The following is a 55,836-nucleotide window of genomic DNA, read 5'->3' on the forward strand; positions in this document are numbered from 1 at the left end:
TGCGGGCACCGGGCGATCGCCATCGAGTGGTGCCAGCGGTTGACCCGCATGAACCACATCATCTCGCCCATGCGCGGGTGCATCAGGGTGTCGGACAGGGCGAAGGAGAGGTGCCTCTCGTAGAACGCACGGGTGCCCTCGGGGTCGGCGGAGTTGATGACGACGTGCGACAGGCGAACGGGGATCGACTCGCCCTCCTCGATCGCCCGGTGCTGCCGGACCGCGACGTCGGAGCTGATCTCCACGGTGCGGCCCTCGTTGTCGAAGAACCGGAAGCCGTAGCCGCCGCCGGGGGTCTGCAGGTCGCCCGGCTCGCTGACCAGCTGCACGCCGTCGGCCGCCAGCTGCCCGGCCAGGGTGTCGACGTCGGCGGCGTCCTCCGCGCCGAAGGAGATCAGGTCGATCCGCTTGTCGGCGGACTCGCGCAGCCGGACGACGTACTGCTCCGGGCTGCCCTCGGCGGCGAGGAAGGTGATGCCGGTGTCGCTGTGCTCGGCCTTCAGGCCCCAGGTGTTGGTGTAGAAGTCGAGCTGCTTGCCGTAGTCGGGCACGGCCAGGTCGACGTGCCGCAGGTGGGTGATCAGTCGCTGGGTCACGGGATCTCCTCGATGTGTGCTTCGGGCGGCCTCGTCCCGGGGCCCCGCCGCGAGCGTGCGAGCGGTGGGGAGGACGAGGTCCTCTTTCAGGCGGGCTGGGCGACGAGGACGGCGACGCTGCGCATGAGGCCCGGCACGTCGCCCTGCTCGTGGTCGAGCAGCCACTGGCCGAGCTGGTTGGAGGCGTCGACCACGGTCGTGGCGCGCTCCAGCCGGCGGGCGTGGAAGGCGTCCCACACGTCCTGGTCGAGCGCGTCGCGGGTGAGCAGCAGGTCGGTCAGGACGGCGGCGTCCTCCAGGGCCTGCGCGCCGCCCTGGGCGATGGTGGGCGGGCAGGTGTGGGAGGCGTCGCCGATGAGCACGACCCGGCCGCGGTTCCACGGTGCGGGCAGCAGGTGGGTCTCGAACCACGTGTAGTTGACCCGGGCCGGATCGGTGAGGCTCTCCCGGATCTCGTCCCACGGCCCGTGGTAGGCCTGCGAGAGCTGCCGCATGGTCGCCAACCGCTCCTCGGGCGTCATCGCCGAGCGGTCCTGCGCCTCCTCCACGATGTAGGCGTAGAGGGAGTCCTCCCCGGTGGGGCAGTAGCCGGCGATGTAGCACGGACCGCCGTAGTACAGGTCGGTGCGGGTCACGCTCTCCGGACGCGGGCCGAACGCACGCCAGATGCCCATCCCGGTCGGCCGGGTCTCCAGCTCGATCCCGACGGCCCGCCGGACGGCGGACCGGACGCCGTCGGCGCCCACCACCAGGTCGTAGCGGCCGGTCGAGCCGTCGGTGAACGGGACGTCGACGCCCGCGCCGTCCTGGTGCAGGTCGGTGAACGTCACGCCGTACCGCAGCCGGACGCCCACCTCGGCGGCGCGGTCGTGCAGGATCCGGGCGAGCTCCGGCCGGGACATGCCCATGACCGCGGGATACCCCGGGCCACCTGACCTGGCGTCGGGGACCTCGAACAGCACCGTGCCGTCGGCGTCGGGCGCCCGGATGCCGGTGACGTCGAAGGGGTAGCCGCGCTCGCGCACCCGGTCCCACACCCCGAGCCGGTCGAGCTCGCGCAGCGCGTTGCCCTGCAGGGTGATGCCGGAGCCGAGGGCGGTGACCTCCGGCTTGACCTCGACGAGGTCGACGGCGACGCCGGCCTCGGCCAGGCGGATGGCGGTGGCGGTCCCGGCCAGGCCGCTGCCGACCACCAGGACCTCGTCCACTGCGGACATCTGGAGCTCCTTCACTTGACGGCGATCGGGTTGACCGGGGCGCCGACGGCGCCGGTCACGGGCAGGGGGGCGGCGGTGAGGAGGAAGTGCCACACGCCGTCGGCGGCGCAGTCGGCCGCGAGCGCGTCGAGGTCCCACATCTCGCCGATGAACAGGCCGATGTGCGGGATGGCGACCTGGTGCAGCGGCTGGAAGGCGACGTCGAACTCGTTGGGGCGGACCTCGAAGCCCCACGTGTCGGTGGCGACGCCGGCGATCTCGGCGCCGTGCAGCCAGTCGGCGGTGGTGAACGACAGGCCGGGGGAGTCGCCGCCGGCGTAGTCGCCCCAGCCCTCCCGCCGCGCCCGGGCGAGCCGGCCGGTGCGGACGAGCAGCAGGTCGCCGCGGCCGACCCGGGCGCTCTCGCCCTGGGCGGCGATGGTCGCCTCGAGGTGGTCGGCGGTGATGGCGAAGCCGTCGGGCAGCTCGCCGTCGGTGCCGAGCGCCCGGCCGACGTCGAGCAGCACGCCGCGGCCGGTGATCAGGGAGGCGACCGTCTCGATGCCGGTCACGCGGTCGCCCTCGCTGGTGACGACGTCCCCTGCGCGGCGGCCGTTGTACGCCGTGCCGTGGTCGAAGATGTGGCCGAGGCCGTCCCACTGGGTGGAGGCCTGCAGCGGCATGAAGACGACGTCGTCGGCGCCGCCGAGGCCGTGCGGGAAGCCCTGGCCGCGCTCGGCGTCCAGGCCGGTGTCGAGCATGGTGTGCACCGGGTTGGTGCGCCGCCGCCAGCCCCTCTGCGGCCCGTCGGCGTCGAAGGACTGGGCCAGCGAGAAGCTGGCGCCCCGGCGCACCAGCCGCGCGCCCTCGACCCGCTTGGCCTCGTCGAGGAAGTTCAGCGTGCCGAGCACGTCCTCGTCGCCCCACCGGCCCCGGTTGGAGCAGCGCGCGGCCGCGGCCGCGATGGCGCCGTCGGGGTCGGTGCGGTCCAGCTGTGGCGTGTCGGTCACGTGCCCAACGGTCTACGGACGCGTGTCACCCGGGAAGACGAGATGTGTGATGCGGGTCATCAGCGAGACGGATACTCACGTGGTGAACCTGGCGAGCCTGGACCTCAACCTGCTGGTCTCCCTGGATGCGCTGCTCGAGCAGCGCAGCGTCACGCGGGCCGCGCAGCAGATGGGGCTCTCCCAGCCGGCGCTGTCGGCGTCGCTGGCCCGGCTGCGCCGGCACTTCGGGGACGAGCTGCTGACCCGGGTCGGCAACGAGTACCGGCTCACCCCGCTGGCCGCGCAGCTCAAGGACCTGGTCCGCCTCGCGTTGTCCGGCGTCGAGCGGGTGTTCACCGCCCAGACCGAGTTCGACCCCGCGTCGTCGACCCGCGAGTTCTCCATCCTGGTCAGCGACTACGTCGTCGTCGTCCTCGGTGACACGATCGCCGCCCTGCTGGCGGAGGAGGCGCCACACACCCGGCTGCGCCTCACGCCACACACGCCGGCCATGGTCGAGCGCGCCGATCAGGTACTCCTCGGAACCGACCTCCTGCTGCTGCCGCACGGGTTCGTCAGCGACCTCTCGCACCGCGACCTCTACCGCGACGAGTGGGTCTGCGTCGTCTCGGCCGACAACCCGGTGGTCGACGAGGGGCTGACCGTCCAGCACCTCGAGACGCTGCCGTGGGTGGCCACCTACCACGGTCAGACGGCGTCGACGCCGGCCGCGCGCCAGATGCGCATGCTGGGCATCGAGCCCCGGGTCCAGGTCGTCAACGAGGACTTCCTGACCGTGCCGGCCCTCGTCGCCGGCAGCGACCGGATCGCCCTGCTGCAGCGCAGGCTGGTCAGCCTGCTGCCCCTCGACATGGCATCCGCGCGTTGCCGTGTCCCTTCGAGGCGGGGCCGCTGGTGGAGGCGATGTGGTGGCACCCCGCCTACGACGACGACCCCGAGCACCGGTACCTGCGAGACGTCGTGTCGCGGGCTGCCGAGCAGGCGATCGGACCCGGCGCCCGGTCCGGTATCGACCTGACTGATACCCCACCCCGGGAGAAGTGATTTCCGCTCGCTCCGCGCCGTCCTGACACTTCTCCGCCAGTGATGCCGATCACCGCGGTCGGCACCCCGAGAACCGGAGAGCCCCGTGTCGCAACCGCTCGCGAGCTCCACCCCCGCCGTCGAGGAGCCCCTCGCCGGCGGGGTGGCCGTCGACCCGTCCACCGGCCGCCCCGCCGGTCGGATGCAGGCGTTCGTCCTGCTGGTGTCCAGTTGTCTGTCGGTGTTGGGTGCCGTCCTGCTCGCGCCGGTGCTGCCCCGCATCCAGGACGCCTTCGCCGGCACGCCCGGGGTCGAGGCGCTCACCCCGGTCGTGCTCACCGCGCCGGCGCTGGTGATCGGGCTGACGGCGATGGTCGCCGGCCGGATCGTGGACGAGGTCGGCCGCAAGCGGCTGCTGGTCGGCGCGCTGGTCGTGTACGCCGTCGTCGGGACGGCGCCGCTGTGGTTGCCGTCCCTGCAGCTCGTCGTCGCCAGCCGCGTGCTCCTCGGGCTCACCGAGGCGGCCATCATGACCTGCTGCACCACCCTGCTGGCCGACTACTTCCACGGCTCCCAGCGGGAGCGCTACTTCGGCCTGCAGGTCGTGTGCACCACCGTCTCGGCCACCGTCTTCTTCGCCGTCGGTGGCGCGCTGGGCGCGCAGGACTGGCGGACGCCGTTCTGGCTCTACGTCGTCAGCCTGCCGCTGGCCCTCCTCGCCGCGAAGCACATCTGGCAGCCCGCCCCTCGGGCCCGGGCGCACCCGCGCGCCACGAAGCTGCCCCCGCTGCCGTGGCGTCGGCTGGCCGCACCCGTCGGTGTCACCCTCCTCGGAGGGCTGGTCTTCTACGTCCTCATCGTCGAGCTGTCCTTCAAGCTCGACGCGATCGGCGTGACCGGCACGGGCACCATCGGTGCGGTCAGCGCGATCGGTTCCCTCGGCACGGCCGTCGGCGCGTTCCTCTTCGGCCGGCTGGCCCGGCTCGGCCCGGCGGTCACGGTGCCGCTGGCGTTCGGGCTCTCCGGCGTCGGCCTCCTCGGGCTGGCTCTCGCCCCGGCGGTGCCGGTGGTCGTCGTCTTCGCCGTCGTCACCGGGCTCGGGAACGGGCTGCTGCTCCCGGCGATGCTGACCTGGGCGCTGGGCTCGCTGACGTTCGAGCAGCGCGGCCGTGGCACCGGGGTCTGGACCTCGGCGCTGTTCATCGGCCAGTTCGTCTGCCCGCTCGTCGTGCTCGCGATCAGCGGCGCGCTCAGCGGTCTGACCTCGGCCCTGCTCGTGATCGGCGCGGTCAGCGTGGCCGCGGCAGTGGCGGTGCGGTCCCTGCGGCCGGCGCAGGCCGGCGATCCGGTCCTCGCGGCGCACTGATCCGCCGGCGGACGGCCTCGTCGCGGTCGCGGCGGGGCCGTCCGCGGACGGGTGAGCTGCGCGGGTGGTCCCGGTGCCCGGTCGTGGGCCGTCCCGGAAGTCGGCGCACCTGCGGCGGCGCCACCCTCAGCGCCGTCCGCCGCCCTGCGCCGCGGCGTCCCGGCGGACCATGCTGGACTCGCGGACCACCAGCTCCGGTGCGAAGACCGGCTGCTCGTGGCGGTGGCCCTCCCGTCCCTCGTCCAGCAGCAGCTCTGCCGCCCGCCGGCCGAGTTCCTGGCGCGGCTTGCGCACCGAGCTCAGCGGGACGGCGGCCGCGGCGGCGAACTCGATGTCGTCGTAGCCGACGATCGCGAACTCGTCCGGCACCCGCACGCCGTGCCGCACCATCCCCTGCAGCAGGCCCAGGGCGAGCAGGTCGTTGGCGCAGATGGCCGCCGTCGGCCGCCGGGCCGCCGGGATGCCGACCACTCGCCCGGCGGCCTCGCGCCCGCCCGCGACGGTGAGCTCGGCCGGGGAGAGGACGGTGAGCTCGGCGCCCGGCGTCTCCTGCAGCGCCCGCTCCACGCCGGCGTGGCGCTCCTGCACCTGGGGCAGGTCGGAGTGCCCACCGACGAACGCGATCCGGCGGTGGCCCCGCTCGAGCAGGTGCTCGGCGGCCAGCCGTCCACCCAGGACGTCGTCGACGGCGACGGCGCACTGGTCCGGTCCGGGCGCGCGCCGGTCGAGCAGCACCACCGGGACGCCGCGGGCACGCAGCGTCTCCAGGTCAGGGGTCAGCTCCGCGGTCGGCGTGATGAGCACGCCCTGGACCTGCTGCTCGGCCAGCACGGCGAGGTGGGCGGACTCCTTCTCCGGACGGTCGTCGGAGTTGCACAGGATGACCGCCAGACCGGCCGCGTTGACGACGTCCTCCACCCCGCGGGCGACGTCGGTGAAGAACGGGTTGGCGATGTCGAGGACGACGAGGCCGACGGTGCGGCTGGAGCCGGCCCGCAGCTGCCGTGCCGACTCGTTGCGCACGAACCCGAGCTCGGAGATCGCCTGCTGCACCTTCCGGCGGGTGGCGTCGCTGACCAGGTCGGGCCGGTTGAGCACGTTGCTCACCGTGCCGACCGAGACCCCCGCCCGTCCGGCGACGTCGCGGATGCTGGCGCGCAGGGCTCCTCCTCGGCGGTCGCGGTCACGGGTGGGAACGGCTTCGCATCGTCTCAGTCACCACGTCCGGCCGGCCCCGCGACACCGGCGGCCGGTGCCCGCTCGGCGGCCGCCCGGAGCCCGGCCTTGGTGAAGGCGAGCGCGTCGCGGGCGAGGGTGGCGTTGTCGGTCCACAGGTTGCGCCAGATGGCGAGGTCGTTCGACAGGGTCCGGTGCACGACCTCCGAGGAGAACGACTCGAACGTCACGATGCCGTCGTAGCCGACCTCGGTGAGCGCGCCGAAGAACTCGCCCCAGGGGATCGATCCGGTGCCCAGGGCGCCGCGGTGGGACTCACCCACGTGCACGTAACCGAGCCGCCCGGCCGCCGCGGCCGCACGCACCGCCTCGGCGAAGGAGTGTTCCTCGATGTTCATGTGGTACGTGTCCAGGTGCGCCATCACGTTCGGCCGGTCCACCGCGGCGATGAAGTCCAGGGTCTCCTGGGTCGTGTTGACGATGTTGGTCTCGTACCGGTTGCAGAACTCGAGGGCGAGGGTGATCCCCGAGGCCGCCGCCTCGTCGGCCAGCCAGGCGATCGTCTCCTGCGAGTTGGCCCGGCCGCGTTCGGTGGCCGGGCCGGCGTACTTGCCGAGTTTCGAGTACAGGACGCCGCACAGCACGTCGCCGCCGCTGTCGCGCAGCACGTTCAGCGCCTGGGCAAGCCGCGCCCGGCCGCGGGCGACCACCTCGGGGTCCTCACTGGACACGTCGGTGTCCTCGCTGAGCCCCAGCGAAGCGCTCACCCGCATGCCGTGCTCCTCCAGCAGGCGCGCGGTCATGGCCGGGTCGAACGCCGTCGGGTCGATCGGGGCGATCTCGATCAGGTCGTAGCCGGCCTCGCGAGAGGAGGCGATGGCGTGACGCGCCTCCTCGGCGGTCCAGCCTCCCGTCCACACCAGCGCGTGGATTCCGTGGGTGATGGCCATGGGGATCTCCTAGCGGGCTCCGTAGCGCCGGGTGGTCAGTCCGTTGAGCAGGGCGGCGAAGACCAGGACGGCGCCGAGTGCGAAGAGCTGGAACTGCGTGCCGGCGTTGCCGGGGACGGCGAGGAGGATGCCGGCGTTGAGCCACACCACGAGGAGCGTGGCGAGCACGACCCCTGCCACCCGGCCGATGCCGCCGGTGATCGCCACCCCGCCGAGCACGGCGATGGTGATCGCGGGCAGCGCCATGCCGTTGCCGGCGGTACCGGCGTCCGGGCGGGCGGAGGCGAACTGGGCGACGGTCACCACGGCGACGAGGCCGGAGATGACCCCGGCGAGCAGGTAGGCGGTGAACCGGGAGCGCCGGACGTCGATGCCCGTCCACTGGGCTGCGACGTCGTTGGTGCCGATCGCGTAGAGCCGGCGCCCGTAGGTGGTGCGGTTGAGGAGCAGCCAGACGACCACGGCCGTCGGGAGGAGGAACGTGAGCGTGCCCAGGGGCACCGGGAGTCCGAGGACCGACACCGACTGCGCGGTGGAGTACAGCTGCTGGATCGGCGGTGTGCTGATCGGCTGCTGGGCGTTGACGACGATGGCCAGCGAGGAGAAGGCGTAGTAGGTGGCCAGCGTGGTGATCAGGGCGGGGTAGCCGATGTAGGCGATCAGGACCCCGTTCACGGCCCCGAGCAGCCCGCCGAAGGCCGCGGCCAGGAGGATGGCCAGCCACAGCGGCCAGCCCCACTGTCCGTAGGCGAACCCGAAGACCATGCTGGTCAGGGAGACGATCGCCCCGACGGACAGGTCGATGCCGCCCCGGCCGGAGGTGATGACCAGCAGCTCCGCGAGGCCGAGCATCACCAGCGGGACGGCGCTGATGAGGGCTGCGGACATGTAGGACGCGTCGTAGGGCGCGGTGAGGTAGTTCCGCTGGCTCAGGACCACGAAGGTGACGACGACCGCGAGGAGCAGGACCAGGAGCAGCACGATCCGCTGGGTCAGCAGCGCCCGCAGGAGCGTGGCCGGCAGCTGCCGGAGCCGGGAGGGCCGCTCGGGGGCGGTCGTGTTCGGCCCCGGCTCGCGGGCGGGGGCCGACGAGGTGACGGCGGTGCTCACGGGGTCCTCCTCGCCCGCTGGCGGAGCAGGTCGGCTCCCACGGCGATCAGGATGAAGATGCCGATGAACAGGCTGGCCAGCTGCGACGGCCAGTTGAGCTGGGTCACCCCGGAGGTGACGGTCTGCACGAGGAGCGCACCCAGCACCGTCCCGAGGACGGAGCCGCGGCCGCCCATGATCGACGTGCCGCCGATGACGACCGCCGCGATCGCGGCCAGCTCCATGCCGTCACCCACGTTCGGCGCGAGGGTGGCGGTGCCCTGGGCGATCACGAAGCAGGCCGCCAGGCCCGTGAGCAGGCCGGTCGCGACGTAGGCCAGGAGGATGCGTCGCTGCACCTTGACGCCGGCCAGGCGGGCGGCGTTGGCGTCGCCGCCGATGGCGTAGAGGTGCCGACCACCGGCGGTGTGCCGCAGGTAGTACCAGGCCAGCCCGGCGATCACGACCATGAGCAGGAAGCTGTGCGGGACGCCCAGGGTGCGCCCGGCGTCGCCGCGGCCGAAGACGGCCAGCGTGTCCGGGATGCCGTTGACCGTGGTGCCCCCGAACAGCTGCAGGCCGAGGAACCGGAACAGGTTCAAGGTGCCGAACGTGATGATGATCGCGTGCACGCGGCCGTAGGCGATGAGCACGCCGTTGACGAGCCCGAGCACACCGCCGACGACCACCGAGAGCAGCACCGCCGCGGGCAGGGAGAGGTCGCTCGAGACCAGTTGCTGGGCGACCACCACGGAGCAGACCATCACCATGCTGCCGACGGAGACGTCGATGCCGCCGGTGATGATGATGACGGTCATCCCGATGCCGATGAGGGCCACCGGGGCCGTCGCGACGAACAGCGGCACGATCGACCCGCTGGTGAGGAATGCCGGGGTGGCCAGCCACAGGCCGATCCACAGCACCGCGATCACCGCGATGAGGACGATCTCCTGACCGGTGATCGGGAAGGGCAGCACGCGCCCCCGCGCCGCCGCCTCGTGGGTCCGCGGGGCGGGCGGCGGCCGGTCGCCCGCAGTCGTGGCCGGGGTGCTCACGCTGCCTCCTGTTCCAGGGCGCCGGCGGCGGCGGCGAGGACGTCGGACTGGGTGGCCCCGCGGCCGAACTCCACGGTGGTGGTGCCGCCGCGAACCACCTGCAGCCGGTCGGAGACCCGGATCGCCTCGGCGAGGTCGGAGGTGACGATGAGCACGGCCGTGCCCTCGTCGGCCAGGCTGCGGATGATCTTGTGGATCTCCTCCTTGGCGCCGACGTCCACGCCCTGGGTCGGCTCGGCCAGCACGAGGACCTGGGGCCGCTCCACCAGCTGACGGGCGAGGACCACCTTCTGGGCGTTCCCGCCGGACATCGCGGAGACCGGCTGGCGTTCGTGCGGGGTCTTCACGGAGAGCCGCTCGATGAACTCCCGGGCGACGTCGCGTTCGCGGCGGCGGTCCATCCACACGCCGAGGCGGGAGAGGAGGGGCAGGTGCCCGGCCGAGATGTTGAACGCGATGGACTGGAAGGAGAACATCCCCTGCCCCTTGCGGTCGGCCGGCAGCAGGGCGATGCCGAGCTTCTTGGCCTCGCGCGGGGAGCGCGGCGCGATCGGCCGGCCGTCGAGCAGGATCCGCCCCGCGGTGGCCCGGCGCATGCCGTAGACCGTCTCGGCGATCTCGGCCGCACCGGAGCCGACGAGTCCGTAGAGGCTGACGATCTCGCCGGGGCGGACGGCGACGTCCACGTCGGCGAACTCGCCCTCCGCGCCCAGGCCCTCGAGGACCAGCCGCGGCTCGGCCTCGGCCACGGCGTGCTCGGCGGGGGTGTCCTCCAGGATCCCGCCGACCATGAGCTCGACGATGCGCCGGACGGTCAGCTCCCCGATCGGCCAGGTGCCGACCGTCTCGCCGTCCCGCATGACCGTGACCCGGTCGGCGATCTCGAACAGCTCGTCGAGCCGGTGCGAGATGTAGATGATCGAGACGCCGGAGGCGGCCAGCCGGCGGACGACACCGAAGAGCACCTCGATCTCGCTGCCGGTGAGGATCGCCGACGGCTCGTCCAGGATGAGGACCCGGGCGTCTCCGCCCAGGGCCTTGGCGATCGAGACCTGTTGCTGCTCGGCGATGGACAGCTCGCTGACCGGGACGGTCGCGTACCGGGCCGGCAGCCCGATCAGCTCGAGCAGCTCGACGACCTTGGCGTTCTGGGCGGCCCAGTCGACCTTGCCCCGCCGGGTGATCTCCCGGCCGGTGAAGACGTTCTCGGCCACGGTCAGGTCGGGGAAGAGCTGCGGTTCCTGGTAGACGGTCGCGATGCCCAGCCGGATGGCGTCGGCCGTGTCGTCGATCGTCACCGGTCGTCCGTCGAAGGTGATCTCCCCGGTGTCGCCGGATTCCGCTCCGGAGAGGATCTTGATCAGGGTGGACTTGCCGGCGCCGTTCTCGCCCACGAGGGCGTGCACCTCGCCGACGTGGACGGTCATGTCCGCGTTGCGGATGGCCCGCACGGCACCGAACCGCTTGGAGACGCCCCGGACGGACAGCCGCTCCTGAGCGGCTCCCGGACCGGAGGGGGAGGAGGGCGCCGCGTCGGTCGCCCCGGTGGCTGGCGAATCGGTCATCGTGTCCTCGTTCGACCGTGAGGCCCGGGGAGGGCCGGGGTGGCCCGGCCCTCCCGGGGCATCAGTAGTCGTAGTCGCCCGCGTTGTCCTTGGTGATCCGCAGCGGCGGGCCGAGCAGGAGCACCTTGGTCTGGTCGTCGTAGGTCACGCCGGTGATGTCGTCGCTGACGTCGTTCGTGGCCTGGAACTGGTTGCCCTGCGCGAGCTGCACGCCCGCCCACGCGGTCAGGTACCCGAGGTGCTCGACGTCCCAGAGGATGCTCGCGCTGGAGGAACCGTCCTCCAGGTAGGGGAGCATCGACTGCGGCGTCCCCAGCCCGACGGTGAAGACCTGGCCGATCTTCCCGGCGTCCCGAACGGCCTGGGCCACACCGGGTGCGGACGAGGTGCATTCGCCCACCAGGCCGGTCAGGTCGGGGTGGGCGTTCATGAGGTCGGTCGCCATCTGGGTCGCCTTCGCCTGGTCCTCACCGGCGTAGACGATGTCGACGATCTCGGCGTCCGGGTACTTCTCGGCGGTGTAGGCCTGCTGGACCTCGATCCAGCTGTTGAGGTTCTCGGCGGTCTGCCCGCAGGAGACGATCGCGTACTTGCCCCGGCCGCCCATCGCCTCCAGGAGCGCGTCGGTCAGGGCCTGGCCGATGCCCTCCGTCGAGGCCTGCTCGACGAAGACCTGACGCACCGAGTTCGGTGCGTCCGTGTCGGAGGTCGCCACCGCGATGCCGGCGTCCTGCGCCTGCTGCAGGAGCGGGGCCATCGAGTCGGGGTCGTTGGGGGCGACGATGAGGGCGTCCACGCCCTGCTGGATGTAGGACCGCACGATGTCGGCCTGCGCAGCCGGGTCCGCGGTGACCGGCCCCTGGTAGAGCCACTGGCAGCCGAGTTCCTCGCAGCCGGCCTGGCCACCGGTGTTCATGGCCTCGAAGTAGGGGATCCCCTGCAGCTTGGGCACGAACGCGACGGTGACCTGGTCCTCGCCGCCACCTCCACCTCCGCCTGCCCCGCCGGAGGCCGAGCCCCCACTGCCCTGGCCGCAGCCGGAGGCCACCAGAGCGAGCGCCAGACCGGCAACGGCGGCCAGCTTCCTCCTACGGAACATCCTCACCCTCATCTCGTCGCAGCTCGGGATCGCTCCCGTGGGAGGTCCCGGCCCTGTGCCGGGGCCTGGGCGGCCCGTGGATGCTGAACAGAGCCCACGGGTTGCCGTGAAACGATTCATGTGGCGCGGGCCACAGTAGGGCGGGGGTCGGGTCGCGTCAAGGGGTGTGCTCGCCGAGGCCCGACCGGGATCCCCTCCGGGGCCTGGCGACGCTCCCGCGGCACGGGCCGGTCACCCGCGTCCTGGCCGGCGCCGGGGGATGGCAGGCCCGCCGAGCCGCAGCTTCCCGGGGTGCGCGCGTTCCGGCGGCCGGGCGCCGCGGGGCCGGGGTGGCGGCCCGATCGACGGGTGCGGCGCCCCTGACGTGGTGGAGCCGGGTCGCAGCGGTGCCGCTCCCTTGACGTCGCGAGGGTGCAGTACTACCTTGTGCCGTGCGTCACGTATGAATCGTTTCACCACATGCGTGGCCGCCGCAGTTCGGCCTGCTCGACGCGGAGGGACCGGTGCCCCGAGTCTGCTTCACCCTCCAGGTCCGGCCCGAGCGGCTGGCCGAGTACCGCGAACGCCACGCCGCCGTCTGGCCGGAGATGCTCCGCGCGCTGCGCGACGCCGGCTGGCGGAACTACCAGCTCTACCTCCGGGACGACGGCCTGCTCGTCGGCGTCGTGGACACCGACGACCTCGCCGCCGCGCAGGCCGCCGTCGACGCCACCGAGGTCAGCGCCCGCTGGGAGGCGGAGATGGCCCCCTTCTTCGCGACCGGCGACGGCCGCGGCAAGTCCACGCTCGACCTCGTCTTCGACCTCGACGCCCAGCTCGGGGCGGCAGGAGAAGCGACCGCACCCACAGGAGCCCGACCGTGACCGACCCCCGCACCCGCGCCCTGGCCGCGCTGGCCGAGCAGACCATCGAGCTGCCCTCCTGGGCGTTCGGCAACTCCGGCACCCGGTTCAAGGTGTTCGGCCAGCCCGGTGTGGCACGTGACCCGTTCGAGAAGCTCGAGGACGCCGCCCAGGTGCACCGCTACACCGGCGTCGCACCGCGGGTGTCGCTGCACATCCCGTGGGACCTCGTCGACGACCACGGCAAGCTCGCCGCGCACGCCGCCGACCTCGGCGTCCGGATCGGTGCGATCAACTCCAACCTGTTCCAGGACGACGACTACAAGCTCGGGTCGCTGACGCACGCGGACCCCGCCGTCCGGCGCAGGGCGGTCGAGCACCACGCGCAGTGCATCGAGGTCATGCGGCAGACCGGTTCGACCGACCTGAAGATCTGGCTGCCCGACGGCACCAACTACCCGGGTCAGGACGACCTGCGCGCCCGCCAGGACCGGCTCGCCGACTCGCTGCAGCAGGTCTACGCGATGCTCGACCCCGGACACCGCATCCTGCTCGAGTACAAGTTCTTCGAGCCGTACTTCTACGCGATGGACATCCCCGACTGGGGCACCTCGCTCGTGCACTGCCTGGCGCTCGGCGAGCAGGCGACCGTCGTCCTCGACACCGGCCACCACGCCCCGGGCACCAACATCGAGTTCATCGTCGTGCAGCTGCTCCGCCTGGGCCGGCTCGGTGCGTTCGACTTCAACTCGCGCAACTACGCCGACGACGACCTCATCGTCGGCTCGGCCGACCCGTTCCAGCTGTTCCGGATCATGAACGAGATCGTCGCCCAGGACGCCCACCGCCCCGAGTCGAACGTCAACTTCATGCTCGACCAGTGCCACAACATCGAGCCGAAGATCCCCGGCCAGATCCGCTCGGTGATGAACGTCCAGGAGGCCACGGCCAAGGCGCTGCTGGTCGACCGTGACGCGCTGCGGGAGGCCCAGCTCGCCGGTGACGTCCTCGGCGCCCACGGTGTGCTGATGGACGCCTACTCCACCGACGTGCGCCCCCTGCTGGCCGAGCTGCGCGAGTCGAAGGGCCTCGACCCCGACCCGTACGCCGCCTACGCCCGCTCCGGTCACCAGGAGCGCATCGCCCGCGAGCGCGTCGGCGGCCAGCAGGCCGGCTGGGGCGCCTGAAGGAGGACCCCGTCCCCCCACCCCGCGCAGGCCCGGGGCGGTGCCCTGGACGGGGCCGACAACCGGGACCTCCCCTGCGGGAGGTCCCTTCCCGGAAGCACCGGAAGGACACCCTCTCGTGACGAACCCCGTGGTCCGCGAGCTGATCCAGCGCAGCAACCGGCTGGGCGCCGATCCGCGCAACACCAACTACGCCGGCGGGAACACCTCCGCCAAGGGCACCGAGACCGACCCGGTGACCGGGCAGCCGGTCGAGCTCCTCTGGGTCAAGGGCTCCGGTGGCGACCTGGGCACCCTGACCGAGCCCGGCCTCGCCGTCCTGCGGCTGGACCGGCTGCGCTCGCTGGTCGACGTCTACCCGGGGGTCGACCGCGAGGACGAGATGGTCGCCGCCTTCGACTTCTGCCTGTTCGGCAGGGGCGGGGCGGCGCCGTCCATCGACACCGCCATGCACGGGCTGGTCGAGGCCGCGCACGTCGACCACCTGCACCCCGACTCGGGCATCGCACTGGCCACCGCCGCCGACGGCGAGGCGCTGACCCGCGAGTGCTTCGGCGACCGCGTCGTCTGGGTGCCGTGGCGCCGTCCCGGCTTCCAGCTGGGCCTCGACATCGCCGAGATCAGGGCGAAGAACCCGCAGGCCATCGGCTGCATCCTCGGCGGGCACGGCATCACCGCCTGGGGCGCCACCAGCGACGAGGCCGAGGCCAACTCGCTGGACATCATCCGCACCGCCGAGCAGTTCCTCGCCGAGCGCGGCACGGCCGAGCCCTTCGGCGCCGTCGTCCCCGGTCTCGAGCCCCTGCCGCCGGCCCAGCGGCGGCACCGGGCCGCCGCCCTCGCCCCGGTGATCCGTGGACTGGCCTCGACCGACAAGCCGCAGGTCGGGCACTTCACCGACTCCGACGTCGTCCTGGAGTTCCTGTCCCGGGCCGAGCACCCCCGGCTGGCGGCGCTGGGCACCTCCTGCCCCGACCACTTCCTGCGGACCAAGGTCCGCCCCCTGGTCGTCGACCTGCCGGCGACCGCGCCGGTGGAGGAGGTCGTCGAGCGGCTGAGGACCCTGCACGAGGAGTACCGGGCGGAGTACGCCGCCTACTACTCCCGGCACGCCACCCCTGACAGCCCCCCGATGCGCGGCGCCGACCCGGCGATCGTGCTCGTGCCCGGCGTCGGCATGTTCAGCTTCGGGGCGAACAAGCAGACGGCACGGGTGGCCGGCGAGTTCTACGTCAACGCCATCAACGTGATGCGCGGGGCCGAGGCTGTGTCGACCTACGCGCCCATCGACGAGGTCGAAAAGTTCCGCATCGAGTACTGGGCGCTGGAGGAGGCCAAGCTCCAGCGGATGCCCAGGCCCAGGCCGCTGGCCACGCGCGTCGCGCTGGTCACCGGCGCGGCGTCGGGCATCGGGAAGGCGATCGCGCACCGGCTGGCGGCCGAGGGGGCCTGCGTGGTCGTCGCCGACCTGGACCTGCAGAAGGCGACCGACGCCGCGGCCGAGATCGGCAACGCCGACGTCGCGGTGGGCGTGGCGGCAGACGTGAGCGACGCCGAGGCCGTGGCCGAGGCGTTCCGGTCGGCGGTGCTGGCTTTCGGCGGGGTGGACCTGGTGGTCAACAACGCCGGCCTGTCGATCTCCAAGCCGCTGCTGGAGACCACCGAGGACGACTGGGACCTGCAGCACGACGTGATGGCCAAGGGCAGCTTCCTGGTGTCGCGCGAGGCCGCCCGCATCATGATCGAGCAGGGGATGGGCGGCGACATCGTGTACATCTCCAGCAAGAACTCGGTGTTCGCCGGCCCGAGCAACATCGCGTACTCCGCGACCAAGGCAGACCAGGCGCACCAGGTGCGCCTGCTGGCCGCCGAGCTCGGCCCGCACCAGATCCGGGTCAACGGCATCAACCCCGACGGCGTCGTCCGCGGGTCGGGCATCTTCGCCGGCGGCTGGGGTGCGAAGCGCGCCGCGGTCTACGGGGTCCCGGAGGAGGAGCTGGGCCAGTTCTACGCCCAGCGCACCCTGCTCAAGCGCGAGGTGCTGCCCGAGCACGTCGCCGACGCCGTCTTCGCGCTGACCGGTGGCGAGCTCACCCGGACGACGGGGCTGCACGTCCCCGTCGACTCCGGCGTGGCGGCGGCGTTCCTGCGATGACCGCGAGGACGACGGCCCAGCGGGCATGGCGGCGAGCGCCGGCGAGCGAGGAGCGGAACGGGGTCGGAGCCCGGTCGTGGGCACGGAGCTGACCCTGGCGGCCGTCGACCTGGGCGCCTCGAGCGGCCGGGTGATGGCCGCGCGGATCGGCCCGGACCGGCTCCACCTCACCGAGGTGCACCGGTTCCCCAACCGGCCGGTGCGGGTCGGCGGCACGCTGCACTGGGACGTCCTGGGCCTGTACGCCGGCGTCCTCGACGGGCTGCGCGCCGCCGGCCGGGAGGCCGGACCGGTCCAGGGGATCGGGATCGACAGCTGGGCGGTCGACGTCGGCCTGCTCGACGCCGACGGCGCGCTGCTGGGCAACCCGGTGCACTACCGGGACTCCCGGCACGCGACCGCGGTGCCGGCGGTCCACGCCGTCGTCCCGCCCGAGGAGCTCTACCGCGTCAGCGGCCTGCAGCACCTGCCGTTCAACACGGTGTTCCAGCTGGTCGCGGCGCGGGGGACGGCGCAGTTCGCCGCGGCCCGGACGGCGCTGCTGGTCCCCGACCTGCTGGCGTACTGGCTCGCCGGAGCGGTCGGGGCCGAGGTCACCAACGCCTCCACCACCGGGCTGCTCGACGCGACCACCCGGGAGTGGTCGTGGGAACTGGCCGACCGGCTCGGGCTCGACCGCGACCTGTTCCCCTCGCTGCGGCAGCCGGGGGAGCGGCTGGGGGAGCTGACCGGCGCCGTCCTGGCCGAGACGGGCCTGGCCGGACCGGTGCCGGTGGTCGCGGTCGGCTCGCACGACACGGCGTCGGCGGTGGTCGGCGTCCCGGCGGCGACCGAGCGGTTCGCCTACGTCTCCTGCGGCACCTGGTCGCTGGTCGGCGTCGAGCTGGAGAAGCCGGTGCTCACCGAGGCCAGCCGGGTCGCCGGGTTCACCAACGAGCTCGGCGTCGACGGCACGGTGCGCTACCTGCGCAACGTCATGGGCCTGTGGCTGCTGCAGGAGTCGCAGCGCACCTGGGCGGCGCACGGGCTGCCGGCCGACCTGCCCGATCTGCTGGCCGCGGCCGCGCAGGTGCCTTCCTTCACCGCGCTCGTCGACCCCGACGACCCGCGCTTCCTGCCGCCCGGCGACATGCCGGCGCGGATCGCCGCGGCCTGCGTCGAGGGCGGGCAGACCCCGCCGCAGAGCCAGGCGGAGACGGTGCGCTGCATCCTCGACAGCCTGGCCCTGGCCTACCGGCGCACGGTGCGGCGGGCGGTGGAGCTCTCCGGCCGGGACGTCGAGGTCGTGCACCTCGTCGGCGGGGGAGCGCGCAACACCCTGCTGTGCCAGCTCACCGCCGACGCCTGCGGGCTGCCGGTCCTGGCCGGCCCGGTCGAGGCCGCCGCCCTGGGCAACGTCCTGGTGCAGGCCCGCGGGCTGGGAGTGCTGTCGGGCGGGTTGCCCGAGCTGCGGGCGCTGCTGCGGAACACCCAGGACGCCCGGCTGTACCTGCCGACGCCCGGCTCGGGCGCCACGTGGGACGTCGCGGAGGAGCGTGTCGGTCCCGGGAGGTGACCCGCCGGGGCGGGAGGCGAGCGGCCGGCGTCCCGGGAGGAGCAGCGGTGGCGCGGCCATCGCCGGTTTCTCCGCGTTCCGTTTGCTGTGACGCACATCACAACCTACGGTCGGGTCGCTCGCATTCGCGGGACGGTCTGGCAGCACGCCGAATCCTGCCGCTGGCCCGACCGACCTCGACACACCCGAGGCAGGAACGGGAGATCGCAGACCTCCGGGCCGCGTCAGCGGCCCTCGGGGTGAAGCCGTGACCGCCACGGCCGGGCAGTCCTCCCGCCCGAACCCGACAGCTCATCCCGCAGGCGCGCCCGGAGGATCTCATGAACGAGCACGTCCTCGGCATGCGCCGGCTCGTCCGACCGGTGCGACCCGTCCGTCTGAGCATCGTGGGGGTCCTGGCGCTCATCGCCCTCGCGATACCGGCTCCGGCGATGGCGGCCCCCGACGCCTCGGCCGGCGCAGCACCTGCAGATCTGTGCGCGACGGTCGCCTCGCGGGCCGGCTTCAGCGGTGACCGGCTCGTCACCGCGATCGCGGTGGGCATGGGGGAGTCGTCCTGTCGTCCGGACGCGCAGAACGCCAACGGCCCGACGAAGGGCTGTCCGAGCGGCTCGGTGGACCGTGGTCTCTGGCAGATCAACAGCTGCTGGCACCCCTCGGTCTCCCGGTCCTGTGCCTACGACGCCCAGTGCAACGCCAACGCCGCCTATCGGATCTCCGCCAAGGGCACCAACTTCAAGCCGTGGGTGGCCTACACCAACGGCTCGTACCGGAACCACCTCGCCGCGGCCCGGGCCGCGGTCGGCCGGCTCAGTTGACCCAGGTCACCGGAGGGGGCACGTCACCGTGCCCCTGATCCGGAACCCGTGGTGGGGGTACGCCGGCCGGATCGGCGTGCTCCCACCACGGCGGACCCATCTGGCCCACCCTGCCGGCGCGGTGGGCCGAGCCCGACTCCCGGAGGGTCTCCCCAGCCCCGGTCGCAGGCCTCTCCCTGCCGGAGTCGGCGCAGGTGCACCGGGACGCGGCCGAGGGCGAGCGGCGGTCGCAGGATGAGCGGGGATCGCGCACCGGCGCGCCCGGACCTGAGACCGGGTCCGCAGCGCCGGATCATGCCCGTCATCGCGGCGTTGCTGCTGGTGGTGCTCGCTCCGCCGGCTCAGGCGGCGTCGGCACCGCAGCAGTGTGCAGCCGGCCACGTCCGGCTCACCTTCGACGACGGGCCCCACGGAACCGCCACACCCGACATCCTGGACACGCTGGCGGACCGGGGAGCGGAGGCGACGTTCTTCGTCACCGGGGAGATGACCGCGGCCCGACCCGACATCGTGCGTCGTGCAAGCACGGAGGGACACCGGATCGGGAACCACTCGTGGAGCCACCCGGAGCTCACCACGCTGGACCGGGCGCAGGTGGCGTCCCAGCTCCGGCGCACCAACGAGGTCATCGAGCAGGCCACGGGTCGGCTCCCCAGCGAGTGGCGCCCGCCGTACGGGGCCACGAACCCCGTCGTGGAGGCAGCGGCCCGGGACGTCGGGCTGGACTCGGTGGTGCTGTGGACCGTAGACCCCCGCGACTGGGCGGATCCACCGGCGACGACGATCCGGGACCGGGTGCTGCAGGGCGTGCGGCCGGGGGGCATCGTGCTCCTGCACGACGGCACCGGGCACAACACCCCCGCAGCCCTCCCCATGATCCTGGACGGGCTGGCCGCGAGGGGCTACTGCACGCAGTGACGTCCGGGCGAACCGGGTCCCGGAGTCGGCCTCCTGCGGGAGGCGCGGTGCGGGGTCGCCGGAGCAACGGTCCTCGCGGTGGGCGCCTCGGCCCTGGCCACGGGCGCCGCAGACCGCTCGAGGGCGTCGACGGGCCGCGGCGTCGCCAGCAGCGCGGCACCGCGCTCCCCGGCGGCACCGGTCACGGTGCCGATCGGTGGACCTCCGCGTACGACAGGTCGTGAGGGACGCGCTTACCGTGGCGGCGCCGGAGTCGGCGCCGGTGACGTCGACCAGCCGGTCGTCGACGTGCCCGCCGTCCACGATCGCGTGGCCGTCACGCCCGGTGCGGGTCCGCCCCGTCTCGGGCGTCGTTCCAGCACACCGGCCGGCTCCCGCAGCGGCGCGGGATGGACGCCCGTCGGAAGATCACTCGTTCGGGTGTGAAAACCGGGGTCTCGCCGGGCATGACGTCGTCGTCGTCCGCTCGTGCCGGGCGACTGGCTCGGGCACCGCCACGACGTCGGCGTCCGACCGTCGGATCCAGCGCGGCCCCACCGGGCCGCACCCACTGCCTCCGGGCCGCGACCGCGGACCCGGGGACCGACCGTGTCACCCGAGGAGAGATCGTGATCTGGAACATCATCGTCCTGCTGGTCATCGGGCTCGTGGCCGGGCTGATCGCCCGTGCCGTCATCCCCGGCAAGCAGAACCTGAGCATCCTCGCCACCATCGTGCTGGGCGTCATCGGCTCGTTCGTCGGCAACCTCCTCGGCGGACTGATCAGTGGCCGGGGCTTCGAGCTGGGGACGGCCGGATGGATCGGCTCCATCATCGGGGCCGTCATCGTGCTCGGCGTCTACGTCGCCGTCACCGGTCGCCGCGGCGCCCGATCCCTCTGACGCGCTGACGCACTCGCTCGCCGAGCGAGCGCTCCCGCCTGGGTCCGGTGGTGCCCGGGACCGACCGAGCGGAGGACGCTCGGTCGGTCCCGGGCACCAGCGCGCCGGGACGACGGTCCCCAGGACCGGCCGGTGGCCGGTCGGGCCGACCACCGGCGGGAGCGCGCCGCTCGACGGGCGGGCCGACCTGCCGCCCACCGCGACGAGTTGCCCGTCGGTGTCGCGGTGCCGTCCTCGCCCCAGGCCGCGGCGCTGACACCGAGCGCGCCGGCGACCGGCCTGGCGGAGGTGCGACGTCCGGCGGGCGGTGTCGTGCCCGTACCGGCCCGACTCGTCCCCGCGTTCCCCGTCCTCGACGGGGCGCGGACCGTGGCGACGGTCGTGTCACCCGTGGTCGTGCGGGGCGCCAGCGTCCGCCGTCCGCGCGCGGTGGCCCGGCTCCCGCTGCCTGAGGGGCTGCAGGTCCAGGCCCGCCAGGGTCTGCGGGTCGGCGAGCAGGTCGATCGCGGTCACGACGCCGTCCTCGACGGTGAAGGCGAAGACCACCTGCGGCGTCCCCCTCAGCGACCACACCGCGCCCGGTACGCCGTCGACGAGCACGAGCCGCGCGGCCCGCGCCCGGCCGGAGAGGAACCGGGCGACCGCCGTCGCCCCCGACACCTGCGCGTCGGCGCCCATCCGGGCGGCGACGTCGTCGGACCGCAGCACCGCCTCGGGGTGGAGGAGCTGGAGCAGGGCGGAGAAGTCGCCGTTGCGCGACGCGTCGAGGAAGGCCGCGACCACCTCCCGGCGCCGCTCGGTGGCGTCGGGCAGCTCGGCCGCGCGCACGCGGCGCCGGGCCCGGCTGGCCAGCTGCCGGGCGGCGGCGGGGGAGCGGTCGACGATCGGCGCGATCTCGTCGAAGGGCACGTCGAACAGGTCGTGCAGCACGAAGGCCAGCCGCTCGGCGGGCGCGAGCCGGTCGAGGACGACGAGCAGGGCCAGCCCGACGGAGTCGGCGAGCACCGCCTCCTCGGCGGGATCGGCGACGGCGTGCAGGCGGGCCGGCGGCGCGTCGTCGAGGGGGTCCTCGCGCCGGCTGGCCCGGGCGCGCAGCTGGTTGAGCGCCACCCGGGCCACGACGGTCGTCAGCCAGCCGCCGAGGTTGTCCACGTCGGCGGTCCCGGTCCGGCTGACCCGCAGCCAGGCCTCCTGGACGGCGTCCTCGGCCTCCGCGCGCGAGCCGAGCAGGCGGTGGGCCACGGCGGTCAGCCGGTCGCGGTGCCCCTCGAACTGCGCGGCGAGGACGTCGTTCCCGCTCACGTCGTCACATCCCCCGGTCGGCGGGTGTCACAGAGATGGCAGACCCGAACCCGAGCCCCCGAGGAGCAGATCATGACGACCGGCATCCGCACCGTCATCTACCCCGTGACCGACATGACCCGCGCCAAGGCGCTGTTCACGGCCCTGCTCGGTGCCGAGCCGGTGGTGGACGCGCCGTACTACGCCCAGTTCGACGCCGACGGCCAGGCGATCGGCCTGGACCCGCACGGCCACCGGCACGGGCAGTCCGGCCCGGTCGCCTACTGGCACGTGGACGACGTCGCCGGGAGCCTCGCCGCCCTGGTGGGCGCCGGCGCCGAGACGGTGCAGGACCCCACCGACGTCGGCGGCGGCCTGCTCGTGGCCCTGGCCAGGGACGGCGACGGCAACCTGATCGGCCTGCGCCAGGCCGGCTGATCGGCTCACCACGCGGACGAGGACGCCACCGGCCCGGCCCGGTGACGTCCTCGTCGCCGTTCGCGTCCGGAGTCGCCGTGACGAGTCCGTCCGGGGATGCGGCCGGATCCGTCTTCCGCCAGGTGGAAGCGCGGTACCCCTGGGCGGTGACCTCCGTCACGCTTCCCTGCGTCCGTCGCCGATCGTCGGCGAGGCCCCACCTACCAGGGAGCGACCCATGGCAGCAGGGAGTTCCGACAGCGAGACCGCCCGAGAGGAGCAGCTGCTCGACGCCGGGCGTGACGACCACCCGGTCGTGCCCTACCGGGCGCTGTGGGCGGTGCTGTTGCTGGGCTGGGTGGTCAGCTACGCGGACCGGACGGTCACCGGCCCGGTCATCGCGTGGATGATCCAGAACGAGTCGGGGTTCATCGGGGACGCGGCCAACCCGGCGACGGTGGGTGGCCTGGTCGGCTCGATGTTCTTCCTGGGCTACATGCTCACCCAGTACCCGGGCGGGCGGCTCGGCGACCGGTTCGGTCACCGCGAGATGATCATCGTCTCGCTGCTGGCAGCCGGCGTCCTGACCGTCGTCTCCGGTCTGGTGGCCGGGCTCGTGGCGTTCGTCGCGGCCCGCGTGCTGACCGGCCTGGGCGAGGGCGTGTTCTACTCCAACGACCGCACCCTGATCATCGCCCACACCCCGGCGGCGCAGCGGACGCTCGGTCTGGGCATCGTGATCACCGGCCTGTCCATCGGCCTGACCGTCGGGATCATCGCCACGCCGCTGCTGATCGCCTGGGGCGAGTCGCTCGGGATGGGCGACGGTGCCTGGCGACTGCCGTTCTTCGTGTTCGCCGCGTTCACGTTCGTGGTCGCGGCGGTGGCGTTCGTCTTCTTCCGGTCGAAGCTCGGTGGGGCGCTGCGGCTGGGGCCGCCGTTCCTGCGGCTGCTGCTGTTCTCCACGCCGACCTTCCTGGTCATCGTCGGCCTCTTCCTGATGGCCGAGACGTTCCAGTGGCCGGAGTGGCTGACCGCGACCATCGCGTCGGTCATCGCGCTCGTGTACATCGCGATCATCGTGCGCAGCGTCAAGCAGTCCGGTCGCGGTGCGGCCCTGCTCAACCGGAACATGTGGCTGATCTACATCGCCTACATCGCGATCCTGTGGAACCTGTGGTTCTTCAGCTTCTGGTCGGTGCAGATCGTCCGGGAGGCAGCGGAGAGCAGTCTGCTGGCCGCCGCGCTGACCGCCGCCTTCAACGCCGGTGCCGGGATCCTCGGCTTCCCCGTCGGCGGCTGGCTCGCCGACCGCGCCGTCCGCAGCGGCCGTGGCCGCAAGCCACTCGCCCTGGTCTGCACCGCCGTCTACTCGGTGCTCGTGCTCGCCTTCGGCTGGAGCATCTCCGGCGGGGAGGGTGACCAGCTGCCCTCGCTGGCCCTCCTCGGGCTGCTGCTGTTCAGCTCCGGGGTGTTCTTCAACGCGCTGCAGCCGATCGTGCAGGGCATGACCGGCGACCTGGTGCCTGCCAGCGAGCGCGGCTCGGCCTTCGGCATGCTCAACCTCGTCTCGGAGATCGGCGCCGTGCTCAGCCCGGTGGTCAGCGGCATCCTCCGCGACGCGACCGGCAGCTGGGCTCCGGGGGTCTACCTCGCCGCCGGGATCATGATCGTCTCCTTCTTCCTCTACGCGATGGTCCGAGAGGCACCGGCCCACCACGAGGACCCCATCCCCGCCTGAACGTCTCCCCGACCCGTCCGAGACCTCCGAAGGGACCCCGACATGACCGGTTCGACCTCGCCCGCCTCCATCGGCCGCCCGACCGGGCACGCCGCGTTCCGCTCGTTCCCGCTCAACGCCTGGTACGCGGCGGCGTGGGACCACGAGGTGGGGCGCAACCTGCTGCCCAAGACGATCGCCAACCGGCCGGTCGTCCTCTACCGGACCACCGGCGGTCGTCCGGTCGCGCTGGCCGACGCCTGCTGGCACCGGCTGGCGCCCCTGTCGATGGGCAAGCTGCGCGGCGACGACGAGATCATGTGCGGCTACCACGGCATCTGCTACGACCCCGACGGCCGGGCCACGTTCATGCCGGCGCAGGAGACGATCAACCCCAGCGCCACGGTGCACTCCTTCCCGGTGGTGGAGCGGCACCGCTACGTGTGGATCTGGCCGGGCGACCCGGCGCTGGCCGACCCGGCGCTGGTGCCGGACCTGTACTGGAACGAGCACCCCGACTGGGCCGGCGACGGCAAGACCATCCGCGTCAACTGCAGCTACCAGCTGATCGTCGACAACCTCATGGACCTCACCCACGAGCAGTTCGTGCACGGGTCGAGCATCGGCCACGACGCACTGTCGGAGTCGGAGTTCACCGTGACCCACACCGACCGGACGGTGACGGTGACCAAGTGGATGCTCGGCATCGACCCGCCGCCGTTCTGGAAGCGCAACCTCCAGGACCGCTTCCCCGACTACGAGGGGCCGGTCGACCGCTGGCAGATCATCAACTACACCGCGCCGTCGACCATCGCGATCGACGTCGGCGTGGCCAAGGCCGGTACCGGTGCACCCGAGGGCGACCGCAGCCAGGGGGTCACCGGCACGGTGATCAACACGATGACGCCGGAGACCGACAACACCTGCCACTACCTGTGGGCCTTCGCCCGCGACTGGTGTCTGGACAAGCAGGTGATCACCACCCGGCTGCGCGAGGGCGTGTCCAACGTCTTCTTCGAGGACGAGCAGATGCTCGAGGCCCAGCAGCGGGGGATCGAGGCCAACCTCGACTACGACTTCTACAACCTCAACATCGACGCGGGCAGCATGTGGACCCGCCGCATCGTGCAACGCATGATCGACGCCGAGCTCGGCTCGGACGTCGGTGCGGTGAGCGACGAGGCCGGGCACGCCGCCGCCGCGATGGCCGAGGTCACCGGCGCGGCCAACGCCGAGCCGCCGGGCGACGGCGGAACCGGTCAGGCAGCGGAGGTGGCCGGCGGGGTGGCCCGGCACCGGGAGCAGCCGACGGCCGGCCTGATGGGCCGCGGGCTGTAGCGGGAGCGGTCGACATGGCAGCCACGAGCGCCAAGCGGTGGCGGAGGGCGCGGGTGATCGACGTCTGCGACGTCGCCCAGCACGTCCGGAGGATCGTCCTCGAGCCCGAGCGGCTCGAGGCGCCCGCGCCCCCCGGCAGCCACATCGACATCGGGGTCTACGTCAACGGTCGCGCCGACGTCCGGTCGTACTCCGTCGTGGGCATGAGCGGCTACGGCACCGAGCTGGTCCTCGGTGTGCAGCTGGCCCGGCAGAGCCGGGGTGGCTCGGCCTACATGCACAACCTGCGGCGGGGACAGGAGGTGTCGATCACCCAGCCGCTGCAGAACTTCCCGCTCAACTACGGCAGGCCCGGATACGTCCTGGCGGCCGGGGGCATCGGCATCACCGCCCTGGTGGGCATGGGCAAGGCGCTCAAGGCGCGCGGCGCGGACTACCGCTTCGTCTACGGCGCCCGGTCGCGGGACCTCATGGCGTTCCTCGACGAGCTGGTCCCCGAGCACGGCGACCGCCTCGACCTGCGGATCGACGACGAGGGGAGCTCCCTCGACGTCGCCGACCTCGTCGCCGGCGTCCCGGACGGCGGGGAGCTGTACGTCTGCGGTCCCACGCCCATGCTCGACGCGATCAAGACCGCCTGGGCCCAGGCCGGACGGCGCCCGGCGGACCTGCGCTTCGAGACGTTCGGCAGCAGCGGCCGGTTCGCTCCCGAGGCGTTCACCGTGCGGATCCCGCGGCTGGGCCTGGAGACCCTGGTGCCGCACGACGTGTCGATGCTCGAGGCACTGGAGGCGTGCGGTGCGGACATGATGTTCGACTGCCGCCGCGGCGAGTGCGGCCTGTGCGAGGTCAAGGTGCTCGACGTCGAGGGCGTCATCGACCACCGGGACGTCTTCCTCAGCGACGAGCAGCACCGGGCGGGGGACCGGTTGCAGTGCTGCGTCTCCCGCATCGTCAGTGCCCGGACCGGCGGGCTCGCCGGCGCCGACGGGCAGCCGGGGGTCGTCACCATCGACGTCCCGTGACCAGTGACCTCCGTGCCGGACCGCTGAGGGCGCGCAGGACGGCGGGCGGCAAGCTGCTCGCCGTCCTCGCGGCCTTCAGCAGGGAACGGCCGACGCTGACCCTGTCCGAGATCGCCCGTGCCGTCGGCGTCCCGCTGTCCACCGCGCACCGGCTGGTCGGGGAGCTGACCCGGTGGGGAGCGCTCGAGCGGGACGCGGACGGCCGGTTCCGCATCGGGCTGCGGATCTGGGAACTGGGCTCTCTCGCGCCGCGGGCGCTCGGGCTGCGGGAGGCCGCGCTGCCGTTCATGGGTGACCTCTACGAGGTCACCCACCAGAACGTGCAGCTGGCCGTCCGGGACGGCGACGAGGTCGTCTTCGTCGAGCGGATCGCCGGCCGCGACGCCGTCAGCGTCCTCACCCAGGTCGGTGGCCGCTTCGCGCCGCCGCCCACCGGCGTCGGTCTGGTCCTGCTCGCGCACGCCCCGGCCGAGGTGCAGGAGCGCGTCCTGGCCGGTCCGCTGACGGCCTACACGCGGCACACCATCACCGATCCGCGGCAGCTGCGCCGGGTCCTCGCCGAGGTGCGCCGCAGCGGGATGGCCGTCAGCGACCGGCAGGTGACCGAGGACGCCGTCTCCGTCGCCGCGCCGATCGAGGTCCGCGGCACCGTCGTCGCCGCGCTGTCCATCGTGGTCCGCGGGACCTCCACGGCCGCCGTCCGCGGTTACGCGCCCGGTGTCCGCGCCGCCGCGCTCGGCATCGGCCGCACCATCGCGTCGACCAGCTCGTGGGGCTGACCAGGGGACGTGTTCCCGCCGCCGGGCACGGCGCCCCGGTGCGGCTCCCCGTCCCGCCGGTCAGGATGGCACCGTGACGAGCGGCACCGGTTCGCTGGACGTGATCCCCGTCGACGAGTGCTACGACCTGCTGGCCGGCCACGAGGTCGGCCGGATCGGCGTGATCGCCGAGCACCACCCCCTGATCATCCCGGTCAACTACGGGATGGACGGGCGGACCGTCGTCATCCGGACCCACCCGGGCACCACCCTGGCGGCGGCCCGGCACGCCAACGTGACCTTCGAGGTCGACGACATCGACCGGACGACCCGCAGCGGCTGGAGCGTGCTCGTCCGCGGCCTGGCCTAGGAGGTCGGCGCCGAGCACCGGGCCGAGCTGGTCGAGCGGACCCACGCCGCCGGCGTGCACCCGTGGGCACCCGGTGAGCACGGCAACTGGCTCCGGATCATCCCGCACGCGATCAGCGGACGGCGGATCGTCCCCGGGCAGCTGCCGTGGGGGGTCGACGACCGCGCCTACCTCTAGCCCGTCCACCCCGCGGGATCCGGTGCGCGGACGGGCCGGTGGGGACGCTCATCCGAACCTGGCGTCGGTGATCTCCGCGCGGAAGAACTCGCCCTCGGGCTGCCGCTCGGTTCCCCACCACCAGCCGGCGCGGAGGACCGAGCCGATGGTCACACCGGCGAAGGTCCTCTCCTCCTCGATGGCGACGCCGAAGGGATACCGCCCGAACGGGCCGCCACCGGGGTTGCCCCAGCGCTGCATCACGACGCCGAGCAGCCGCCCGCCGTCCCCGACGTGGAACTCGGCGCTCTCCTCCTGCTGGTCGACCCGCCAGGTGGCCACGGTCCGGTGTGCATCGGTCCCGGGGGCCCACGTCGCCGCGCGGAAGGTCGTCGGCACCAGCGCCGTCTCACCGGCCAGGCGACCGGCCGCGCTGCGCGTGACGTCGGGTCCGGTGGCGGTCATGACCGGGATGAGGCCGCCCAGGCGCCAGTCCATCTGGCCGGATCCGGAGCTGTACCGGTCGAACCCCACCACCGGTAGGCCGAGGAAGCGGGCGGTCGCGGCCCAGACGAACCCCCGGGGCGGGGCCAGCACCTGGGTCGCCGTGAAGGGGCGCCAGGTGCCGAGCCGGATCTCCCCGCGCATGGCGAGGACGACCGAGGGCCACAGCGGTGTCCCCGGTGCGATCGCATGGGCGAGCCACCGGCGCGCGGGTTCGGGCAGGCCGCCCACCATCGACACGTCGAAGGCCTCCGGCCGGCCGCTGGTGGAGGTCAGCAGGTCCCACTCCTGCCGGACGCGGCGAGCGGCCCGGGGGACCGGGGACGTGGTCACGTGAGGTGGACCAGCGCATCGCCCGTCAGCCCCACCGGGGCCACCGCCGGCGGGCTCCCGTGCCCGGGGTGATCCTGCGTCCTCGGACCGGCGCCCACCACGCACCGGACGCTACCGGCCGACGTCCGTCGTCCCCCGTCGACGCGGGGGGTCGATCGTGCCGATCCGGCGGGGCCGTGCCCGGACCGCCGCAGTCGCTCCTCACCTGTTCGACAGCCTGGGCCGGCTCCCGCCGCGATCCCGGTCGGAGGGGCTTCCCGACATCCGCGAGCGGAGGGTGGGACACCGCGGCGGGGAGTCGGCACCGGGAACTCCCGCCGTAGTCTCCGGCCCATGACTGAGGAGATCGACGTGCACGTGGAGGACGAGGGCGTCGCCCGGACGGCGGACGTCCCGGGTGGTGTGCTGGTCGGGCACGACGGCTCGGGGTGCGCACAGGAGGCGCTGCAGTGGGCGGCGGGCCTGGCGGCCCGGGCCGGTTACCCGCTGCACGTGCTGCGCGCTTGGAAGATCACCACCGCGCCTCAGCCGGCCACCCTGGAGCCGGGCTACATCCCGCCGCTGGAGGACTTCGAGAAGGCGGTGCGGGATGAGCTCGAGGCCCACGTGGCCAAGGCGGGGCTGGACCCGGCGCTGTCGGTCACCTGCCACGTGGCCCACGCCAACCCGGCCCGTGCGCTGATCGAGTCGGCGGTCCGCGCCGACCTGCTGGTGGTCGGCGCCCGCGGCCGCGGCGGGTTCGCCGGCCTGGTGCTCGGCTCGATCAGCGACCAGTGCGTGCGGCACGCGCCCTGCCCCGTGACGGTCGTCCGGACCGGGACGGCGACGCACGAGGCCGCGGGGGCCGGCGGGGCCTGAGCAGGCGCCGCACCGGGCCCGCGGTGGACGTGCGTCGTCCGCCGTGGGCCCGTCGCTCCTCTGCGACGATGCGGCCATGGACCTCGAGGAGACCCTCCTGCCGGGCGTCGGCGTCCGGTACCGGCTGCGGACTCACGCCGGCGAGGTGCTCGGCATCGTCGTCCGCAGGGAGGGCTCGGCCGAGGTCGCCCTGTACGACCGGCGCGACCCCGACCGGGCGCGCAGCGTGCTGCGGCTCGAGCCGGACGAGGTGGACGCCGTCGCTGAGGTGCTCGGGGCTCCCCGGCTCACGCAGCGCTTCGCCGACCTCTCCCGGGAGGTGCCGGGCCTGGAGTCGGGCCGGTTCCCGATCCGCGAGGGCTCCCGCTTCGCCGGCCGTCCCCTGGGCGACACGCGGGCACGTACCCGGACCGGCTGCTCGATCGTCGCGATCGTGCGGGACACCGACGTCGTGCCGTCCCCGGGGCCGGACGCCGTGCTTCACCCGGGGGACGTCCTCGTCGCCATCGGCTCCCAAGCGGGTCTGGAGCAGCTGGAAGGGCTCCTGGCCGGCGTCGACCGGGGCTGAGAGGTGGACCACGTCGCCCAGCTCCTGGTCGAGCTCGGGCTGCTGTTCTCGGGCCTGTCCCTCCTCGGGCTGCTGGCCCGCCGTCTCGGGCTGTCCTCGGTGCCGTTCGTGCTGGTCGCCGCGCTGGCCCTGGGGGAGGGCGGGGTGGTGCCGCTGGCGACCTCCGAGCCGTTCATCGAGGCCGCCGCGGAGATCGGCGTGGTCCTCCTGCTGCTGGCACTGGGGCTGGAGTTCTCCGCCGACGAGCTGTTCGCCTCGCTGCGCCACCACGGCCCCTCGGGGCTGGTGGACCTGCTGCTCAACGCCCCACCGGGCTTCGCGGCGGGGCTGCTGCTGGGACTGCCCTGGCAGGGGGCGCTCGCGCTGGCCGGGGTCACCTGGATCTCGTCGTCGGGCATCGTCGCCCGGTTGCTCGGGGACCTGGGCCGGCTGGCCAACCGGGAGACCCCGGCGGTGCTGTCGGTGCTGGTGCTGGAGGACCTCGCGATGGCGTTGTTCCTGCCGCTGCTCGTCGTCGCGCTGGCCGGCGGGGGACCGGTGACGGCGGTCGCCGGCGTCGGCCTCGCGGTGGGCGCGGTGGCGCTGGCGCTGCTGGCCGCCCAGCGGCAGGGCCACCGGCTGGGCCGGGTGCTGGCCTCGGCCGACGACGAGCAGCTGCTGCTGCGCCTGGTGGGTCTCACCCTGCTGGTCGCGGGGCTCGCCCAGTCGCTGGGGGCCTCCGCGGCCGTGGGCGCGTTCCTGGTGGGACTGGCTCTGCCCGCGTCGTTCGCGGAGCGGGCGCGGTCGGTCCTGGGCCCGCTGCGCGACCTGTTCGCGGCCACGTTCTTCGTGGCCTTCGGGCTGTCCACCGACCCCGCCGCGCTGCTGCCCGTGCTCCCCGCCGTCCTGCTGCTCGCCCTGGTCACCACCGGCACCAAGATCGCCACCGGGTGGTTCGCCGCGCGCCGGGACGGGGTCGCCCGTCCCGGCCGGCTGCGCGCAGGGACGGCGCTGGTGGCCCGCGGCGAGTTCTCGATCGTCATCGCCGGCCTGGCCGTGGCGGCGGGCGTGACGGAGCTCGGGCCCCTGGCCACCGGCTACGTGCTCGTCCTCGCCGTGGCCGGCCCGGTGCTGACGCGCCTGGTCGAGCCGCGCGGCATGCCGGCGACGCCGATGAACGCCTGACCCCCGCTCGGGACGGTGCCCGGTGCGCCGGCACCTCGCCGTGGACCGCACGCGGCGGTCCTCCCCGGCCCTCGCCCGGACGTGTTCCGGTGGGTAGGGCTCCGGGCGGGACCGGGGTCCGGTCCCTGGACGAACGTGGGAGGAGCACGGTGGACGACGCAGCGACGACGCACGAGGTCGTGGTGGGAGTCGACGGTTCGGACGGTGCGCGCACCGCCCTGGCCTGGGCGCTCCGGGAGGCGCGGTTGCGCGGGGGAGCCGTCCGGCCGGTCACCGTCTGGCCGGACGACCGGCCCCCGCACGTCCACGACCGGGGGATCGGTCCGGCGAGCGTCGCCGACTTCGAACAGGACGTGCGGTCCCGGATGCGTGGGGAGGCCGCCGAGGTCGCCGCCTCCGCGGGGTGCGACACCGTGCCGGTCCACCCGGAGGTGCGGTACGGACAGCCGGCCCAGCAGCTGATCGACGCCGCCGGGGACGACGGCCTGCTGGTGGTCGGCTCCCGTGGCCGGGGGAGCGTGCGCGGTGCGCTGCTGGGCTCGGTCAGCCAGCAGTGCGCGCAGTACGCCCGGGGGCCGGTCGTCGTCGTCCGCGACGAGGAGCCGAACGGCGGTGGTGCGCCGCGGCTGCAGGGGGCCGGCGGCCGGGTCGTGGTCGGGGTCGACGGCTCGGCCGGCTCCGTGGCCGCGCTGCGGTTCGCCGAGGCGGAGGTCCGGCTGCGCGGCGGGGAGCTGCACGTCGTCCACGCCTGGGTCGACACCGTGTCCGGCTACGGCGGCCCGCCGTGGGCGGTCCCGGTCACCACGCTGCAGGAGCAGGCCGACAGCACGCTGCAGGAGAGCCTGCGCGACGCCTGGCCGGACGGGTCCCCCGGCGTCCGGGTCCGGGCGGAGGCCGTCGAGGGGGTCGACTGGGACGTCCTGACCCGGGTCGCGGAGGGGGCCGAGCTGCTGGTGGTCGGGTCGCGTGGCCGGGCCGGCTGGTCGAGCCTGCTGCTCGGGTCGGTGGGGGTGCACGTCATCACCCACGCGCCGTGCCCGGTGGCGGTGGTCCGGCCGGAGCCCGGCGCCGCCTGACTTCCGTCGGGGTGGGGGGACCCACCGCGAGGCGGGTGGCGAGGGTCCGCGCGGCATCGGTGACGCACCGGCGGAAGAGGTCGTCGTCCCCGGTGCACAACCAGTTCACCGACGCCCCGAACAGCAGGCCCAGCACCGACTCCGCCAGCACCTCGACCTCGCCGGACCAGGTGCCGCCGGACGCCTCGGCGACCCGGCGCAGCAGGTCGAGGACGTCGCGGCGGTACTGCTCGGTGGACTCCCGCGCCGCGGCCCGCAGGTCGTCGTCCCGGCCGCCCATCATGGTCAGCTCCTGGAGCACGATCTCGGCCCCGGGGTCGGCGATCACGCTGTCGACGTAGCCGACGAGGGCGCGGGTCAGGATCTCCGCGGGGGTGCCCCCGGCCTCCACCGCCCGGAAGAGCAGGGCGGTCGAGCGGTCGCGGTCGGCCTGGAAGACCGCGCGCACCAGCTCGGTCTTGGAGCCGAACGCGTAGTGCACGGCCCCCAGCGGCACGCCGGCCTCCCGCGCGACCGCCCGCGTGGTGAGCGACCAGGCGCCCTCGCGCTGCATCACCTGCATGGCGGCGGCCACCAACTGGGCCCGGCGCTGCTCGACGGGCAGGTGCGCGCGCTTCCCGCCGGTCACCGGGCCGCCGTCGCCGGCGCCCGGTGGTCGGCCGGCGCGGCACCCGCACCCTCCACCCGGCTCCCGCGCAGCAGGACGACGGCCTGCACCGCCACGTACGCCGCCAGCAGGGCGGCGATCAGCAGGACGACGTGCATGCCGGTCACGAACGCCTGCCCGGCCTCGGCCAGGAAGGACACGGCGGTGTCCGGCGGCAGCTCGGCTGCGACCTCCGCGGCGCCGCCCAGGGTCTCGCGGGCGGCCTCGGTGGCCTGCGCCGGCACGCCGTCGACGGCGCCGAGGTGCGCCGCGTAGACCGAGAGGCCCACGGTGCCGAGCACCGCGGTGCCCATCGCGCTCCCGAACTCGTAGGCGGTCTCCGAGACCGAGGCGGCGGCACCGGCCCGCTCGGGCGGCGCCGTCGCGAGGATGACGTCGTTGGTCAGTGCCTCGGCCGCGCCGACGCCTCCGCCGATGAGCAGGCTGGCCACGACCAGAGCGACCCGGTCGCCTCCCACCCCGAGCAGCGTGCCGACCGCCAGCCCGGTCGCGGCCAGCGCCATCCCGCCGCCGATCACCCACCGCAGGTGCAGGTGGCGGGCCAGCCAGGGGGCGGCCAGCGACCCGGCCACGGTCGCTCCGGCGAGCGGCAGCATCCACAGGCCCGCGACCAGCGGGCTCATGCCGAGCACGAGCATCAGGTACTGCGGCAGGAAGAACATCAGCCCGAGCAGGGCGAAGACCGTCAGCAGGTTCGTCGTCACCGCGACCGTGAAGGCCCGGTACCGGAACAGCCCCAGGTCCAACAGCGGCTCGGCCAGCCGGCGCTGCCGGCGCACGAAGGTCCACAGCAGACCCAGGCCGGTCGCGGCGCTCAGGAGCACCTGCACGCCGACGCCGTCGTGGGCGGCGGCCTTGAGGGCGTAGACCAGCGGCAGCACACCGGCGATCGACAGGACGGCGGACAGCGCGTCGAAGGGGCCGGGCCGCGGGTTGCGGGACTCGGGCAGCAGCAGCGGGGCGCCGACGAGCAGCAGGACCATGACCGGGGCGTTGACCAGGAAGACCGAGCCCCACCAGGCGTGCTCGAGCAGGAACCCGCCGACGATCGGGCCGAGGGCGGTGCCGCCGGAGAACGCGGCGGCCCAGACGGCGATGGCCAGACGTCGCTCGCGGGCGTCGGGGAACACCGAACGCAGCAGCGCCAGGGTCGAGGGCATCAGCGTGGCCCCGCCGAGGCCGAGCAGGGCCCGGGCCGCGATCAGCATCCCGGCCGTCGTCGAGAACGCCGCGACCAGCGAGGCGCACCCGAAGGCGGCGGCGCCGACCATGAGCAGCCGACGGCGGCCGATGCGGTCGCCGAGGTTGCCCATGAGCACGAGCAGGCCGGCGAGCAGGAAGGAGTAGATGTCGACGATCCACAGCAGCTCGGTCGACGTCGGGCCCAGGTCGGCGGTCAGGGCGGGCACGGCGAAGCCGAGCACGGTCATGTCGATGCTGATGAGCAGGACCGGCAGCGCCAGCACCGCGAGGGCGGACCAGCGACGGAGCGGACTCACAGGTGTTCCTCGGGACGGAGGGGAGGGCAGGACGGCCGGCCGGCCGGCACGTCCATCCTGTCACAGTCTTGGTCAAGTGACCAAGACTGTGGCCGGCAGACGGCCGAGGAGCTCGTCCGCACGGTCGACCGGCGGTCGGTGCCCCGGTGCTCGGCCGGCTCGGCTCCTACGCTGAGGGGGTGACGACCAGTCAGACGCCCCAGGCGCCGCTCGAGTCCGGGGACGTGCTCGCCCTGGAGCGGCAGGTCTGCTTCGCGCTGTCGGTGGCCGCCCGCAACGTGGTCGCCGTCTACCGGCCGGTCCTCGAGCCGCTGGGGCTCACCCACCCGCAGTACCTGGTGATGCTGGCGCTGTGGCAGCACGGAACGCTGTCGGTCAAGGAGCTCTCCGGCCTGCTGCAACTGGACCCGGGCACGCTCTCGCCGCTGCTCAAGCGGCTGGAGGGGGCTGGGCTGCTGCGCCGCGAGCGGGACCCGAGGGACCAGCGCAACCTCGCCCTGGCGCTGACCGACAAGGGCACGGCGCTGCGCGAGCAGGCCGAGAGGATCCCCGCCGGCATCGTCGAGCGGCTGGGCATGCCGGTCGAGCAGCTGATGAGCCTGCACGAGGCGCTCACCCAGGTGATCGTCGCCTCCCAGCAGGCCCTCGCGCACCCCGTCGCGGGCGAGGAGGCCGGGTCGGAGGCCACGGTCGCCTGACGTCGCCCGCGGCCGCCGGCCAGTGTGGGACCGCTAGCACTTGGTGGGCCAACCATTGGGGCACCTGGTGTTGTGGCACCATGGGGGAGTGACCGTCGTCGAGCAGGAGCACCCAGGCGCCATGGCAGAGCCGGCAGAGCGCGACACCACCGACCCGATCGTCCGGCCCGCCCCGCACCGCTGGCTGTGGTACGCCCTCGGCGGCGGGTTGCCCGCGCGCCACCGCGGCTGGGTGCTGTTCGACACCACGACCGGGACGTGGTGGGCACGGCACGTCGCCCGCATGCTCGTCCAGATGGCGATCCCGATCAGCCTGATCATGGTCTTCCTGCCGGCTCCGCTGGGGCTGCGCGCCGCTGTCGCCGCCGGGGGGATCTTCCTCGGGCTGATCTACTCGCTGGCCTACATGCCCGAGACCACCGAGAACCGGGTCGTGAAGGCCGGCTACCCGGCCGGCACCGCCACCGCCCGTCGTGAGCGCGCCGCTCACCAGCGCGACCTGCGGGACAGCGAGCGCCGCCGGGCCGCCAACGCCAGGCGCGCCGCCCGCTACCGCGACCGCACGGGCCGCTGACCGGCCGGGCCGGGCCCGGACCCTGCCGGCCCCGGTCGCCCTCGAACCGAGGGCGCGACCCGCATCCCGGCGCCCCCCGTGGGAGTAGCGTCCTCCCGTGTGGGGCGTGGACGGCGCCACGGCCGGCCCTGAGTGGGACGGCCACCTGATGCTGCTGCACGAGTCCGCCGCCGAGCGGCAGGCGGGAGTGGCGGCCTGGGTGCAGCGGGGCCTCGAGCTGGGCGAGAAGGTCCTCTACGCCGAGGGTCCCGACGAGCAGGAGGGCTCCCTCATGGCGGCTCTCGAGACCCACGGGGTCGAGGGCGCCACCGCGCTCCGTGAAGGACGTCTCACGCTGCTGCCGCTGGCCGAGTTCTACCCCCTGGACGGACAGCGGCTGGTCGTCGACCACGCCCTGTCCGAGGGGTTCCCCGCGGTGCGCATGTCGGTCGGCGCCCTCGGCGTGCTGACCATCCTCTCGTCGGGGCACCACCTCACCGTGGAGACGCGGTTGGCGGAGTTGGTCCGCAGCCTCCCGGTGTCCGCGCTGTGCCAGTACGCACGCGACTCCACCACGGGGCCGGCACTCCGGGACGCCGTCGGTGTCCACGTCCCGGGCGTCCGCGAGACGTGCTTCAGCACCGGCGCCGACGAGCGGGGGCTCGTCCTGCGGGGGGAGGTCGACGCCGGCAACGCCGAGGTCCTCGAGGCCGCCGTCTCCGCGTTCACCGACGTCCCACCGTGCGTGCTGTCCCTCGACCTCGCGGGGCTGACCTTCGTGGACGTCGCGGCCTGCCGGGCGCTCGCGCACGGGAGCCGGAACTTCCGTGCGGACGGCGGGGAGGTCCTGCTCGTCGCACCCCCGCCTCCGGTGGGGCGGACGCTGGGGCTGCTGGGTCTGGGCGACCTCCATGGGTTCCAGCTGATCGAGGGGGACCCGTGACTCCAGGGAGGCGCCAGGGGTACCGGCACGCCGCGCTCCTCTTCCGGTCGGACGAGGAGTTCGTGGCCCGGACCCTGCCCTTCCTGCAGGAGGGGCTGTCCGCGGGGGAGGCCGGGCTCGTCGTGTGCGACGAGGAGCGCAACGCCCTGCTGGCCCGAGCGCTGCCCGACGACGCCCACGTGCTGGTCCTCCCTCGCGATGCCGTCTACACCCGCGCGGCGCACGTCGGCGTGACCTACGAACGGCTGGTGCACCGTCTCCTCGCCGAGGGGGCCAGCGGGACGCGGCTGATCAGCCAGCCGGCGTACGGCAGCGAGCCGGAGGCGTGGGAGACGTGGGCCGCCTTCGAGTCAACCTCCAACGTGACCCTCGCAGCGCTGCGGCTGTCCAGCGTCTGCGGGTACGACGCCCGGAGGCTGTCCGCGTCGATGGTGCACGACGTCGAGCGCGCCCACCCCCACCTGCTCACCGAGGACGGCCCCGTCCCCAGCGGCGCCTTCACGGCGCCGGTCGACCTCCTCGGCACCACCCCTCCGCCACCGCACCCGCTGGAGGCCACACCTCCCTCGCTCGACCTCGAGGGCATCACCGATCGGGCCGCCGTGGTCCGGGCACGGAGCCAGGTGCGTGCCGTGGTCGATGCGGCCTGCCCGGACACCCGGGTCGGCGAGGAGTTCGTCGGTGCGGTCGCCGAGGTGGTGACCAACGCGTTTCGCTACGGCGGGCCACCCGTGCACGTCCGGGTGTGGGCGACCCCGTCGCGGCTGCTGTGCACGGTGACCGACCAGGGGGCGGGGGCGGACCTGCTGTTCGCCGGGTACAGCCGGGGGGACATCGACGGGCAGACCGGAGCAGGGCTGTGGCTGGCCCGGCAGACCTGTGACCGCCTCGACGCCTATCCCACGCCGGGCGGGTTCACCGTGCGCCTCAGCTCCGCGGTCCCGGCGGTCGTCCCGGGCGGAGGAGGGACCCGGGCGGAGGACGGGGCTGCGTACGACGGCGTCCGGGCGGCTCGCCGGCGGGCCGCGGAGCTCCTGGGCCGGGTGGAGTAGCGCGGAGGCATCATGACGGCCGACATCAGTCTCCGGGACCGCTCGACGGTGCCGGGCCGGTTCTGGCACCGGCTCGAGGACGGTCGCGTGCAGTGCGACGTCTGCCCGCGGGAGTGCCGGCTGCACGAGGGCCAGCGGGGACTGTGCTTCGTGCGCGGCCGCGTCGACGACCAGGTCGTCCTGACCTCCTACGGGCGCTCGAGCGGGTTCTGCGTGGACCCCATCGAGAAGAAGCCGCTCAACCACTTCCTGCCGGGCAGCGCGGTGCTGTCGTTCGGCACGGCGGGGTGCAACCTGTCCTGCCGGTTCTGCCAGAACTGGGACATCTCCAAGTCGCGGGAGATCGAGCGGCTCTCCGATGCCGCCGGCCCGGAGGACATCGCCGCGGCCGCCGAGCGGCTGGGCTGCCGCAGCGTCGCGATGACGTACAACGACCCGACGATCTTCCTCGAGTACGCAGTGGACGTCGCCGACGCCTGCCGGGCACGGGGGATCAGGCCCGTCCTGGTCACCGCCGGCTACGTGGGCGACGACGCGCGGCGGGAGCTGTACGCACACGTCGACGCGGCGAACGTCGACCTCAAGGCGTTCACGGACGACTTCTACCGGCGGGTGTCGGCCGCCCGCCTGCAGCCGGTGCTCGACACCCTGGTGTACCTGCGGCACGAGACCGACGTGTGGCTGGAGATCACCACGCTGCTCATCCCGGGGCACAACGACTCCGACGAGGAGATCGGCGCCGAGTGCGCGTGGATCGCCGAGCACCTGGGGCCCGACGTCCCGCTGCATTTCACCGCCTTCCACCCGGACTTCAAGATGCGCGACGTCCCGCCCACACCGCCGGCCACGCTGACCCGCGCGCGGCGGATCGCCCGGGACCACGGGCTGCGCTTCGTCTACACGGGCAACGTGCACGACGCCGAGGGCGGCCGCACCACCTGCGCGGCCTGCGGCGAGGTCGTCGTGGAGCGGGACTGGTTCGTCATCGGGCGCTACCGGCTCACCGACGACGGCCGCTGCGGCTCGTGCGGCGCCGCTGTCCCGGGCCGCTACGAGGGGCCGGTCGGCCGGTGGGGAGCGCGACGGCTGCCGGTGTCCCTGGCCGGGAGCTGATCGGTGCGCGTGCGCCCGCCCGCGGTCGCCGGCCGGTTCTACCCCGCTGATCCGGAGGAGCTCCGCGACCTCGTGGACCGGCTGCTCGGCGGGGTCGGGGGCCGGCCCCGGCCGGTCCTCCCCGCTGCCGTGGTCGCGCCGCACGCCGGGTACCGGTACTCGGGCGCCGTGGCCGCGACCGCGTACGCGCAGCTGACGGACGCCGTGACCCGAGTGGTGCTGCTGGGGCCCGCGCACTCCTGGCCGCTCGACGGGATGGCGGTGCCGGGCGTGGACGCCGTCGCCACGCCGCTGGGCGATGTCCGTGTGGACGAGGACGCCCGGACGGCGGCCACCGCGCTGCCCGGCGTGGCGGTGGACGACCGTCCCCACGACGGCGAGCACTCCCTGGAGACCCAGCTGCCGTTCCTCCAGCGGGTCCTCGGTCCCGAGGTGGCGGTGCTGCCGGTGCTGGTCGGTCGCACGCAGCCGCAGTCCGTGGCGGCGCTCCTCACCGCCCTGCTGGCGACCGACGGCGCTCTGGCGGTCGTCTCCACCGACCTGAGCCACCACCTCGACGAGCACTCGGCCCGGGAGCGGGACCGGCGCACCGCCGACGCGGTCCTGGCCCGCGACGCCGGCGCCCTGGGACCGGACGACGCCTGTGGTCACCACCCCCTGCGCGGGCTGCTGCACCACGCCGTCGAGCGCGACCTGACCGTGGAACTGCTCCGCCTGGCCACGTCGGCCGACAGCGGGGCGGGGCGCGATCGCGTCGTCGGGTACGGCGCGTTCCTCCTGCACGGAGGACGGAGCTCCTGAGCGGACGCCCTGCCCGTCACGGCCGGCGCGGCGGAATCGCTCACGCGGTGAGCGAGGCGACTCCCGCCCGGGTCCCGACGACGTGGGCCGGACGGCGCTGCAGGCGGGTCCGCGGCGACTGGTTGGCATATCCGCTGGGCAACGTGGCGCACGCGATCGCGCCGGCCGCCGGGGCCGAGCGGGCGGCCGCCGGCCCGGACAGGTGCACGTAGCGGATGTGGTCCGAGGGGTCGTAGGTGTTCATCAGGGGCTCCGTGGTCGCCGTTGTCTCGAGGAGAGGATCACCGGGCACCGGTTCCTGATACATCCGGGGAGCCCCCAGAACACCGGGCGAGAACCCCCGCCGGGGGACGGGGGAGGACCCCCATGCGGAGAGGGTGCCGCGCCGCGCCGGCACGGGCGGGCGGGGTCGCGGTGGCCGCTCTGGGCGCATGCGCCGCGGGCGTGGAGAATGGCGCGGCTCGTCAGTCAGTCTGCACGAGCGAGGAGAGACGTGTGCCGGAGCCGGTCGTGACCTTGAGCGGCGGGGTGGTCGTCTCGTCCACTCGGCGTGAGGAGGTCTCGGCGCGGATCCGGTGGGCGCTCCTCACCGGGGAGCTGCGACCGGGCCAGCGCATCAAGGAGGTCCACCTCGCCGAGGCGCTCGGCGTCAGCCGCCCCACTCTGCGGGAGTCGCTCCAGCAGCTGGTGCACGAGGGGGCCCTCGTCCAGGTGCCCTACAAGGGCATCCACGTCGCGCAGCCGACCGCGGACGAACTGCGCGACGTCGCCGAGGTGCGCATGCCGCTGGAGACGATGGCGGCCCTGCGCCTCGCACGGGACCCGGACGGGCCTGCGATGGACGGCGTCCGGGAGGCGCTGCGGGTGCACCTCGCCGCGATCGGGTCCGGGGACGCCCTGCAGGCCCACGTCACCCACATCGCGCTGCACGAGGCGATCTGGGACCTGGCCGACAGCCCGACGCTGCGCAAGATCTGGCCCCTGGTCGGATCGCAGATCCACATCGCGCTGACCGTGGACCAGGCGGTGCGGCACGACCCGGAACGGGACGCGGCGCTGCACCGCCGGCTCGTCCGCGTCATCGAGGAGGGCGACGAGGCGACGATCGCCGCGGAGGTGGAGGAGCACATCAGGCGCAGCGTCGACGAGGTGCTGCGCCGGCTCACCTGAGCCACCTTGACGGACCCGCCGGCCTGGGCCACTACGGACTGTCCGGTCGACGGATGGGCGCCGTGCAGATCGTCTGGTGACTTGCGCGGCGGCGGCCCGCAGACTCGGGGCACCGCTCGTCCGACCCGAAGCCCCGAGGAGCCCGGGATGACCACCTCGATAGAGCAGCCCCCGGCCGGCGTGCCGGACGCGACGGCGGCCCGCGCCGCGGACCACCTCTGGATGCATTTCGCCCGGCAGGGCCGCCATCCGCAGACGCCCGTCCCGGTCATCACCCGCGGAGAGGGCGCCTACATCTGGGACAACCGCGGCCGGAAGATCCTCGACGGCCTGTCCGGGCTCTTCGTCGTCCAGGTCGGGCACGGGCGCCGGGAGCTGGCCGAGGTGGCCGCGAAGCAGGCCGCCGAGCTGGCGTACTTCCCGGTGTGGGGCTACACCACACCGGTTCAGGCCGAGCTGGCCGAGCGGATCGCCGACCTCGCGCCCGGCGAACTGAACCGCGTCTTCTTCACCACCGGCGGGGGTGAGGCGGTGGAGTCGGCGTGGAAGGCCGCGAAGCAGTACTTCAAGCTGATCGGCAAGCCGCAGAAGCACAAGGTGATCAGCCGGGCGGTGGCCTATCACGGCACGCCCCACGGCGCCCTGGCCATCACCGGGCTGCCCGCCATGAAGAAGGACTTCGAGCCGCTGGCCCCTGGCGGGTTCCGGGTGCCCAACACCAACCTCTACCGCCACCCCGAGTTCGCCGAGGACCCCAAGGCCTTCGGCCGCTGGGCCGCCGACCGGATCGAGGAGGCGATCCTCTTCGAGGGCGCCGACACCGTCGCCGCGGTGTTCCTCGAGCCCGTGCAGAACTCCGGCGGCTGCCTCGTGCCACCGCCGGGCTACTTCGAGCGCGTGCGCGAGATCTGCGACCGGCACGACGTGTTGCTGGTCTCCGACGAGGTCATCTGCGCGTTCGGCCGGCACGGTGCGACGTTCGCCTGCGAGAAGTTCGGCTACACCCCTGACCTGATCACCTGCGCGAAGGGCATGAGCTCCGGCTACGGCGCGATCGGCGCGATGATCGCCTCCGAGAAGGTGATCGAGCCGTTCCTGCGCCCCGGCGTGGCGTTCCCGCACGGCTACACGTTCGGCGGCCACCCCGTGGCGGCGGCCGTCTCGCTGGCCAACCTCGACGTCATGGCGAACGAGGGGCTCAACCAGCGCGTGCTGGACAACGAGGCGGCGCTGGGTGCGACCTTGCGCAAGCTGCTGGACCTGTCCATCGTCGGCGACGTCCGCGGCGACGGCTACTTCTGGGCCGTCGAGCTGGTCAAGGACAAGGCCACCCGGGAGACGTTCGACGCGGCGGAGCGGGAGCGGCTCGTCCGCGGCTTCCTGCCTGGCGCGCTGTTCGACAACGGCCTGTACTGCCGCCCCGACGACCGCGGCGACGTGGTCGTCCAGGTCGCGCCGCCGCTCATCTGCGGCCAGCCCGAGTTCGACGAGATCGAGCAGATCCTGCGGCAGACGCTGACCGAGGCCCAGAGCCTCGTCTGAAGAAGGACCTCCCTGCCCCCCACCGCTCGCAAGCTCGCGGCGGGACCCTGCAGGGAGGCCGCCCGTCCTCCCCACCCCTCGCAGGCTCGGGGTGGGACCCGGGACGGGGCCGCCCCGAGCCACGCAGTTCCGACCACACCCGACGGCGTGGTCGACTCCCACCGCTCCGGTGCGACCGCACCGGGTCCCGACCGCAGGAGATCCGCCATGAGCACGCCCGTCGTCGGAGTACCGAGCGAGATCAAGGACAACGAGAGGCGGGTGGCGCTCACCCCTGACGGCGTCGTGGAGCTGGTGCACGACGGTCACCAGGTCGTCGTCCAGGCCGGCGCCGGCGTCGGGTCCCGGTTCGCCGACGAGGAGTACGCCGCCGTCGGCGCCAAGGTGGTGCCGACCGCCGACGAGGTGTTCGACGCGGCCGACCTGGTCGTCAAGGTCAAGGAGCCGGTGCCCGAGGAGTACTCCCGCTTCCGCCCGGGCCAGCAGCTGTTCACCTACCTGCACCTCGCCGCCGACCGCGGCCTGACCGAGTTCCTCCTGGAGCGGCGGATCGACTCCCTCGCCTACGAGACCGTGCAGACCGCCGACGGCAAGCTCCCGCTGCTGACCCCCATGAGCGAGGTCGCCGGCCGCATGGCCGTACAGGCCGCCGCGCACCACCTGGAGAACCCCGCCGGTGGAGCCGGGATCCTGCTCGGCGGCGTCCCCGGCACCCCCGCGGCGAAGGTCCTCATCATCGGCGGCGGGGTCGCCGGCACCGAGGCGGCGAAGATCGCGCTGGGGATGCGGGCAATCGTCCGCGTCCTCGACACCAACCCGAGCCGGCTGGCCTACCTCTCCGACATCTTCGGCGGGCGGCTCGACCTGGTGACGCCCAACCGGGCCCGGACGGCGGCCTACGTCGCCGAGGCCGACGTGGTGATCGGCGCCGTCCTCGTGCCCGGCGCCAAGGCGCCCAAGCTGGTCAGCCGGGACATGATCGCCGCGATGCGGCCGGGCAGCGTGGTGGTCGACATCGCCATCGACCAGGGCGGCTGCTTCGAGACCAGCCGGCCGACCACCCACTCCGACCCGACCTACGTCGAGGAGGGGGTCATCCACTACTGCGTGGCCAACATCCCCGGCGCGGTCGCCCGTACCTCGACCCAGGCCCTGACCTCGGCCACGCTGCCGTACCTCGTCCGGGTCGCGCGGGACGGCGTGGTCGCTGCTGCCCAGGCCGACGCCGCCCTGCGCCTCGGCCTGAGCACCCTCGGCGGGGACCTCGTCAACCGGCCGGTCGCCGAGGCGCACGGGCTGCCCTACACCGACCCCGCCGAGCTCCTCGCGGCACGGTGAGACGTCGAGTGGACGGGGGAGGCGTGGTCGTGGACGAGGAGCAGGAGTGCACGCCATGAATCCTGCCGGTCGGGGCGGCTCGAGCTGGTCCGGCAGGGCATCCGGCACGTCGCCGAGCGGGGCTCGTCCACCCTGATCGCTGACGTCCTCAACCGCGATCCCGTCGTCACCGGCAGGGCCGCCGCGGTGGTGAACGGTGCGGTGGGGTGCTCCGTGCGCGCCCCGGCCATCGAGGCCCCTCGACGCATCAACGCCGTGAGCCCCACCGTCTCCACCGGGAGCGTGCGTCACCGAGGGCGTGGAGGAGTACGGCGATCCCTTCCGGGCGTGACGCCGGTCGGTGTCGATCCGGCAGCCGCGGCCTGCGTCCGGTCCACCGAGGGCGCCGGGACCGGCCAGGTCTTCCTCGTGCGGTAGGGCCCCGTCCGGAGGTCCGCCCCGGGCCTGCGAGGGGTGCGCCCGTGGCGACTCCCGCCCGCGGGTGGTCGGGGGACGCACGCTCAGCGTCGGCGGCGTTCCGGGTGAGCGCGGCTTCTGCGACGACGAGGTCCTGCCAGGACATGCCGACGCTCTTGACGACCAGCGGCCGGTCGGCGGGCAGGGGCACCGCGCCGGTCACGACGTCGCGCAGGGGTACGAGGTCGTCGGCGGTCAGTGCGCCCTCGGCGATGGCCAGGACCACGTCCCCGGCCTCGCGCAGCGCGGTGGCGACGTCCTCGACCACCACGGTGGCCCGGCCCAGCAACGCCGCGTCCAGTTCGCGGGCGTCGGGCTCGTGCGAGCCGACCGCGACCACCACGGCGTCGTCGCGCAGCAGGGTCGAGTCGAACAGCGGCGCGCGGGCCGAGGTCGCGCAGACGACGACGTCCGCGGCCCGCAGCGCCGCGTCGGCGTCCGCGGAGCCGAGCCGGACCGCCGCCAGCGGGGTCCGGGACGGGTCGCGGACCAGGTGGACGGCGCCGGCCAGCGGGCGGACGGCGGCCAGCGTGGCGACGTGCCCGACCGCCTGCGGCCCGGCGCCGACCACCGCCACCCGCAGCGGCCGGTCGGGCAGGGCGGGCAGGACGGCGGCGACCGAGACCGCCGGGGTGCGCAGCGTGGTCAGCGCCGTGCCGTCGAGCACCGCGCGCAGCGCCAGGGTCTCCGCGTCGAGGAGCAGGTAGGTGGCCTGGATGCGGGGCAGGCCGCGGGCCGGGTTGCCCGGGGCGACGGCGACCACCTTCACCCCGGCCGCGGCCGGGGTCTCCGAGGGCATGAGCAGGAACTGGCCGTGCGCGAGGCCCACCGCGGTGCGGGGTGGGTCGCCGGCGGGGTCCAGGCCGCCGCGCAGCGCATCGGTGATCGCCCGGACCGCGCCGGCCGGGCCGAGTGCGGCGACGGCGTCCGCGTCGAGGAACCTCACCGCAGCACGAACCCGGGAACCAGCGCGTCGTGCGGATCGACGACGAACCGGTGCTCGCCGGTGCGGTAGGCCATCCCGGTGACCTGCGGGAGCACCGCGCGACGCCCGGCGACGTCCACGGTCCCGAGCACCGTCCCGGCGAAGGTGCTGCCCACGATCGAGTCGCGCCGCAGCACGGTGCCGGACGGAAGCCGGCCCGAGGGCACGTCGATGACCAGGTCCATGCTGTCGGTGTCCGGGGCCGCGACCAGCCCCGTGTCGACCGCCCGCACCCGGAGCGCGATCGTGCCGTGGCCGCAGGTGGTGGAGGAGCCGTCCTCGTGCCAGAACAGCACACCGAGATGGGTGCCGGCGTCGTCCGGCGGCACGACGAAGCCGCCGTACACGTCCGCGTGCCCGCGCGGCTCGGAGGTCGCGATCGACGACGGCAGCGCGGCGGCACCCTGCCACAACCGCGGGTGCGGTGGTCTCCCACCGGTAGGCCACCTCGCCCACCGACTCCTCATCCGGTCCCGTCGCCGAACACCTCGTCGGCGAGGACGGCGACGTGGAGGGACACGAGGATGTCGGGATCGCGCGGCGGAGGCCGACCGGCCTCCTGACCCGGGTGACCGCGACGTCGGACGGCGCCGGCCGGACCGATCCCCGGCGGGGAGCGCGACGTGGGGGTTCCGGGTGGTCGACCGTCGGGTGCACGCTGACACTCGACGCACCCCAGGCCGAGCAGAAGGTCCGGCCCGGCCGGCCGCCCCCTCACCCCCCAGGCACCGGAGAGGTCCATGTCCGAGCAGACCGTCCTGAGCCCGTCCACCGGCACGACGTCCCCGCCGACCCGGCTGATGCTCATCGGCGGGGAGTGGGTCGAGGCTGTCGACGAGGAGTGGCGGGAGATCACCAGCCCGGGCCGCCGCGGCCAGGTCCTCGCCCGCGTGCCGCGCGGCAACGCCACGGACGTCGACCGTGCCGTCACCGCCGCACGGGAGGCCTTCCCCGCCTGGCGCGACCAGCACTTCAAGGAGCGCCAGCGGGTGCTGCTGCGGATCGCCGACGCCATCGAGGGCCGCGCCGAGGAGCTCGCACGGGTCACCGCCGAGGACACCGGGAACGCGCTGCGCACCCAGGCGCGGCCCGAGGCGGGGCTGCTGACCGACCTGTTCCGCTACTTCGGCGGTGTCGCCGGGGAGGTGAAGGGCACCACCCTGCCGGCCGGTGCGTCGCAGCTGCAGTACACCCGGCAGGAGCCGCTCGGGGTGGTCGGCGCGATCCTGCCGTGGAACTCGCCGCTGATGATCGCCGGCTTCAAGGTCCCGGCCGCCCTGGCCGCCGGGAACACCATCGTGCTCAAGGCCGCCGAGGACGCCCCGCTGTCCATCCTGCTGATGGCCGAGATCTGCGAGGAGTTCCTGCCTCCCGGCGTGCTCAACGTGGTCACCGGAACCGGCCGCGCGGCGGGTAACGCCCTGGTCGAGCACCCCGGCGTCGACAAGATCTCGTTCACGGGCTCGACCGAGGTCGGCCGCGGCATCGCCAGCAAGGCGGGGGAGCGGCTGGCCCACCTCTCCCTGGAGCTGGGCGGCAAGAACCCGTCGATCGTGTTCCCCGGCGCGGTGACCGACGAGCTGATCGAGGGGCTGGTGCTGTCCTCGCGGATCAGCAGGCAGGGCCAGAGCTGCACCGCCGGCTCGCGGCTGTACCTGCACCGCGACGTCCACGACGAGGTCCTCGCCCGGCTGAGCGACCGACTGGGATCGATGAGGGTCGGGGACCCGCTGGACGAGGCCAGCGACATCGGCGCGGTCATCAACGAGACCCAGTTCGACTCCATCCGGGAGTACCTGGAGGACGGTCTGGCCAACCCCGCGCTGCACGTCGAGGTGGGTGGCCTGCCGCCGATCAGCGGCCCCCTCGCCGAGGGGTTCTTCCACGTGCCCACGCTGTTCTCCGGCGGCGACAACAGCTTCCGTCTCGCCCGCGAGGAGATCTTCGGGCCCGTGGTCGTCGCCATCGCCTGGACCGACGTCGACGACGTCGTCCGCATGGCCAACGACACCGCCTACGGGCTGGGTGCCTACGTCTGGAGCTCCGACATCGACCTGGCGATCACCACGGCGCACCGGCTCGAGGCCGGCTGGGTGCAGGTCAACCAGGGCGGGGGACAGGTGGTCGGCCAGTCCTACGGCGGCTACAAGCAGAGCGGCATCGGCCGGGAGGTCTCCCTCGAGGGCATGATCGCCGGCTTCACCCAGACCAAGCAGGTCAACGTGCGACTCGGCTCCGGAGCGACACCCGCGCCCCGCACGGGACCCTGACCGGGCGCGGCACCGCCGTGACCTGGTCGGCCGCGGTCGCGACGACCTGCCGATCACCTGGAGGACGGATGGCCAGCTACACCGCGACCGCGATCTGCGAGGGCGACCACTGGGTGATCGACGTCGCGGGTGTCGGTACGACCCAGGCCGACAGCGTCGACGCCATCGAGGAGATGGCGCTCGATCTGGTCGTCGCGATGACCCACACCGCCCGCGAAGAGGTGCAGGTCCAGGTGCGCATCGTCTGAGCCGGCACTGATGAGCCGGCACCGACGGGTGGGTGCGGCGCAGCGAACCGGTCCCCGTGCTGTCCCCGGTCCGGTTGTTCCGACGAGCCGGTCGTGACGGTGTCCGGGCCCACCTCGTCGGACGGTGAGAGGTCCCCGGATGCCACCCCTTCGCCGCAAGGTGGGCAGGGGCAGACCGTTATCGGCAGGATCCTGGGCCGGCGATCGAGGAGTCGGTGATGGGCAACGTCTTCGTCGACACCTGCGTATACCACCAGCCCGGCATCGACCTCCTCTTCGAGGTCGTCGACGTCGACAACATCCTGTTCGGCTCCGAGATGGTCGGGGCCGTCCGCGGGATCGACCCGCGCACCGGCCACACTTCGACGACACCCGGCGCTACGTCGAGGCGGTGGGGCTGGCGCCCGGCGACCGCGAGAAGGTCTTCGAGCTCAACGCCCGTCGGGTGTACCCACGGCTGGACGCCGCCCTGGCAGCCCGGAGGCGTGAGGCGGCGCCGCTGCGGCCCAGGCAGGCAGACACGGCACAGGGGCCGTTCCAGATCACCCGGAACGTCCCCTGTGCCGTGGTCGGCGCGTCAGGCGCCGGGCTGGCCGCCGTCCTGCTGGCCGATGCGCTGGTCGGCGAGGTCGCCGACCTTGTCGGACTGCTGGTCGAACTTCCCGCCGGTCCGGTCGTCGGCGAACTGTTCGGCCTTGTCCAGCGCCTGGTCGCTGCGCTGCTCACCCTGCTCGCTGTCGAGGGCCTGCTTCGCCTTGTCCCCGAGGCCTCCGAGGTCCATGTGTGCTCCTCCCGGTTAGGTTTCGTGGAGGCGGACTACCCACCCGGCGCGCTCCGGACCCTTCCCGTCCGGTGCGGGCGGTCTCAGGGGCGGGCGCGGTCGATCAGCCGGGAGAGCACGACCTCGCTGCGCGTCTGGTGGACGTTCGGCTGCTGCCGGAGCCGCTCGATGGCCTCCTCCAGGTGCGGGATGTCGGCGGCCAGGATGTGGACCAGCGCGTCCGCGGAGCCGGTGACGCTCCATGCTCCGACGACCTCGGGGACCTTCTCCAGGCTGCGCCGCAGCTCCATGGGGGACGGCGTCCCCTCCCAGTACACCTCCACGTAGGCCTCGGTCGTCCAGCCGAGGACCTCCGGGTCGACCAGCGCGGTGAAGCCGCGGATCACGCCGTCGGCCAGCAGCCGGTCCACGCGGCGCTTGACCGCCGGCGCGGAGAGGCTGACCTCGTCGCCGATGACGGCGTACGTGGCGCGGGCGTCGCGCGTGAGGCAGCCGATGATCTGCCGGTCGAGCGGGTCCAGGCGGTCTCCGGTCCTCTGCAACACCCCGCGCACCGTAGGCCCATTCCTGCAACGGATCCACGCTCGGCCCGCAACGAACGTGCATTGATGCCGGTGTCCGCCGTTCCTAGCCTTCAGTCACGGGCGCCGGCCGGCGCCTCCCCCGGCGATCCCGGGCCGCCGGCCGGTGCGCAGCCCGACGCCGGAGCCAGAGGAGGCCCACCATGACCACGCCGCGGCGCAGTGAGACCCCACTGTCCTCGAGCGGGCACGCGACGCTCACCCGGTCGGTGACGGCGCGCAACTACGCGCCCCTGCCGGTGGTCGTGGCAGAGGCGCACGGGGCGTGGGTCACCGACGTCGACGGCCGCCGCTACCTCGACTGCCTGGCCGGGTACTCGGCGCTCAACTTCGGCCACGGGCACCCGGTCCTGCTGCGGGCGGCCCGCGAGCAGCTCGAGCGGGTGACGCTCACCAGCCGCGCGTTCTACAACGACCGGCTCGGCCCCTTCGCCCGTGACCTGGCCGCGCTGGCCGGGATGGACCTGGTGCTGCCGATGAACACCGGGGCCGAGGCGGTGGAGACGGCCGTCAAGGTCGCCCGGCGCTGGGGGTACCAGGTGAAGGGCGTCCCCGCGGGACGGGCGCAGATCGTCGTCGCGGCGGGCAACTTCCACGGCCGCACCACCACGATCGTCAGCTTCTCCACCGACGACTCGGCGCGCGAGGGCTTCGGCCCCTTCACCCCGGGGTTCACCGTGGTCCCCTACGGCGACGCCGACGCGCTGCGGGCGGCGCTCACGCCCGAGACGGTCGCGGTGCTGATCGAGCCGGTGCAGGGGGAGGCCGGTGTCGTGGTGCCGCCGCCGGGCTACCTCGCCGCGGTGCGGCAGGCGTGCACCGACGCCGGGGTGCTGTTCGTCGCCGACGAGGTCCAGTCCGGGCTGGGCCGGACCGGGGCCACCTTCGCCTGCGAGCTCGAGGGCGTCGTCCCCGACGTCTACCTGCTCGGCAAGGCCCTCGGCGGCGGCATCGTCCCGGTCTCGGCGGTGGTGTCCACCCGCGAGGTCCTCGGCGTCCTCACCCCCGGCAGCCACGGGTCGACGTTCGGCGGCAACCCGCTCGCGGCGGCGATCGGGCACGCCGTGGTGGGCCTGCTGGAGACCGGCGAGTACCAGGAGCGGGCGGCCAAGCTGGGCGTGCAGCTGCGCGACCGGCTCGACGGCCTGGTCGGGCACGGCGTCGACGCGGTGCGCACCCGCGGGCTGTGGGCCGGGATCGACATCGACCCCGCCCTGATGACCGGGCGCGCCGCCTGCGAGCGGCTGGCCGAGCACGGCGTCCTGGTCAAGGACACGCACGGGCAGACGATCCGGCTGTCCCCGCCGCTCGTCATCGAGCCGGGCGACCTCGACCGGGCCGTCGAGGCCCTGGCCGCCGTCCTCGACGAGGGGCGCCGCTGACCCGGGTGCCGACCGGCCCGACCGGGGGACACGCCTGGTCCGTCGATTGACTTGCGATAACCACCTATCGATAATCGATGCGTGATCACGACGCGTCGGGTGGTCGGCCCGCTCCGGTTCCTGCTCGCGGTGGCGTTCGCCGCCCTGGTCCTGGCGCAGGTGGTCTTCCTGCCGGCGCTGTCGGCGGCGATGGCGGAGGACTCGCCGGAGCTGGCGCACCTGCGGTGGCCGACCCTCGTGGTCGCCGTCCTGGGGCTGGCCTGCGTCCAGGTCGTCATCGTGTGCACCTGGAAGCTGCTCACCCTGGTCGAGGACGACCGCATCTTCAGTGCGGCGTCGATGGCCTGGGTGGACGCCATCGTCGGGGCGATCGCCGCCGCGTGGCTCCTCCTCCTCGGCACGTTCGCCTGGTCCCTGGTCGGCGTGGGGCTGCCCGGCCCGCCGATCGTGCTCCTGCTGATGCTCGTGGCCGGGGCCGTGGTCGGGCTGCTCATGGTGGTGATGCGCGCGCTGCTGCGGCAGGCCACGACGCTGCGCACCGACATGGAAGCGGTCATCTGATGCCGATCGTCGTGCGCATCGACGTCGAGCTGGCCAAGCGGAAGATGAGCGTGGGGGAGTTCGCCGAGCGCGTCGGGCTCACGCCGGCGAACGTCGCGGTGCTGAAGAACGGCCGGGCCAAGGCCGTCCGCTTCAGCACGCTCGAGGCCATGTGCCGGGTGCTCGGCTGCCAGCCCGGCGACCTGCTCGAGTGGGTCCCCGACGAGCACGGGGCGACGCACGCCGCGCACGAGGCCCGCCGGTGAGGGACGACGTCGACGTGCTGGTCGTCGGCGCCGGGTTGGCCGGGCTGCACACCGCCACGCTGCTCGCCCGCCGCGGGCACGACGTGCTCCTGGCCGAGCGGCGGCCGGGGCTGGCCGGCGCGATCCGGACCACGGGCATCTTCGTCCGCAAGACGCTTGACGACTTCCCCCTGCCGCCGGACTGCCTGGGCCCGCCGATCCGGCGCGTGGTGCTCTACCCGCCGGGGCTGCGCCGCCCGGTGGCCCTCGACAGCGCACGCGACGAGTACCGGGTGGGCGACATGGGTCCGCTGTACGTGGCCGCGGCCCGCGCCGCGGCCGACGCCGGCGTGCGGATAGCGCTGGGTACCCGCCACGAGGGGCGCCGGGACGACGAGCACGCGCTGGCCGGTCCGGACGGGCCGAGGCGGGTCCGGGCGCGGTTCGTCGTCGGTGCGGACGGCGCCCGCTCGCGGGTGGCCCGGGATCTCGGACTGGACCGCAACCGCCACCTGCTGGTCGGCGCCGAGGAGGTCTTCACGATCCGGTCCGACGGGGAGCCGCCCACCTTCCACTGCGTGCTCGACCCCTCGCTGGCGCCCGGCTACCTGGCCTGGGTGGTCAACGACGGCCGGCACGCCCACGTCGGCGTCGCCGGCTACGCCGACCGCTTCCCCGGCGGCATGCGCCGGGCCCTGGACCGGTTCGGCGCCTCGGCGCCCGGGCTGCCCGGCGCCGACCGTCCCGAGGAGGTGGAGCGGCGCGGCGGCCCGATCCCCGTCGGGGGCCTGCTGCGCCGGATCAGCAGTCCCGACGGCCTGCTCGTCGGGGACGCGGCCGGTGCGGTCTCCCCGCTCACCGCCGGTGGCCTCGACCCGTGCCTGCGCCTGTCGGAGCACGCGGCCGACGTCCTCGACGACGCCCTGCGCACCGGGCGGCCGGACGCGCTGGCGCGGTACGACGGTGCCGCCCTGCGGGCCCACTTCCGGGGACGCCTCGCGCTGCGCCGGGGGCTGGCGCAGGTGCGCACGCCCGCCGTCGCCGCGGCGGCGTTCACCCTGCTGCGCACGCCGGTCGGGCGGGCCGCCGCCCGTCGGATCCTCTTCGGCGACCGGTCCTTCCCCGCTCCCTGAGCACCCGGCCGAGGCGCCGGCGGAGCTCGCGGGACCGAGCCGGGGCGGAGGCGCTGCGGAGCGAGGTCAGCGGTCCGGGTCGTCGGCGGTCACGCAGAAGGGCAGGCCGGCCGGGCCCTCCAGGGCGACGAAGCCGCCGCCGGGCCAGAGCTCCCGGGCGCCCAGCGCCCGCACCCGGGCGACCTCGGCGGCCAGGTCGTCGGTGCCGAGGCCGAGGTGGGCGCGGGCCTGCGGAGCCCCGTCGTCGTCGAGCCGCTGCACGAGGAAGTTGCACCGGGCTCTCGGCGCGGTGCACCAGGCGGGCGAACTCCGGTGCGTCCACCGGCTCGTCGGCCCATCCGGTCGCCGACCGCCAGAACGCCAGCTCGGCGTCGTACCGCTCCGCGGGGACGTCGACGCACGCCTGCACCAGCCGGCTGCGGTGCCCGCCCGGCCACGCCGTGGCGCCGGGCCGTCGGTGCGGCCACGACTCGGCGCACACGCAGAACGGCAGGCCGGCCGGGGAGGTCATGACCTGCCACGCCTCACCGCGGTGGGCGCGGGTCGCGCCCAGCCGCTCGAGCCGCGCGGGGTCCTCGTCGGGGTCGCCCAGCAGGTCGAGGTGCACCCGCGGCGCACCGTCGATGGCCTGCACGTGCAGGTACGGCGCCCCGTCCGGAGGGTCGAGCGAGGTGAACTCGGGGGGCCTGGCCACGCCTCACCCGCAGGCCAGCCGGTCACCGCCGACCAGAACGCCCGCGTCGCCTCGACGTGCCGGGCGGGCACGTCGACGAAGGCGTGCACCCACGCCACCGGTGTCGGCACGAGGGCGAGGCTGGCACACCCGGCCGCCGTCGGGACGGTGCGGCCCCGTGGGCTCCTGGACGGCGGCCTCCGCCGTCGGGACACTGGCGCCGTGGCGGGCGGCGGCACGGTCCTGGGCACGGTGGTCCGGTGGGACGACGCCCGGAGTGGCGGCGTGGTCGAGGCACCCGACCTGCCGGGGGACTGCTGGGTCCCGGCGGAGGTCGTCTCCGGCGGCGGGGCGCTCCGGGCCGGCCAGGTCGTCGACGTCGACTGGACCGAGCCCGGCACCGCGGGCTTCCCCTGCCGGGCCACCCGCGCCGTGCGGCGGGGCGACCTGCAGGCCACGCCCGGGGCGTGACCCCGGCCGGGGCCCGGTGTCACGCCGCCCTGTCGCCGGCGGCCCGGCCGGAGCAGGATGGGCTCCGCCGCTCGCAGCCAGCCGAACGACCGACCTCCACGCCGTGAACGGCGGAGCAGGAGGAGTCGCGATGTCCCGGTCCCTCCGCAGCACGTCGGCCGCGGTGCTGTCCGCCCTCGTGCTCGCCTGCCTGCCCGCATCGGCGGCCCTGGCTGCGCCCCAGCCGGGTCAGCCGCCCGTCGTCTCCACCGGATCCGGCGCGGTGAGCGGCGTGCAGGCCGAGGGCGTGGACGCCTACCTCGGCATCCCGTACGCCGCACCGCCGGTCGGTGCACTGCGGTGGAGCTCGCCGCAGCCGCCCGCGCCGTGGGACGGCGTCCGGGCGGCCGAGGCATACGGCAACCGCTGCCCGGCGACGGAGAGCACGAACGGCCCGCGCTCGGAGACCGAGGACTGCCTGTTCGTCAACGTGCAGCGACCCGCCGGGACCACGCCCGAGGACCGCCTGCCGGTCTACGTGTTCATCCACGGTGGCGGCCTGGTCAACGGCAGCTCGAACCAGGCCGACATGGCCGCGATCGTCGCGGCGACCGGGGTCGTCGGGGTGACGATGAACTACCGGCTGGGGGCCCTCGGCTTCCTGGGGCACCCGGAGCTCACCGCGGGCCAGGGCGAGTCAGGCAACTACGGGCTGATGGACCAGCAGGCGGCGCTGCGGTGGGTCCAGGAGAACATCGCCGCCTTCGGGGGTGACCCCGCGCGGGTGACGATCGGCGGGGAGTCGGCCGGCGGCTGGTCGGTCTGCGCGCACCTGGTGGCCCCGGGATCCCGGGGCCTCTTCGCCGGGGCCATGATCCAGAGCGGGTCCTGCCCGAGCCGCACCCAGGACGCCGCGGACGCCGAGGGCCAGGTGATCGCCCAGGCCGTGGGGTGCACCGCCCTGACGGCCGTGGTCGCCTGCCTGCGCTCGAAGCCGGTGGGGGAGCTCATCGACGCCCCGGTGCCCATCGTCCCGCCGGTGCGCGGCACACCGTTCCTGCCGTCGGACCCGCGCGAGGCGGTCACGACCGGGGACCTCGCGGACGTCCCTGTGGTCGTCGGGGCGACCCGGGACGAGGGCCGCACCTTCATGGCCGGGAGCATCGGCTGGACCCGTGAGCAGTACGAGACGTGGGTCCGCGACGTCTTCGCCGAGGACGCCGACGCCGTCCTGGCCCGGTATCCGTGGCCGGCCGACGCCGACGAGTTCACCGCCGCCTACCTCGCGGGCGCGATCACGACCGACGCCGGCCTGGCCCTCGGCATCGGCGGCTGCCCGAACCTGGCGCTCACCCGGGACCTCGCGGCGCACGTGCCGACGTGGGCCTACGAGTTCGCCGCCCGCACCGGGCCGGGGCTGCAGCCGGTCCCGGGCTACGAGTGGGGCGCGGGGCACGCCGCCGAACTGGCGTACCTGTTCCCGAGCTTCGACAACGGCGTCCCCATCGCGCCCACGTTCGACGCCGGCGAGCAGCAGCTGGCGGCGGAGATGAAGCAGCACTGGGGCGCCTTCGTGCGGCACGGCGACCCGGGCGTGCCCGGCCAGACGGCCTGGCCGTCGTACGACGCCGAGCAGGTCGTGCTCTCCCTGCAGCCCGCCGGCGGGAGCAGCGCCGTCCCCGACGCCGTGCTGGCCGAGGAGCACCAGTGCGGGTTCTGGGACCCGCTGACCGCCGACGGCGCCTGACCGGCCCTCGGCGTCGGCGGTACGCCGCGGTGTGCGGGGCCTCACCGCCGCGGTCCGCCTCGGCGGCCCGGCCCGCTCGTACGGTGGGGAGGACACATCGGGACGGCAGCCCGCGGCTCGCCCGTCCGACGCTCCCGGACCCAGCGCCGGGGGACGACCGCGTTCCGCGAGACCGAGGACAGCGACATGCCCGACCCCTCCGCCCCCGACGCGGCGCGCCGGACCCGCCGCCTGGTGCGTGCACGCCGGGGCGGGCCCCAGCCGACGGCCGTCGCCCGGTGGGTGGCGCGGCTGGCGCGCCTCGACTCCTGGTCCCCGGACAGCTCCCACCCGGTCTCCCCCCGGGCCGCGCGACGCGCGCTGCTGGCCCGGTGGACCCGGTCCGGTGAGCTCACCGAGGTCCAGGCCCGTGTCCTGCTGACCCTCGACGAGACGACACCCTGGCAGATCTGACGCCGACCCCGCTGCCAGGGCCGCGCCCGGTCCCGGTGGGTGGACACCTCCGTCCACTGATCGAGGTCGTGCTGCGGAGTTCCCGGACTGGCCTCATCCTCGGACCGACGCCGGAACTCCACCGTCTCGCCGAGGAACGAGGGAGCGGACATGGCACACGGCCCCGCCGCCGAGGGCGGCGACCTCCAAAAAGGTCTCAAGCAGCGCCACCTCACCATGATCGCCATCGGGGGCGTGATCGGCGCGGGGCTGTTCGTCGGCTCCGGCGCGATCATCGGGGAGGTCGGCCCCGCCGCCTTCCTCACCTACGCGATCACCGGCGTGCTGATCGTCATGGTCATGCGGATGCTCGGCGAGATGGCGGTCGCCAACCCCTCGACGGGGTCCTTCGCGGACTACGCGCGGCAGTCGCTCGGCGGCTGGGCCGGCTTCAGCGTCGGCTGGCTGTACTGGTACTTCTGGGTGAT

General features: G+C 74.0%; 57 protein-coding genes, 2 pseudogenes and 1 riboswitch (2 of these 60 only partly in view). Of the genes and pseudogenes, 39 read left to right on the plus strand and 20 right to left on the minus strand.

Annotated elements, in window-relative coordinates; all coding sequences use genetic code 11:
* The 3 genes from ACWIX3_RS16235 to ACWIX3_RS16245 all read right to left on the minus strand — a co-directional run.
* Positions 1-596: the 5' portion of a VOC family protein gene (locus ACWIX3_RS16235; protein ID WP_448608375.1), read on the minus strand. The gene continues 343 nt to the left of window position 1, outside the view; 596 of the gene's 939 nt are visible here — the first part of the coding sequence; the start codon lies at positions 594-596; its stop codon lies off the left edge, out of view.
* Positions 597-682: 86 nt separating this feature from the next.
* A complete protein-coding gene (locus ACWIX3_RS16240; RefSeq protein ID WP_448608376.1) occupies positions 683-1,813 on the minus strand; it encodes an FAD-dependent oxidoreductase in 1,131 nt (376 codons plus the stop codon).
* A gap of 11 nt (positions 1,814-1,824) precedes the next feature.
* Entirely contained in the window at positions 1,825-2,802 is a 978-nt protein-coding gene (locus ACWIX3_RS16245; RefSeq protein ID WP_448608377.1) for a cyclase family protein, read from the minus strand.
* Positions 2,803-2,851: 49 nt separating this feature from the next.
* On the opposite strand from ACWIX3_RS16245, the gene ACWIX3_RS16250 reads away from it, so the two are divergent.
* Positions 2,852-3,820, plus strand: coding sequence for a LysR family transcriptional regulator (locus tag ACWIX3_RS16250; protein ID WP_448608378.1), 969 nt, complete (start codon positions 2,852-2,854; stop codon positions 3,818-3,820).
* A gap of 111 nt (positions 3,821-3,931) precedes the next feature.
* Positions 3,932-5,191 carry an MFS transporter gene (locus tag ACWIX3_RS16255; RefSeq protein ID WP_448608379.1) on the plus strand — a complete coding sequence of 420 codons (1,260 nt, stop codon included), beginning with the start codon at positions 3,932-3,934 and terminating at the stop codon, positions 5,189-5,191.
* Positions 5,192-5,317: 126 nt separating this feature from the next.
* Here the strand turns inward: ACWIX3_RS16255 and ACWIX3_RS16260 are convergent, their stop codons facing one another.
* The 6 genes from ACWIX3_RS16260 to ACWIX3_RS16285 form a co-directional block, all read right to left on the minus strand.
* A complete protein-coding gene (locus ACWIX3_RS16260; protein WP_448612480.1) occupies positions 5,318-6,406 on the minus strand; it encodes a LacI family DNA-binding transcriptional regulator in 1,089 nt (362 codons plus the stop codon).
* On the minus strand, positions 6,403-7,317 hold the full coding sequence (locus ACWIX3_RS16265; RefSeq protein ID WP_448608380.1) for a sugar phosphate isomerase/epimerase family protein: 915 nt from the start codon (positions 7,315-7,317) through the stop codon (positions 6,403-6,405). The genes ACWIX3_RS16260 and ACWIX3_RS16265 overlap by 4 nt, the downstream gene beginning before the upstream one ends.
* A gap of 9 nt (positions 7,318-7,326) precedes the next feature.
* Positions 7,327-8,427: an ABC transporter permease gene (locus ACWIX3_RS16270; protein WP_448608381.1), complete on the minus strand. Its 1,101-nt coding sequence runs from the start codon at positions 8,425-8,427 to the stop codon at positions 7,327-7,329.
* Positions 8,424-9,461: an ABC transporter permease gene (locus ACWIX3_RS16275; RefSeq protein ID WP_448608382.1), complete on the minus strand. Its 1,038-nt coding sequence runs from the start codon at positions 9,459-9,461 to the stop codon at positions 8,424-8,426. Before ACWIX3_RS16275 ends, ACWIX3_RS16270 begins: the two co-directional genes overlap by 4 nt.
* Positions 9,458-11,026 carry a sugar ABC transporter ATP-binding protein gene (locus tag ACWIX3_RS16280; protein WP_448608383.1) on the minus strand — a complete coding sequence of 523 codons (1,569 nt, stop codon included), beginning with the start codon at positions 11,024-11,026 and terminating at the stop codon, positions 9,458-9,460. Before ACWIX3_RS16280 ends, ACWIX3_RS16275 begins: the two co-directional genes overlap by 4 nt.
* A gap of 61 nt (positions 11,027-11,087) precedes the next feature.
* Complete coding sequence (locus ACWIX3_RS16285; RefSeq protein WP_448612481.1) at positions 11,088-12,125, minus strand: autoinducer 2 ABC transporter substrate-binding protein; 1,038 nt, start codon at positions 12,123-12,125, stop codon at positions 11,088-11,090.
* Between the two features lie 503 nt (positions 12,126-12,628).
* Between ACWIX3_RS16285 and ACWIX3_RS16290 the strand changes: the two genes are divergently transcribed.
* The 7 genes from ACWIX3_RS16290 (at position 12,629) to ACWIX3_RS16320 (ending at position 20,481) form a co-directional block, all read left to right on the plus strand.
* A complete protein-coding gene (locus tag ACWIX3_RS16290; RefSeq protein ID WP_448608384.1) occupies positions 12,629-12,988 on the plus strand; it encodes an L-rhamnose mutarotase in 360 nt (119 codons plus the stop codon).
* Positions 12,985-14,154: an L-rhamnose isomerase gene (gene rhaI / locus ACWIX3_RS16295; RefSeq protein WP_448608385.1), complete on the plus strand. Its 1,170-nt coding sequence runs from the start codon at positions 12,985-12,987 to the stop codon at positions 14,152-14,154. Before ACWIX3_RS16290 ends, rhaI begins: the two co-directional genes overlap by 4 nt.
* A gap of 118 nt (positions 14,155-14,272) precedes the next feature.
* The gene (locus ACWIX3_RS16300; protein WP_448608386.1) at positions 14,273-16,309 is read left to right on the plus strand and encodes a bifunctional aldolase/short-chain dehydrogenase; all 2,037 of its coding nucleotides are present in this window, start codon (positions 14,273-14,275) and stop codon (positions 16,307-16,309) included.
* Between the two features lie 76 nt (positions 16,310-16,385).
* Positions 16,386-17,864: a rhamnulokinase gene (locus ACWIX3_RS16305; protein ID WP_448608387.1), complete on the plus strand. Its 1,479-nt coding sequence runs from the start codon at positions 16,386-16,388 to the stop codon at positions 17,862-17,864.
* 136 nt (positions 17,865-18,000) lie between these two features.
* Positions 18,001-18,183: riboswitch (cyclic di-AMP (ydaO/yuaA leader) on the plus strand.
* 1 nt (position 18,184) lies between these two features.
* A complete protein-coding gene (locus tag ACWIX3_RS16310) occupies positions 18,185-18,682 on the plus strand; it encodes a hypothetical protein (RefSeq protein WP_448608388.1) in 498 nt (165 codons plus the stop codon).
* Between the two features lie 294 nt (positions 18,683-18,976).
* A complete protein-coding gene (locus ACWIX3_RS16315; RefSeq protein ID WP_448608389.1) occupies positions 18,977-19,600 on the plus strand; it encodes a polysaccharide deacetylase family protein in 624 nt (207 codons plus the stop codon).
* A gap of 608 nt (positions 19,601-20,208) precedes the next feature.
* Positions 20,209-20,481, plus strand: coding sequence for a GlsB/YeaQ/YmgE family stress response membrane protein (locus tag ACWIX3_RS16320; RefSeq protein WP_448608390.1), 273 nt, complete (start codon positions 20,209-20,211; stop codon positions 20,479-20,481).
* 384 nt (positions 20,482-20,865) lie between these two features.
* Here ACWIX3_RS16320 and ACWIX3_RS16325 read toward each other — a convergent pair whose 3' ends face one another.
* Positions 20,866-21,783 carry a sigma-70 family RNA polymerase sigma factor gene (locus ACWIX3_RS16325; protein ID WP_448608391.1) on the minus strand — a complete coding sequence of 306 codons (918 nt, stop codon included), beginning with the start codon at positions 21,781-21,783 and terminating at the stop codon, positions 20,866-20,868.
* Positions 21,784-21,855: 72 nt separating this feature from the next.
* Here ACWIX3_RS16325 and ACWIX3_RS16330 point away from each other — a divergent pair, with 72 nt between their 5' ends.
* From ACWIX3_RS16330 to ACWIX3_RS16360, 7 genes are all read left to right on the plus strand, one after another.
* Positions 21,856-22,200 (plus strand): VOC family protein, encoded by a 345-nt coding sequence (locus ACWIX3_RS16330; RefSeq protein WP_448608392.1) that lies wholly within the window; start codon positions 21,856-21,858, stop codon positions 22,198-22,200.
* A gap of 217 nt (positions 22,201-22,417) precedes the next feature.
* Entirely contained in the window at positions 22,418-23,920 is a 1,503-nt protein-coding gene (locus ACWIX3_RS16335; protein WP_448608393.1) for an MFS transporter, read from the plus strand.
* 42 nt (positions 23,921-23,962) lie between these two features.
* On the plus strand, positions 23,963-25,237 hold the full coding sequence (locus ACWIX3_RS16340; RefSeq protein WP_448608394.1) for an aromatic ring-hydroxylating dioxygenase subunit alpha: 1,275 nt from the start codon (positions 23,963-23,965) through the stop codon (positions 25,235-25,237).
* 14 nt (positions 25,238-25,251) lie between these two features.
* A complete protein-coding gene (locus tag ACWIX3_RS16345; RefSeq protein WP_448608395.1) occupies positions 25,252-26,262 on the plus strand; it encodes a PDR/VanB family oxidoreductase in 1,011 nt (336 codons plus the stop codon).
* The gene (locus ACWIX3_RS16350) at positions 26,259-27,041 is read left to right on the plus strand and encodes an IclR family transcriptional regulator (RefSeq protein WP_448608396.1); all 783 of its coding nucleotides are present in this window, start codon (positions 26,259-26,261) and stop codon (positions 27,039-27,041) included. The genes ACWIX3_RS16345 and ACWIX3_RS16350 overlap by 4 nt, the downstream gene beginning before the upstream one ends.
* 73 nt (positions 27,042-27,114) lie before the next feature.
* Positions 27,115-27,390 (plus strand): pyridoxamine 5'-phosphate oxidase family protein, encoded by a 276-nt coding sequence (locus tag ACWIX3_RS16355; RefSeq protein WP_448608397.1) that lies wholly within the window; start codon positions 27,115-27,117, stop codon positions 27,388-27,390.
* A gap of 54 nt (positions 27,391-27,444) precedes the next feature.
* A complete protein-coding gene (locus ACWIX3_RS16360) occupies positions 27,445-27,567 on the plus strand; it encodes a hypothetical protein (protein ID WP_448608398.1) in 123 nt (40 codons plus the stop codon).
* 48 nt (positions 27,568-27,615) lie between these two features.
* Here the strand turns inward: ACWIX3_RS16360 and ACWIX3_RS16365 are convergent, their stop codons facing one another.
* Positions 27,616-28,383 (minus strand): DUF6544 family protein, encoded by a 768-nt coding sequence (locus ACWIX3_RS16365; protein WP_448608399.1) that lies wholly within the window; start codon positions 28,381-28,383, stop codon positions 27,616-27,618.
* 333 nt (positions 28,384-28,716) lie between these two features.
* Here ACWIX3_RS16365 and ACWIX3_RS16370 point away from each other — a divergent pair, with 333 nt between their 5' ends.
* From ACWIX3_RS16370 to ACWIX3_RS16385, 4 genes are all read left to right on the plus strand, one after another.
* Positions 28,717-29,241: a universal stress protein gene (locus ACWIX3_RS16370; protein ID WP_448608400.1), complete on the plus strand. Its 525-nt coding sequence runs from the start codon at positions 28,717-28,719 to the stop codon at positions 29,239-29,241.
* A 76-nt stretch (positions 29,242-29,317) separates the two neighbouring features.
* The gene (locus ACWIX3_RS16375) at positions 29,318-29,809 is read left to right on the plus strand and encodes a cation:proton antiporter regulatory subunit (RefSeq protein ID WP_448608401.1); all 492 of its coding nucleotides are present in this window, start codon (positions 29,318-29,320) and stop codon (positions 29,807-29,809) included.
* A gap of 3 nt (positions 29,810-29,812) precedes the next feature.
* On the plus strand, positions 29,813-30,973 hold the full coding sequence (locus ACWIX3_RS16380; RefSeq protein WP_448608402.1) for a cation:proton antiporter: 1,161 nt from the start codon (positions 29,813-29,815) through the stop codon (positions 30,971-30,973).
* Positions 30,974-31,122: 149 nt separating this feature from the next.
* Positions 31,123-32,049 (plus strand): universal stress protein, encoded by a 927-nt coding sequence (locus ACWIX3_RS16385; RefSeq protein WP_448608403.1) that lies wholly within the window; start codon positions 31,123-31,125, stop codon positions 32,047-32,049.
* Here ACWIX3_RS16385 and ACWIX3_RS16390 read toward each other — a convergent pair.
* The gene (locus ACWIX3_RS16390; protein ID WP_448608404.1) at positions 31,994-32,677 is read right to left on the minus strand and encodes a TetR/AcrR family transcriptional regulator; all 684 of its coding nucleotides are present in this window, start codon (positions 32,675-32,677) and stop codon (positions 31,994-31,996) included. The two genes, ACWIX3_RS16385 and ACWIX3_RS16390, sit on opposite strands and share 56 nt — an antisense overlap.
* Entirely contained in the window at positions 32,674-34,215 is a 1,542-nt protein-coding gene (locus tag ACWIX3_RS16395) for an MFS transporter (RefSeq protein ID WP_448608405.1), read from the minus strand. The genes ACWIX3_RS16390 and ACWIX3_RS16395 overlap by 4 nt, the downstream gene beginning before the upstream one ends.
* 179 nt (positions 34,216-34,394) lie before the next feature.
* Here ACWIX3_RS16395 and ACWIX3_RS16400 point away from each other — a divergent pair, with 179 nt between their 5' ends.
* The 6 genes from ACWIX3_RS16400 to amrB all read left to right on the plus strand — a co-directional run bounded on the left by ACWIX3_RS16400 (position 34,395) and on the right by amrB (position 39,375).
* Positions 34,395-34,913 carry a MarR family winged helix-turn-helix transcriptional regulator gene (locus ACWIX3_RS16400; protein WP_448608406.1) on the plus strand — a complete coding sequence of 173 codons (519 nt, stop codon included), beginning with the start codon at positions 34,395-34,397 and terminating at the stop codon, positions 34,911-34,913.
* A gap of 121 nt (positions 34,914-35,034) precedes the next feature.
* Positions 35,035-35,487 carry a DUF5313 family protein gene (locus tag ACWIX3_RS16405; RefSeq protein ID WP_448608407.1) on the plus strand — a complete coding sequence of 151 codons (453 nt, stop codon included), beginning with the start codon at positions 35,035-35,037 and terminating at the stop codon, positions 35,485-35,487.
* Positions 35,488-35,584: 97 nt separating this feature from the next.
* Positions 35,585-36,409 (plus strand): MEDS domain-containing protein, encoded by an 825-nt coding sequence (locus tag ACWIX3_RS16410; protein WP_448608408.1) that lies wholly within the window; start codon positions 35,585-35,587, stop codon positions 36,407-36,409.
* Positions 36,406-37,461, plus strand: coding sequence for an anti-sigma factor RsbA family regulatory protein (locus ACWIX3_RS16415; protein ID WP_448608409.1), 1,056 nt, complete (start codon positions 36,406-36,408; stop codon positions 37,459-37,461). Before ACWIX3_RS16410 ends, ACWIX3_RS16415 begins: the two co-directional genes overlap by 4 nt.
* A 12-nt stretch (positions 37,462-37,473) precedes the next feature.
* Positions 37,474-38,574 carry an AmmeMemoRadiSam system radical SAM enzyme gene (amrS, locus tag ACWIX3_RS16420; protein ID WP_448608410.1) on the plus strand — a complete coding sequence of 367 codons (1,101 nt, stop codon included), beginning with the start codon at positions 37,474-37,476 and terminating at the stop codon, positions 38,572-38,574.
* A gap of 3 nt (positions 38,575-38,577) precedes the next feature.
* Positions 38,578-39,375, plus strand: a complete 798-nt coding sequence (gene amrB, locus ACWIX3_RS16425) for an AmmeMemoRadiSam system protein B (protein ID WP_448608411.1) — start codon at positions 38,578-38,580, stop codon at positions 39,373-39,375.
* A 40-nt stretch (positions 39,376-39,415) separates the two neighbouring features.
* Here the strand turns inward: amrB and ACWIX3_RS16430 are convergent, their stop codons facing one another.
* Entirely contained in the window at positions 39,416-39,619 is a 204-nt protein-coding gene (locus ACWIX3_RS16430; protein ID WP_448608412.1) for a hypothetical protein, read from the minus strand.
* Between the two features lie 251 nt (positions 39,620-39,870).
* On the opposite strand from ACWIX3_RS16430, the gene ACWIX3_RS16435 reads away from it, so the two are divergent.
* The 3 genes from ACWIX3_RS16435 to ald all read left to right on the plus strand — a co-directional run bounded on the left by ACWIX3_RS16435 (position 39,871) and on the right by ald (position 43,425).
* Positions 39,871-40,545 (plus strand): GntR family transcriptional regulator, encoded by a 675-nt coding sequence (locus ACWIX3_RS16435; protein ID WP_448608413.1) that lies wholly within the window; start codon positions 39,871-39,873, stop codon positions 40,543-40,545.
* A gap of 147 nt (positions 40,546-40,692) precedes the next feature.
* The gene (locus ACWIX3_RS16440) at positions 40,693-42,087 is read left to right on the plus strand and encodes an aspartate aminotransferase family protein (RefSeq protein ID WP_448608414.1); all 1,395 of its coding nucleotides are present in this window, start codon (positions 40,693-40,695) and stop codon (positions 42,085-42,087) included.
* A gap of 207 nt (positions 42,088-42,294) precedes the next feature.
* Positions 42,295-43,425, plus strand: coding sequence for an alanine dehydrogenase (ald, locus tag ACWIX3_RS16445; RefSeq protein ID WP_448608415.1), 1,131 nt, complete (start codon positions 42,295-42,297; stop codon positions 43,423-43,425).
* Positions 43,426-43,672: 247 nt separating this feature from the next.
* Here ald and ACWIX3_RS16450 read toward each other — a convergent pair whose 3' ends face one another.
* On the minus strand, positions 43,673-44,827 hold the full coding sequence (locus ACWIX3_RS16450; protein WP_448608416.1) for an ornithine cyclodeaminase family protein: 1,155 nt from the start codon (positions 44,825-44,827) through the stop codon (positions 43,673-43,675).
* On the minus strand, positions 44,824-45,279 hold the full coding sequence (locus tag ACWIX3_RS16455; RefSeq protein WP_448608417.1) for a proline racemase family protein: 456 nt from the start codon (positions 45,277-45,279) through the stop codon (positions 44,824-44,826). The genes ACWIX3_RS16450 and ACWIX3_RS16455 overlap by 4 nt, the downstream gene beginning before the upstream one ends.
* Positions 45,280-45,606: 327 nt before the next feature.
* On the opposite strand from ACWIX3_RS16455, the gene ACWIX3_RS16460 reads away from it, so the two are divergent.
* Both ACWIX3_RS16460 and ACWIX3_RS16465 read left to right on the plus strand, forming a co-directional pair.
* Positions 45,607-47,136: an aldehyde dehydrogenase family protein gene (locus tag ACWIX3_RS16460; RefSeq protein ID WP_448608418.1), complete on the plus strand. Its 1,530-nt coding sequence runs from the start codon at positions 45,607-45,609 to the stop codon at positions 47,134-47,136.
* A gap of 68 nt (positions 47,137-47,204) precedes the next feature.
* Positions 47,205-47,384 carry a hypothetical protein gene (locus ACWIX3_RS16465; RefSeq protein WP_448608419.1) on the plus strand — a complete coding sequence of 60 codons (180 nt, stop codon included), beginning with the start codon at positions 47,205-47,207 and terminating at the stop codon, positions 47,382-47,384.
* 577 nt (positions 47,385-47,961) lie between these two features.
* Here ACWIX3_RS16465 and ACWIX3_RS16470 read toward each other — a convergent pair.
* Both ACWIX3_RS16470 and ACWIX3_RS16475 read right to left on the minus strand, forming a co-directional pair.
* Positions 47,962-48,165, minus strand: coding sequence for an antitoxin (locus ACWIX3_RS16470; protein WP_448608420.1), 204 nt, complete (start codon positions 48,163-48,165; stop codon positions 47,962-47,964).
* 83 nt (positions 48,166-48,248) lie between these two features.
* Entirely contained in the window at positions 48,249-48,710 is a 462-nt protein-coding gene (locus ACWIX3_RS16475; RefSeq protein WP_448608421.1) for an Lrp/AsnC family transcriptional regulator, read from the minus strand.
* A 179-nt stretch (positions 48,711-48,889) separates the two neighbouring features.
* On the opposite strand from ACWIX3_RS16475, the gene rocD reads away from it, so the two are divergent.
* The 4 genes from rocD to ACWIX3_RS16495 all read left to right on the plus strand — a co-directional run bounded on the left by rocD (position 48,890) and on the right by ACWIX3_RS16495 (position 52,046).
* Entirely contained in the window at positions 48,890-50,128 is a 1,239-nt protein-coding gene (gene rocD / locus ACWIX3_RS16480; RefSeq protein WP_448608422.1) for an ornithine--oxo-acid transaminase, read from the plus strand.
* Between the two features lie 81 nt (positions 50,129-50,209).
* Positions 50,210-50,689 (plus strand): DUF2975 domain-containing protein, encoded by a 480-nt coding sequence (locus ACWIX3_RS16485; protein WP_448608423.1) that lies wholly within the window; start codon positions 50,210-50,212, stop codon positions 50,687-50,689.
* Positions 50,689-50,934 carry a helix-turn-helix domain-containing protein gene (locus ACWIX3_RS16490; RefSeq protein ID WP_448608424.1) on the plus strand — a complete coding sequence of 82 codons (246 nt, stop codon included), beginning with the start codon at positions 50,689-50,691 and terminating at the stop codon, positions 50,932-50,934. The genes ACWIX3_RS16485 and ACWIX3_RS16490 overlap by 1 nt, the downstream gene beginning before the upstream one ends.
* Complete coding sequence (locus ACWIX3_RS16495) at positions 50,931-52,046, plus strand: NAD(P)/FAD-dependent oxidoreductase (RefSeq protein ID WP_448608425.1); 1,116 nt, start codon at positions 50,931-50,933, stop codon at positions 52,044-52,046. Before ACWIX3_RS16490 ends, ACWIX3_RS16495 begins: the two co-directional genes overlap by 4 nt.
* A gap of 66 nt (positions 52,047-52,112) precedes the next feature.
* Here the strand turns inward: ACWIX3_RS16495 and ACWIX3_RS16500 are convergent.
* Positions 52,113-52,343: pseudogene (locus ACWIX3_RS16500) on the minus strand (VOC family protein); the annotation flags it as partial.
* Positions 52,344-52,533: 190 nt separating this feature from the next.
* Positions 52,534-52,740: pseudogene (locus ACWIX3_RS16505) on the minus strand (VOC family protein); the annotation flags it as partial.
* A 201-nt stretch (positions 52,741-52,941) separates the two neighbouring features.
* Here ACWIX3_RS16505 and ACWIX3_RS16510 point away from each other — a divergent pair.
* The 4 genes from ACWIX3_RS16510 to ACWIX3_RS16525 form a co-directional block, all read left to right on the plus strand.
* The gene (locus ACWIX3_RS16510; protein WP_448608426.1) at positions 52,942-53,190 is read left to right on the plus strand and encodes a hypothetical protein; all 249 of its coding nucleotides are present in this window, start codon (positions 52,942-52,944) and stop codon (positions 53,188-53,190) included.
* A 130-nt stretch (positions 53,191-53,320) separates the two neighbouring features.
* Entirely contained in the window at positions 53,321-54,916 is a 1,596-nt protein-coding gene (locus ACWIX3_RS16515; protein ID WP_448608427.1) for a carboxylesterase/lipase family protein, read from the plus strand.
* A 186-nt stretch (positions 54,917-55,102) separates the two neighbouring features.
* Complete coding sequence (locus ACWIX3_RS16520) at positions 55,103-55,369, plus strand: hypothetical protein (protein WP_448608428.1); 267 nt, start codon at positions 55,103-55,105, stop codon at positions 55,367-55,369.
* A 150-nt stretch (positions 55,370-55,519) separates the two neighbouring features.
* On the plus strand, positions 55,520-55,836 hold the 5' portion of the coding sequence (locus ACWIX3_RS16525; protein WP_448608429.1) for an amino acid permease. 1,210 nt of this gene lie beyond the right edge of the window; 317 of the gene's 1,527 nt are visible here — the first part of the coding sequence; the start codon lies at positions 55,520-55,522; the stop codon falls past the right edge of the window.

Source organism: Geodermatophilus sp. URMC 60 (assembly GCF_053502585.1).

What these genes read in the sequence shown, in the direction of transcription:
- ACWIX3_RS16330 (WP_448608392.1), top strand. Translation starts at nt 21,856, where the DNA reads ATGACGACCGGCATCCGCACCGTCATCTACCCCGTGACCGACATGACC.
- ACWIX3_RS16520 (WP_448608428.1), top strand. Translation starts at nt 55,103, where the DNA reads ATGCCCGACCCCTCCGCCCCCGACGCGGCGCGCCGGACCCGCCGCCTG.
- ACWIX3_RS16465 (WP_448608419.1), top strand. Translation starts at nt 47,205, where the DNA reads ATGGCCAGCTACACCGCGACCGCGATCTGCGAGGGCGACCACTGGGTG.
- ACWIX3_RS16515 (WP_448608427.1), top strand. Translation starts at nt 53,321, where the DNA reads ATGTCCCGGTCCCTCCGCAGCACGTCGGCCGCGGTGCTGTCCGCCCTC.
- ACWIX3_RS16335 (WP_448608393.1), top strand. Translation starts at nt 22,418, where the DNA reads ATGGCAGCAGGGAGTTCCGACAGCGAGACCGCCCGAGAGGAGCAGCTG.
- rocD (WP_448608422.1), top strand. Translation starts at nt 48,890, where the DNA reads ATGACCACGCCGCGGCGCAGTGAGACCCCACTGTCCTCGAGCGGGCAC.
- ACWIX3_RS16440 (WP_448608414.1), top strand. Translation starts at nt 40,693, where the DNA reads ATGACCACCTCGATAGAGCAGCCCCCGGCCGGCGTGCCGGACGCGACG.
- ACWIX3_RS16345 (WP_448608395.1), top strand. Translation starts at nt 25,252, where the DNA reads ATGGCAGCCACGAGCGCCAAGCGGTGGCGGAGGGCGCGGGTGATCGAC.
- ACWIX3_RS16285 (WP_448612481.1), bottom strand. Translation starts at nt 12,125, where the DNA reads ATGTTCCGTAGGAGGAAGCTGGCCGCCGTTGCCGGTCTGGCGCTCGCT.
- ACWIX3_RS16430 (WP_448608412.1), bottom strand. Translation starts at nt 39,619, where the DNA reads ATGAACACCTACGACCCCTCGGACCACATCCGCTACGTGCACCTGTCC.
- ACWIX3_RS16375 (WP_448608401.1), top strand. Translation starts at nt 29,318, where the DNA reads ATGGACCTCGAGGAGACCCTCCTGCCGGGCGTCGGCGTCCGGTACCGG.
- amrS (WP_448608410.1), top strand. Translation starts at nt 37,474, where the DNA reads ATGACGGCCGACATCAGTCTCCGGGACCGCTCGACGGTGCCGGGCCGG.
- ACWIX3_RS16310 (WP_448608388.1), top strand. Translation starts at nt 18,185, where the DNA reads ATGAACGAGCACGTCCTCGGCATGCGCCGGCTCGTCCGACCGGTGCGA.
- ACWIX3_RS16250 (WP_448608378.1), top strand. Translation starts at nt 2,852, where the DNA reads ATGCGGGTCATCAGCGAGACGGATACTCACGTGGTGAACCTGGCGAGC.
- ACWIX3_RS16490 (WP_448608424.1), top strand. Translation starts at nt 50,689, where the DNA reads ATGCCGATCGTCGTGCGCATCGACGTCGAGCTGGCCAAGCGGAAGATG.
- ACWIX3_RS16470 (WP_448608420.1), bottom strand. Translation starts at nt 48,165, where the DNA reads ATGGACCTCGGAGGCCTCGGGGACAAGGCGAAGCAGGCCCTCGACAGC.
- ACWIX3_RS16460 (WP_448608418.1), top strand. Translation starts at nt 45,607, where the DNA reads ATGTCCGAGCAGACCGTCCTGAGCCCGTCCACCGGCACGACGTCCCCG.
- ACWIX3_RS16280 (WP_448608383.1), bottom strand. Translation starts at nt 11,026, where the DNA reads ATGACCGATTCGCCAGCCACCGGGGCGACCGACGCGGCGCCCTCCTCC.
- ACWIX3_RS16315 (WP_448608389.1), top strand. Translation starts at nt 18,977, where the DNA reads ATGCCCGTCATCGCGGCGTTGCTGCTGGTGGTGCTCGCTCCGCCGGCT.
- ACWIX3_RS16240 (WP_448608376.1), bottom strand. Translation starts at nt 1,813, where the DNA reads ATGTCCGCAGTGGACGAGGTCCTGGTGGTCGGCAGCGGCCTGGCCGGG.
- ACWIX3_RS16370 (WP_448608400.1), top strand. Translation starts at nt 28,717, where the DNA reads ATGACTGAGGAGATCGACGTGCACGTGGAGGACGAGGGCGTCGCCCGG.
- ACWIX3_RS16265 (WP_448608380.1), bottom strand. Translation starts at nt 7,317, where the DNA reads ATGGCCATCACCCACGGAATCCACGCGCTGGTGTGGACGGGAGGCTGG.
- ACWIX3_RS16405 (WP_448608407.1), top strand. Translation starts at nt 35,035, where the DNA reads ATGGCAGAGCCGGCAGAGCGCGACACCACCGACCCGATCGTCCGGCCC.
- ald (WP_448608415.1), top strand. Translation starts at nt 42,295, where the DNA reads ATGAGCACGCCCGTCGTCGGAGTACCGAGCGAGATCAAGGACAACGAG.
- ACWIX3_RS16340 (WP_448608394.1), top strand. Translation starts at nt 23,963, where the DNA reads ATGACCGGTTCGACCTCGCCCGCCTCCATCGGCCGCCCGACCGGGCAC.